54 protein-coding genes, 1 tRNA gene and 2 pseudogenes (2 of these 57 only partly in view) are annotated in these 57472 nt (G+C 67.5%); 30 read left to right on the top strand and 27 right to left on the bottom strand.

The features are described from left to right. The 3 genes from QJS31_RS19815 to QJS31_RS19805 form a co-directional block, all read left to right on the top strand. Positions 1–1161, top strand: the 3' portion of a protein-coding gene (locus tag QJS31_RS19815; RefSeq protein ID WP_306357363.1) for an acyl-CoA synthetase. The gene continues 453 nt to the left of window position 1, outside the view; 1161 of the gene's 1614 nt are visible here — the last part of the coding sequence; its start codon lies beyond the left edge, outside the window; it ends in the stop codon at positions 1159–1161. Between the two features lie 61 nt (positions 1162–1222). Next, entirely contained in the window at positions 1223–1930 is a 708-nt protein-coding gene (locus QJS31_RS19810; RefSeq protein ID WP_372341676.1) for an acetoacetate decarboxylase family protein, read from the top strand. Then, the gene (locus tag QJS31_RS19805; protein ID WP_282779880.1) at positions 1927–2697 is read left to right on the top strand and encodes an SDR family oxidoreductase; all 771 of its coding nucleotides are present in this window, start codon (positions 1927–1929) and stop codon (positions 2695–2697) included. Before QJS31_RS19810 ends, QJS31_RS19805 begins: the two co-directional genes overlap by 4 nt. A gap of 87 nt (positions 2698–2784) precedes the next feature. Here QJS31_RS19805 and QJS31_RS19800 read toward each other — a convergent pair whose 3' ends face one another. Both QJS31_RS19800 and QJS31_RS19795 read right to left on the bottom strand, forming a co-directional pair. After that, a complete protein-coding gene (locus tag QJS31_RS19800; RefSeq protein ID WP_306357361.1) occupies positions 2785–4563 on the bottom strand; it encodes an ABC transporter ATP-binding protein in 1779 nt (592 codons plus the stop codon). A 307-nt stretch (positions 4564–4870) separates the two neighbouring features. Then, positions 4871–5704 carry a crotonase/enoyl-CoA hydratase family protein gene (locus QJS31_RS19795; protein WP_282779876.1) on the bottom strand — a complete coding sequence of 278 codons (834 nt, stop codon included), beginning with the start codon at positions 5702–5704 and terminating at the stop codon, positions 4871–4873. Between the two features lie 140 nt (positions 5705–5844). Here QJS31_RS19795 and QJS31_RS19790 point away from each other — a divergent pair, with 140 nt between their 5' ends. Beyond that, the gene (locus QJS31_RS19790; RefSeq protein ID WP_282779874.1) at positions 5845–7449 is read left to right on the top strand and encodes a succinic semialdehyde dehydrogenase; all 1605 of its coding nucleotides are present in this window, start codon (positions 5845–5847) and stop codon (positions 7447–7449) included. A gap of 12 nt (positions 7450–7461) precedes the next feature. On the opposite strand, the gene QJS31_RS19785 is transcribed toward QJS31_RS19790, so the two are convergent. Both QJS31_RS19785 and QJS31_RS19780 read right to left on the bottom strand, forming a co-directional pair. Continuing rightward, positions 7462–9033, bottom strand: coding sequence for a mucoidy inhibitor MuiA family protein (locus QJS31_RS19785; RefSeq protein ID WP_306357360.1), 1572 nt, complete (start codon positions 9031–9033; stop codon positions 7462–7464). Between the two features lie 10 nt (positions 9034–9043). Next, the gene (locus tag QJS31_RS19780; RefSeq protein ID WP_306357359.1) at positions 9044–9910 is read right to left on the bottom strand and encodes a hypothetical protein; all 867 of its coding nucleotides are present in this window, start codon (positions 9908–9910) and stop codon (positions 9044–9046) included. 165 nt (positions 9911–10075) lie between these two features. On the opposite strand from QJS31_RS19780, the gene QJS31_RS19775 reads away from it, so the two are divergent. Together QJS31_RS19775 and QJS31_RS19770 are read left to right on the top strand one after the other, a co-directional pair. Then, positions 10076–11854: an exonuclease domain-containing protein gene (locus tag QJS31_RS19775; protein ID WP_306357358.1), complete on the top strand. Its 1779-nt coding sequence runs from the start codon at positions 10076–10078 to the stop codon at positions 11852–11854. A gap of 119 nt (positions 11855–11973) precedes the next feature. Next, entirely contained in the window at positions 11974–12408 is a 435-nt protein-coding gene (locus QJS31_RS19770) for a DoxX family protein (RefSeq protein ID WP_306357357.1), read from the top strand. Between the two features lie 224 nt (positions 12409–12632). Here the strand turns inward: QJS31_RS19770 and QJS31_RS19765 are convergent, their stop codons facing one another. From QJS31_RS19765 to QJS31_RS19740, 6 genes are all read right to left on the bottom strand, one after another. Then, a complete protein-coding gene (locus tag QJS31_RS19765; RefSeq protein WP_195144860.1) occupies positions 12633–12956 on the bottom strand; it encodes a transcriptional regulator in 324 nt (107 codons plus the stop codon). Next, complete coding sequence (locus QJS31_RS19760; protein ID WP_306357356.1) at positions 12944–13396, bottom strand: hypothetical protein; 453 nt, start codon at positions 13394–13396, stop codon at positions 12944–12946. Before QJS31_RS19760 ends, QJS31_RS19765 begins: the two co-directional genes overlap by 13 nt. 261 nt (positions 13397–13657) lie before the next feature. After that, positions 13658–13731 (bottom strand) — tRNA-Pro (locus QJS31_RS19755). A 64-nt stretch (positions 13732–13795) separates the two neighbouring features. Then, entirely contained in the window at positions 13796–14593 is a 798-nt protein-coding gene (locus QJS31_RS19750) for a hypothetical protein (protein ID WP_306357355.1), read from the bottom strand. Between the two features lie 420 nt (positions 14594–15013). Then, on the bottom strand, positions 15014–15874 hold the full coding sequence (locus QJS31_RS19745) for a hypothetical protein (protein ID WP_306357354.1): 861 nt from the start codon (positions 15872–15874) through the stop codon (positions 15014–15016). 469 nt (positions 15875–16343) lie between these two features. Then, positions 16344–17309 (bottom strand): metallophosphoesterase, encoded by a 966-nt coding sequence (locus QJS31_RS19740; protein WP_306357353.1) that lies wholly within the window; start codon positions 17307–17309, stop codon positions 16344–16346. Positions 17310–17431: 122 nt separating this feature from the next. Between QJS31_RS19740 and QJS31_RS19735 the strand changes: the two genes are divergently transcribed. Further along, entirely contained in the window at positions 17432–17896 is a 465-nt protein-coding gene (locus QJS31_RS19735) for a GatB/YqeY domain-containing protein (protein ID WP_282784922.1), read from the top strand. Positions 17897–18262: 366 nt separating this feature from the next. Here QJS31_RS19735 and QJS31_RS19730 read toward each other — a convergent pair whose 3' ends face one another. After that, positions 18263–20626 carry a transglycosylase domain-containing protein gene (locus tag QJS31_RS19730; protein ID WP_306357352.1) on the bottom strand — a complete coding sequence of 788 codons (2364 nt, stop codon included), beginning with the start codon at positions 20624–20626 and terminating at the stop codon, positions 18263–18265. A gap of 299 nt (positions 20627–20925) precedes the next feature. Between QJS31_RS19730 and QJS31_RS19725 the strand changes: the two genes are divergently transcribed. Continuing rightward, a complete protein-coding gene (locus QJS31_RS19725) occupies positions 20926–21249 on the top strand; it encodes a WhiB family transcriptional regulator (RefSeq protein ID WP_029932757.1) in 324 nt (107 codons plus the stop codon). Between the two features lie 156 nt (positions 21250–21405). Here the strand turns inward: QJS31_RS19725 and QJS31_RS19720 are convergent, their stop codons facing one another. Next, positions 21406–22575 carry an ArsA family ATPase gene (locus tag QJS31_RS19720; protein WP_282785919.1) on the bottom strand — a complete coding sequence of 390 codons (1170 nt, stop codon included), beginning with the start codon at positions 22573–22575 and terminating at the stop codon, positions 21406–21408. A gap of 1 nt (position 22576) precedes the next feature. After that, entirely contained in the window at positions 22577–23596 is a 1020-nt protein-coding gene (locus QJS31_RS19715; protein WP_306357451.1) for an ArsA-related P-loop ATPase, read from the bottom strand. A 173-nt stretch (positions 23597–23769) separates the two neighbouring features. Between QJS31_RS19715 and QJS31_RS19710 the strand changes: the two genes are divergently transcribed. The 3 genes from QJS31_RS19710 (at position 23770) to QJS31_RS19700 (ending at position 25408) form a co-directional block, all read left to right on the top strand. Next, positions 23770–23934, top strand: coding sequence for a DUF4177 domain-containing protein (locus tag QJS31_RS19710; RefSeq protein WP_085996322.1), 165 nt, complete (start codon positions 23770–23772; stop codon positions 23932–23934). Beyond that, positions 23934–24413 (top strand): RidA family protein, encoded by a 480-nt coding sequence (locus QJS31_RS19705; RefSeq protein WP_282785920.1) that lies wholly within the window; start codon positions 23934–23936, stop codon positions 24411–24413. Before QJS31_RS19710 ends, QJS31_RS19705 begins: the two co-directional genes overlap by 1 nt. Positions 24414–24604: 191 nt before the next feature. Further along, positions 24605–25408: an MBL fold metallo-hydrolase gene (locus QJS31_RS19700; protein ID WP_306357351.1), complete on the top strand. Its 804-nt coding sequence runs from the start codon at positions 24605–24607 to the stop codon at positions 25406–25408. Positions 25409–25468: 60 nt separating this feature from the next. Here QJS31_RS19700 and QJS31_RS19695 read toward each other — a convergent pair whose 3' ends face one another. The 3 genes from QJS31_RS19695 to QJS31_RS19685 form a co-directional block, all read right to left on the bottom strand. Then, positions 25469–25885, bottom strand: a complete 417-nt coding sequence (locus QJS31_RS19695) for a hypothetical protein (protein WP_306357350.1) — start codon at positions 25883–25885, stop codon at positions 25469–25471. 198 nt (positions 25886–26083) lie between these two features. Further along, positions 26084–26758 carry a Crp/Fnr family transcriptional regulator gene (locus tag QJS31_RS19690; protein WP_011206875.1) on the bottom strand — a complete coding sequence of 225 codons (675 nt, stop codon included), beginning with the start codon at positions 26756–26758 and terminating at the stop codon, positions 26084–26086. A 316-nt stretch (positions 26759–27074) separates the two neighbouring features. Further along, positions 27075–27317 (bottom strand): hypothetical protein, encoded by a 243-nt coding sequence (locus tag QJS31_RS19685; RefSeq protein WP_029932752.1) that lies wholly within the window; start codon positions 27315–27317, stop codon positions 27075–27077. Between the two features lie 268 nt (positions 27318–27585). On the opposite strand from QJS31_RS19685, the gene nth reads away from it, so the two are divergent. From nth to QJS31_RS19665, 4 genes are read left to right on the top strand one after another with little or no spacing between them, the layout of a single operon-like run. Beyond that, positions 27586–28266 carry an endonuclease III gene (gene nth, locus QJS31_RS19680; RefSeq protein ID WP_282785698.1) on the top strand — a complete coding sequence of 227 codons (681 nt, stop codon included), beginning with the start codon at positions 27586–27588 and terminating at the stop codon, positions 28264–28266. Positions 28267–28319: 53 nt separating this feature from the next. Beyond that, complete coding sequence (locus tag QJS31_RS19675; protein ID WP_306357349.1) at positions 28320–28937, top strand: TlpA disulfide reductase family protein; 618 nt, start codon at positions 28320–28322, stop codon at positions 28935–28937. Then, complete coding sequence (locus QJS31_RS19670; RefSeq protein ID WP_282785695.1) at positions 28934–29674, top strand: CoA pyrophosphatase; 741 nt, start codon at positions 28934–28936, stop codon at positions 29672–29674. The genes QJS31_RS19675 and QJS31_RS19670 overlap by 4 nt, the downstream gene beginning before the upstream one ends. Continuing rightward, positions 29671–30864, top strand: a complete 1194-nt coding sequence (locus tag QJS31_RS19665) for a MarP family serine protease (RefSeq protein WP_282785694.1) — start codon at positions 29671–29673, stop codon at positions 30862–30864. The genes QJS31_RS19670 and QJS31_RS19665 overlap by 4 nt, the downstream gene beginning before the upstream one ends. 51 nt (positions 30865–30915) lie before the next feature. Here QJS31_RS19665 and QJS31_RS19660 read toward each other — a convergent pair whose 3' ends face one another. From QJS31_RS19660 to acs, 4 genes are all read right to left on the bottom strand, one after another. Continuing rightward, positions 30916–31869, bottom strand: coding sequence for an alpha/beta fold hydrolase (locus QJS31_RS19660; protein ID WP_306357348.1), 954 nt, complete (start codon positions 31867–31869; stop codon positions 30916–30918). A 22-nt stretch (positions 31870–31891) separates the two neighbouring features. Next, positions 31892–32401 (bottom strand): phage holin family protein, encoded by a 510-nt coding sequence (locus tag QJS31_RS19655; protein WP_306357347.1) that lies wholly within the window; start codon positions 32399–32401, stop codon positions 31892–31894. 48 nt (positions 32402–32449) lie between these two features. Continuing rightward, positions 32450–33679: a Na+/H+ antiporter NhaA gene (gene nhaA / locus QJS31_RS19650; protein ID WP_306357450.1), complete on the bottom strand. Its 1230-nt coding sequence runs from the start codon at positions 33677–33679 to the stop codon at positions 32450–32452. A gap of 203 nt (positions 33680–33882) precedes the next feature. Then, on the bottom strand, positions 33883–35835 hold the full coding sequence (gene acs / locus QJS31_RS19645) for an acetate--CoA ligase (RefSeq protein ID WP_306357346.1): 1953 nt from the start codon (positions 35833–35835) through the stop codon (positions 33883–33885). Positions 35836–36160: 325 nt separating this feature from the next. Here acs and QJS31_RS19640 point away from each other — a divergent pair, with 325 nt between their 5' ends. The 5 genes from QJS31_RS19640 to QJS31_RS19620 all read left to right on the top strand — a co-directional run bounded on the left by QJS31_RS19640 (position 36161) and on the right by QJS31_RS19620 (position 42451). Further along, positions 36161–37753: an ABC transporter substrate-binding protein gene (locus QJS31_RS19640; protein WP_282785404.1), complete on the top strand. Its 1593-nt coding sequence runs from the start codon at positions 36161–36163 to the stop codon at positions 37751–37753. A gap of 57 nt (positions 37754–37810) precedes the next feature. Then, a complete protein-coding gene (locus QJS31_RS19635) occupies positions 37811–38737 on the top strand; it encodes an ABC transporter permease (protein ID WP_029925088.1) in 927 nt (308 codons plus the stop codon). After that, a complete protein-coding gene (locus tag QJS31_RS19630; protein ID WP_282784010.1) occupies positions 38730–39692 on the top strand; it encodes an ABC transporter permease in 963 nt (320 codons plus the stop codon). The genes QJS31_RS19635 and QJS31_RS19630 overlap by 8 nt, the downstream gene beginning before the upstream one ends. 5 nt (positions 39693–39697) lie before the next feature. After that, entirely contained in the window at positions 39698–41377 is a 1680-nt protein-coding gene (locus QJS31_RS19625) for an ABC transporter ATP-binding protein (protein ID WP_306357345.1), read from the top strand. 327 nt (positions 41378–41704) lie between these two features. Further along, complete coding sequence (locus QJS31_RS19620; RefSeq protein ID WP_282784014.1) at positions 41705–42451, top strand: oxidoreductase; 747 nt, start codon at positions 41705–41707, stop codon at positions 42449–42451. 480 nt (positions 42452–42931) lie between these two features. On the opposite strand, the gene QJS31_RS19615 is transcribed toward QJS31_RS19620, so the two are convergent. Next, positions 42932–43849 (bottom strand): HAD family hydrolase, encoded by a 918-nt coding sequence (locus QJS31_RS19615; protein WP_372341791.1) that lies wholly within the window; start codon positions 43847–43849, stop codon positions 42932–42934. A gap of 243 nt (positions 43850–44092) precedes the next feature. Between QJS31_RS19615 and ssd the strand changes: the two genes are divergently transcribed. From ssd to QJS31_RS19580, 7 genes are all read left to right on the top strand, one after another. Continuing rightward, entirely contained in the window at positions 44093–45328 is a 1236-nt protein-coding gene (ssd, locus tag QJS31_RS19610) for a septum site-determining protein Ssd (protein WP_306357344.1), read from the top strand. Further along, entirely contained in the window at positions 45325–46512 is a 1188-nt protein-coding gene (locus QJS31_RS19605) for a TadA family conjugal transfer-associated ATPase (RefSeq protein ID WP_282784021.1), read from the top strand. The genes ssd and QJS31_RS19605 overlap by 4 nt, the downstream gene beginning before the upstream one ends. A gap of 285 nt (positions 46513–46797) precedes the next feature. Beyond that, on the top strand, positions 46798–47475 hold the full coding sequence (locus tag QJS31_RS19600) for a hypothetical protein (RefSeq protein WP_306357343.1): 678 nt from the start codon (positions 46798–46800) through the stop codon (positions 47473–47475). A 157-nt stretch (positions 47476–47632) separates the two neighbouring features. Next, positions 47633–48250: a type II secretion system F family protein gene (locus QJS31_RS19595; protein WP_306357342.1), complete on the top strand. Its 618-nt coding sequence runs from the start codon at positions 47633–47635 to the stop codon at positions 48248–48250. A 725-nt stretch (positions 48251–48975) separates the two neighbouring features. Beyond that, positions 48976–49281, top strand: a complete 306-nt coding sequence (locus QJS31_RS19590) for a hypothetical protein (protein WP_306357341.1) — start codon at positions 48976–48978, stop codon at positions 49279–49281. Between the two features lie 245 nt (positions 49282–49526). Further along, positions 49527–50081 (top strand): recombinase family protein, encoded by a 555-nt coding sequence (locus QJS31_RS19585; protein ID WP_306357340.1) that lies wholly within the window; start codon positions 49527–49529, stop codon positions 50079–50081. A 108-nt stretch (positions 50082–50189) separates the two neighbouring features. Next, positions 50190–50357, top strand: coding sequence for a hypothetical protein (locus QJS31_RS19580; protein ID WP_306357339.1), 168 nt, complete (start codon positions 50190–50192; stop codon positions 50355–50357). On the opposite strand, the gene QJS31_RS19575 is transcribed toward QJS31_RS19580, so the two are convergent. The 4 genes and pseudogenes from QJS31_RS19575 to QJS31_RS19565 form a co-directional block, all read right to left on the bottom strand. Beyond that, positions 50341–50982, bottom strand: coding sequence for a DUF5753 domain-containing protein (locus QJS31_RS19575; protein ID WP_306357449.1), 642 nt, complete (start codon positions 50980–50982; stop codon positions 50341–50343). The two genes, QJS31_RS19580 and QJS31_RS19575, sit on opposite strands and share 17 nt — an antisense overlap. 6 nt (positions 50983–50988) lie before the next feature. Next, positions 50989–51186 (bottom strand): annotated as a pseudogene (locus tag QJS31_RS19570) (helix-turn-helix domain-containing protein); the annotation flags it as partial. Then, a complete protein-coding gene (locus tag QJS31_RS37395) occupies positions 51183–51716 on the bottom strand; it encodes a DUF6879 family protein (protein ID WP_372341767.1) in 534 nt (177 codons plus the stop codon). The pseudogene QJS31_RS19570 and the gene QJS31_RS37395, both read right to left, overlap by 4 nt. Then, the gene (locus QJS31_RS19565) at positions 51700–52029 is read right to left on the bottom strand and encodes a hypothetical protein (RefSeq protein WP_306357338.1); all 330 of its coding nucleotides are present in this window, start codon (positions 52027–52029) and stop codon (positions 51700–51702) included. Before QJS31_RS19565 ends, QJS31_RS37395 begins: the two co-directional genes overlap by 17 nt. A gap of 219 nt (positions 52030–52248) precedes the next feature. On the opposite strand from QJS31_RS19565, the gene QJS31_RS19560 reads away from it, so the two are divergent. Then, positions 52249–52749 (top strand): hypothetical protein, encoded by a 501-nt coding sequence (locus QJS31_RS19560; protein ID WP_306357337.1) that lies wholly within the window; start codon positions 52249–52251, stop codon positions 52747–52749. A 628-nt stretch (positions 52750–53377) separates the two neighbouring features. Here QJS31_RS19560 and QJS31_RS19555 read toward each other — a convergent pair. Together QJS31_RS19555 and QJS31_RS19550 are read right to left on the bottom strand one after the other, a co-directional pair. After that, positions 53378–55168, bottom strand: a complete 1791-nt coding sequence (locus tag QJS31_RS19555; RefSeq protein ID WP_306357336.1) for a bifunctional DNA primase/polymerase — start codon at positions 55166–55168, stop codon at positions 53378–53380. 4 nt (positions 55169–55172) lie between these two features. After that, a complete protein-coding gene (locus QJS31_RS19550; RefSeq protein WP_306357448.1) occupies positions 55173–56987 on the bottom strand; it encodes a recombinase family protein in 1815 nt (604 codons plus the stop codon). A 50-nt stretch (positions 56988–57037) separates the two neighbouring features. Here QJS31_RS19550 and QJS31_RS19545 point away from each other — a divergent pair. Together QJS31_RS19545 and QJS31_RS19540 are read left to right on the top strand one after the other, a co-directional pair. Continuing rightward, positions 57038–57172, top strand: a pseudogene (locus QJS31_RS19545) (DUF4244 domain-containing protein); the annotation flags it as partial. Positions 57173–57237: 65 nt separating this feature from the next. Then, a protein-coding gene (locus QJS31_RS19540) for a TadE family type IV pilus minor pilin (protein ID WP_282784689.1) crosses the window boundary here: on the top strand, positions 57238–57472 show its 5' portion. Its footprint extends 83 nt past the window's final position; the window shows 235 of its 318 coding nt (coding positions 1–235); the start codon lies at positions 57238–57240; its stop codon lies beyond the right edge, outside the window.

The following is a 57472-nucleotide window of genomic DNA, read 5'->3' as shown; positions in this document are numbered from 1 at the left end:
AACGGTTCAGCGGCACGGGATTTCGGGCCGCGCAGCCCCGACGATCTGTTCCTGATGTACACCGGCGGCACCACCGGCCTGCCCAAGGGCGTCATGTGGCGGCAGGAGGACATGTGGCGCGTGCTCGGCGGCGGCATCGACTTCTACACCGGCGAACCCGTCGCCGACGAGTACCAGCAGTCCCGCACCGGCGCATCCGGGGACCAGGCCACCTGGTTCATCCTGCCGCCGCTCATCCACGCCGCCGCCATGATGCCCACCTTCACCGCGCTGTGGTCGGGCAATGCGGTGATCTTCGAACCGCGGTTCGATCCGGCGCGGGTCTGGCGGGTGGTGGCGCGCGAGCGACCGCAGGTGCTGGTCATCACCGGGGACGCCATGGCTCGACCGCTGCTGGACGCGTACCGGTCCGAGCCCTCCGATGTCTCCGGGCTGTGGGTGATCGCCTCCGGGGCGGCGCTGCTGTCGCAGCCGGTGAAGAACGAACTGCTCACCACCTTCCCCTCGACGATGGTCTCGGATTCCATCGGCTCCTCCGAAACCGGTTTCGGCGGTATCGGATTCGCGCAGCGCGACGATGATCCGACGCGCGGGCCGCGGGTGAACGTCGGACGCGGGGCCGTGGTGGTGGACGACGACGGACGGCCCGTCGCGCCCGGTGGTGCGGGCTGGGTGGCCAAGACCGGCAATGTGCCCATCGGCTACTACAAGGACCCGGCCAAGACGGACAAGCTCTTCCGCACCGTCGACGGGGTGCGCATGGTCATCACCGACGACCGCGCCAAGGTGGAGCAGGACGGCTCGGTCACCCTGCTCGGGCGCGGGAACATGGTGGTCAACAGCGGTGGGGAGAAGGTGTTCGCCGAGGAGGTGGAGGCCATTGTCAAGGCGCACGAGTCGGTCTACGACGCCATAGTCATCGGCGTTCCGCACGAGCGGTGGGGACAGCAGGTCGCCGCCGTGGTCTCCACCGCCGACGGCGGTGTGGACTTCCCCGCCCTCGAGCGGCACGTGCGCGCGCATCTGGCCGGATACAAGCTGCCGCGTCGGATCTGGGTGGCCGAGACGGTGGTGCGCACACCCAGCGGCAAACCCGACTACCGCTGGGCCAAGGACTACGCCGCATCGCACGCGCCCGATTACGAGGTCGTATCCCGGTGATCGGGATATGTGTCCGGAACCCTGTACGAAAGCTATGAGAACCTGTTCTAATTTCATCATGGTGGAGGCCCATACCGTTCTCGGCGAAGACGTCCGCATGCCGGTGGAAATCCGCGCCGCGGACACCAGTTCAGCGCTGTTCCCGGTCGACGCCGCGGCGGCCCGCGTGCTGCTCGCGGCCACCGGGCTGGAACCGGTCACCGTGCTCGGCCGGGCCCTGTGCAATCTCGCCTTCGTGCGCTACGTCGACGGCGATCTGGGGCCCTATCACGAATTCGCCTTCTCGCTCATGGCGCGCCAGCCCGGCTGCAAGGGCAGCACCGGCGCGTACATCCACTGGCTGCCGGTGAACCAGAGCTTCACCTGTGCCGCGGGACAGGAGATCTGGGGATTCCCCAAACTCATGGCCGATATCGACATCACGCCGACCCGGCGCGGCCATCGCTGCGAGGTGGCGGTGGACGGTCGAAAGGTATTGGAGCTCACCGTATCCGACGGTGTGCCCGCGCCCGGCGGCGCGGGCGGGGCATCCATCGACGCCTACACCCACCGCGACGGCGTCCTGCGCCGCACCCCCTGGGCGATGAACCCGGGCAAGGTGCGCATGCGGCCCGGCGGTGCCCGGCTCGAGCTCGGCGATCATCCCGTCGCCGACGAGCTGCGCTCGCTCGGCCTGCCCCGATCCGCCCTCTTCGCCAGCCGAATCGGCGCGCTGCGAATGACTTTCGCCGACGCCACCACGGTACTGCCCTCCCGGGAGAACTCATGACCAAGACAGCACTCGTCACCGGTGCGGCCAGCGGCATGGGCCGCATCGTCGCCCAGCGCCTGGCCGCCGCGGGCCACACCGTCGCCGCCCTGGACCTCAATGGCGAGGGGCTCGCCGAGACCGCGCGGCGCTCCCCGAACATGCACGCCTACACCTGCGACGTCTCCGACACCGATCAGGTGTTCGCGGTGGTGGAGAAGGTGCGCGCCGAACTCGGCACCCTCGACCACGTGGTGCACGCCGCGGGCATGTGCCACGTCCACGCGTCCGCGCTCGACCACGACGTGGCGCAGATCCGGAAGATGATGGACGTCAACTACATCGGCACCGTGAACATGTGCCAGGCCATCATTCCGGCCATGAAGCAGGCACGCACCGGCACCATGGTGCTGTTCGCGTCGGTGGCGGGCTGGCTGCCCTCGCCCGGTATGGCGGGGTATTCGGCGTCGAAGTTCGCGGTCGTCGGATTCGTCGAAAGTCTGTCCTACGAACTACAGGGCAGCGGGGTGCGTCTGCTCGCGATCTGCCCGCCCATGGTGGAAACGCCCTTCCTGGACAAGGTTCGGAAGGAGAACGCCTCCGTTCTCGGCGGTGCGGGCGGCATGAGCCCGGAAGGCGTCGTGGACGCGCTCGAGCAGGCACTCGCCAAGCCGACGAGTCCGTTGTTCGTCTTCCCGGGTCAGGCCAAGCCCACCTACTATGCCCGCCGATTCATCCCCGGGGCGCTGCGCAAACTGGTCGCCAGCAAGGTCAAGCCGGTCGACTGAGACTGCGGGGAGCCCGTCCTGTGCTCCGGACGGATTCCGCGCATCGGCGCTGGGCGGCCCGGCTCCACGGCCGCCCGGCGTCGAACCTCACACTGCGGCCTCATCGGCCAGGAAGCCGCCGGACTGGTGCTGCCACAGCTTGGCGTAGGCCCCGTCGGCCCGCAGCAGTTCGGCGTGCGAACCCTGTTCCACAATCCGGCCACGATCCAGCACCACCAGCTGATCCATGCTGGCCACCGTGCTCAGCCGGTGCGCCACCACCAGGGCGGTGCGGCCCGCCATCAGCTCCCAGAGGGCCTGCTGCACCAGCAGTTCGCTCTCCGAGTCCAGGGCGCTGGTGGCCTCGTCCAACAGCAGAATAGGCGCGTCGCGCAGGATGGCGCGGGCCAGCGCGACCCGCTGCCGCTGGCCGCCGGAGAGCTTGACGCCGCGCTCGCCGACCAGTGTCTCCATGCCCTCGGGTAAGGCGTCCGCGAATTCCGTGACGTGCGCGGCCTTGGCCGCGCGCATGATCTCCTCGTCGGTGGCGTCGGGCCGGGCGAAGCGGATGTTCTCCCGCAGGGTGCGGTGGAACATGGCCGGTTCCTGCGGCACATAGGCGATCAGCCCGCGCAGATCGGCCTGGGTGATCTTGGAGATGTCCTGGCCGCCGATGCGGATCGCGCCGCCCTGGACATCGGTCATGCGCAGCAGCAGTTGGGTGATGGTGGTCTTGCCGCCACCGGAACGGCCGACCAGACCCAGCCGGGTGCCGGACGGCACCTCGAGGTCCAGACCCCGGAACAGCGGCCGCGCACCCGGGTACGTGAAGTCCACCTTGTCGAAGCGCACGCCGGAATCCTGGGGGCGCAAGGGCTCCGGATCCTCGGGATCGCGTACCGCGGGCTCGCGCCGCAACAGATCGGTGAACTGCGCGGCCTCGGTCAGCGAGCTCTCCAGCCGCCGGTAGATCTGGTTGAACTGGAACATGATTCCCGTTGCGTTCCAGAAGTACGTGAACGCCACCAGCACCACTTCCACTCCCGCCTTGCCGCCCACCAGCCGCAGCGCCACAAGCAGACCGAGCACATTGGTGAGCACGAACAGGGGCGCGACCACGGTATCGATGCGCAGATTGGCGTAGTCCCACGAGACGAGCGTCTTGCGCCGCTGCTCGGTGACCCGCCTGCGGTGCTCGGCGGCTTCCTGAGGTTCCGCGGCGAAGGCCCGCACGGTCTGCATATTCGACAGGCTGTCGGCCACATGCCCCGACACCTGGGCGATGGCCTCCTCCCGGGCGTCCACCAAGCGCTGGCGGCGCTTGATCAGCGGCGTGATGATCAGGCCGGTCGTCACAATCAGACCGACCAGAACGAAGACCAGACGCGGATCGTAGCGCCACAGGATCACCGAGGCGAAGATCAGCGGCACCAGGGCGGCGAAGATATCGAAGACCAGCGTGTCCACGAACTCCTCGAAGCGGGTGGCGAAACTCAGCGACCGCTTGGTGAGCGAGCCGGCGAAATTGTCGTGGAAGAATGCGGCGTCCTGCGCCAGCAGCCGATCCATGGCCGTGACGTACAGGCTCTCGATGCCGTGTGCGTCGGTGCGATTCAGGCAGTGGATGCCGATGCGCCAGCACACCTCCGACGCCAGCAGCAGCCCGGCCACGCCCAGCAGATAGGGCGCGACCGTATCGACGCTCGTGTCACCGGTGGCGGCGATCCGGGCGATCAGCCAGGCCACCACCAGGGGCGCGATGTACAGCTGACAGATATTGCCCAGCGCGGGCGCGAACAGGGCAGGCAGGGCGAAGCGCGGCCGCCTCGCCAGTTCCCGGAAGTAGTAGCGGAGAACCAGCCTGACGGCGGGTGCGCGGGTAGCCATCCGCCTCCTCTCGAATCGTGTTCGAGCACAAGCCCCGTTCTCCGAACAGCGCTGATCGGCGACCCGGTGTGCCTGGTGGCCGGGACGCATGCGAGAAGGGGGAACCCCATGCTGCCCCGCTGGGCACCCGGTCGGCCACCGAATTTCCGCCAAGGACGAGGTTGCCCCGCCGATGTGCGCCACCCGGTCCGTCGTGACGGTCGTCGGCGAGCGCACCGGGGTCCTGTCGCTCGTCCCGCTACACGCCGACGGCTCCCACCGGTATGGCGGGAGCCGTCCTGTTCTGTTCGGGGCGCGGCGGAAACCCTCAGCGTCCCTGGAAGTTCGGCTTGCGCTTCTCGGCGAAGGCGCGCGGCCCCTCCTTGGCGTCCTCGCTGCGGAAGACCGGCAGCCCGACCTTGGCGTCGATCTGGAACGCCTCCTCCTCGTGCATACCCTCGGTAGCGCGCATGACCTCGAGAATGGCCCGCACCGCCAGCGGCCCGTTGTTGTTGATGAGTTCGGCGATCTCCAGGGCCTTGTCCAGCGCGGTGCCGTCCGGCACCACATGGCCGACCAGGCCGAATTCCTTGGCCTCGGCCGCGGTGATGTGGCGGCCGGTCAGCAGGATTTCGGCGGCCAGGGTGTAGGGGATCTGCCGGGGCAGCCGCACCGCCGACCCACCCATCGGGAACAGGCTCCACTTGGCCTCGGACACACCGAATTTCGCACTCTCGGCGGCGATCCGGATATCGGTGCCCTGCAGGATCTCGGTGCCGCCCGCGATGGCCGCGCCCTCGACGGCGGCGATGAGCGGCTTGGACAGCCGGTAGCCCTTGAGCAGGCCGGGCATGCGGGTCGGATCGAACGAGCCCCCGGCCGTCATATTGTCGCCCGGATTGGACCTGGCCATGTTCTTCAGGTCCGCGCCCGCGCAGAACGCCCCGCCCGCGCCGGTGAGCACGCAGGACCGGATCTCAGGATCGCTGTCCACGCGCTGCCACGCCTCGGCCATGATGGACAGCATCTCGCCGGTCAGCGCGTTCTTGGATCGGGGTCGGTTCATGGTCACGATCAGCGTCGCACCCCGCTGCTCGACCAGGGCGTGCGGTTCCTCGGTGCCGTCGGTGTTGCTACCTGTTGCAGCGGATGCGGTGGTCATCGTTGGCCCTTCTTGTCCTTGCCTTACCGGAGATTCTGGGACGAAAGTACCCGGCGGCGTTGTACAGAACAATAACGTGTTCTAGTTTGGAACGTGGTGACCGCCGTCACGGGCGGGGCGAGCATTGGAGAGAGGTCCCCATGGACACAACGAGTACGCGCAGTGAGTCGCGGGCGAAGCTGCCGCCGCGGATCACGGAATCCTTGATCAACCGCCTCACCGCCATGGTGACCGCGGGGCAGGCGGGCGAACCCCGCGAACCGTACGAGATGATCGAGGTCTACACCGGCGATATCGTCGGCGAACTGCCGCAGTCCTCGCCCGAAGACGTCGAGAAGGCCGTCGCCACCGCCCGCGCGGCACAGCGCGAATGGGCCGACTGGCCGCTGGAGAAGCGGCTCGCGGTCTTCGAACGCGCCCACGAACTCATTCTCACCGAGATCGAGACCCTGGCGACGCTGATCCAGATCGGCTGCGGCAAGTCGCGGCGCATGGCCATCGAGGAAGTGTGCGACACCCCGATGGTCATCGCCCACTACCTCAAGACCGCGCGCAAGGTGCTGAAGTCGAAGCGGCGCACCGGGCCCATGCCGATCATCACCACCTCCACCGAGGAGCACCGGCCCAAGGGCGTGGTGGCGGTGATCGCGCCGTGGAACTTCCCGTTCGCCATCTCCATGTCCGACTCCACCCCGGCCCTCATCGCGGGCAACGGCGTGGTCATGAAGCCGGACAACAAGACCGCGCTGTGCACGCTGTACGGCATCGAACTGCTGCACAAGGCGGGTATGCCGCGCGGGCTGGTGCAGGTGGTGTGCGGCGGCGGCCCCGACGTCGGCCCCGCCCTCATCGACAATGTCGATTTCGTCATGTTCACCGGCTCCACCGCCACCGGGCGGGTCATCGGCGAACAGGCCGGACGCAATCTCATCGGATGCAGCCTCGAACTCGGCGGCAAGAATCCGATGATCGTGCTCGACGACACCAACCTCGACGAGGCCATCCCCAGCGCCATCTTCGCCGTCTACGGCAACAGCGGGCAGGCGTGCATGCATATCGAGCGCATCTACGTGCACGAACGCATCCACGACGAATTCCTGCGCCGCTTCGTCGCGGCCGCGAAGGAACTGGGCGACAAGGCGGGCGCGACCTACGACTTCGGCCCCGAATTCGGCTCGCTGGTCTCGGTGGACCACATGAACCGGGTGGCGGCACACGTCGACGAGGCCCGCGCCAAGGGCGCGACCGTGCACACCGGCGGCAAGGCGCGCCCCGATATCGGACCCGCCTTCTACGAGCCGACGGTGCTCACCGGCGTCACCCCGGAGATGGAGCACGCCACCAAGGAGACCTTCGGCCCGGTGGTCGCCATCTACTCCTTCCGCGACGAGGCCGAGGCGATCCGCCTCGCCAATGCCACCACCTACGGACTCAATGCCAGCGTGTGGGGCGGCGACCTGGACCGCGCCCGCCGCGTGGCCGAGCGGCTGGAGGCGGGCAGCGTCAATATCAACGACGGATTCGTGACCACCTATGCCGCCAAGGGCACGCCGTCGGGCGGGGTGAAGCAGTCCGGTGTGGGTACCCGGCACGGCGCCGCCGGGCTGCTCAAGTACACCGACACCATCAATATCGGCGTGCAGAAGAAGCAGATCCTCGCCGCCCGCTCGGGGATGCCCTACGAGAAGCAGCTCAAGAGCACACTGGTCACCCTGCGGCTCATGAAGAAGCTGCGCATGGGCTGAGATGCCGCCGCGCTAGCGCCAGCCGGTGATCTCCACACCCTTGGCGACATCGACGCGGAAAGAGAGGCTCACCGACTCCGTCTCGCCGGGCGCGATCTCGAGCTTCCAGGTGATCTCGCCCAGGTCGGAGGTCTCCGCCGGCGTGGGGGAGGTGCGCACATCCTTGACGGTGATGGCCTCGTCGCGCGACACCGGCGACTGGTCCAGGACGGTGACGGTGATCGCGGCGGGCGTGTGATTGGCGATGGTGGTGCGGTATTCGGCCTCGCGGCGGCTGGTGCTCGACAAGGTGGCCTTGCTCGCGGTGCGGCGCACCAGTTTTCGCTCGATCCGAATGCGATCGTCCACGCCCAGCGCCAATTCCAGCTCCTCGCCGGGAGCCCAGGTGTCGATGCGCGTGCTGCCGACGAACTCCTCCCCGCGGAAGACCGACGCCTTGCCCGCGCGCAGCGTGTGTTCGGAGTTGTTGGTGACCTCGGCGCGCAGGTATGCCTCCTCGGCCTGGACCGGGGCGGTGATGTAGCCGAGGCTCGCGGGAAACTCCAAGCGCGCCAGCGTGGCCCGGTGCCCACGGGCTCCGGTGGGGATGGCGGTAGGGCGCATGGTGCGATAGGTGCTCGCCGTCGCGCCCTGCTCCAGATCGGCGAACTCGTCGGCCATCGGTGCCATGGCCGCCATCTCGACCTCGTCGGCCGCACCGGCGAATGTCATGGCGGGGCCCGCGGCCCGAGCGCGCATCGCCATTCCGGACGCGGGCGGCGCGCCCACCGGCAGCGGCCGGTTCCGGTCGAGGAACCACGGCCGCAGCTCCGGCACCGTCACGGTGACCGCCGGGCGCGCCGTGGACAGCGCCAGCTCGCACTCCGGCCAGTTCTCGCCGGTGTGCTGGGTCACCAGGCCGTACCACACCACCTCGACGTCCTTGTCACCCACGCGAACGTCATAAGCCGGTTCCCAACTCGCGTTCTCGACCACGTAGGAAAGCTCCAACTCGGCCGCACCCGTGCCGGTCGCCTCCAGCTCGACCACGACTTCCGTACTGTCCCTGCTGGATTGGCGACCCATCGACTGGATGCGGCGATCCAGGGCGTCGAGCTCCTCCTGGGCTTCGTCGCGCCGGACGGCGATCGCCCGCCGCGCCTTCAACGCCTGTGCCAGCTGCGCGTCCAACGCGCCGCCGACCGTAGCGATCCGGCCGGGCTCGGCCTTACCCTTCGCCAACGCCTGCGCGAAGCTCTCGGCACTGCTGCGCGCCAGCCCGGTGAGCATCTCGACCTTCGTCGCCGCGGCCTGCTCCTCATCGGCGATGCCGTCGATCGTGGCCTGCAACGCCTTCCGCTGCGCGGCCAGCTCCCGTCGCTTGGCATCGGCCGGATCGGGGTGGTGCGCGGTCCGCACATCCACCCCGACGATCCGCGCCGGCCCGGAACCGGTGACCCGCACCGAATCCGCGTCCATAACCACCGGCAATCCGGCGAAAACGATGCGCGGGCCCTCGGCCACGTCGAACTCGGCCCGCCGGGTGACCCTGGCCTGCTGTGGATACACGGTGACGGCGACGATCGGCGCGGTAACGGTCGGCATGATGCCGAGGCTAGTCCGCCGTCAGCGTGAATGCCGCCGTCCGCACCACATCCCCGTGCCGGAAGTCCAGGAACAACCGGTAGGTGCCCCGCCCCGGTACGGCGGTGTGGAAGGCAACCTCCGGCCCCGCGGCCGTAACCCCATCTCCCGGTTTACCATTCGGATGCACGTGCACATAGGCGAGATCGCCCGCCCGCAGTATCACCAGGTGACCGTAGGCCGCCAGATACGGCTGGAGATCCGTCACGGGCACGCCATCCTTGCGCACCGTGAGTGTGAGCAGCCGCCCCGCACCCGCCTCCAGATCGCCGTCCAGGGCGACCTCGAACCCGTCGACCGCCGCGATGCGGCCGGTAACGGGCACCGGCCGCGGCCGGTAGTCGCCCGCGACGGCGAAATCCGCCCCGAGCGTAATGGTCTTGCCCAGCGCCGTCGGCGCGATATCGGTGAACGCCCGATAGGCCCCCGCCTCCGGCAACGTCAACCGCACCTCCCAGATCCCGTCCTCCCCCCGCACCGGATGCACATGCCAGAACCCATCCAACTCCCGCCGCACCACGATCAGATGCAATTCCCGATCGTGAACAGGCGCGAAGTCGGTCACCGCCTTCCCATCCGGCCCCACGATCCGGAACCGAAAGTCGACTTCCCCTGCGCGAACGATGTTCTCGACCAGTTCGAGCGTGTACCCGTCCTGTGTCACCTGCAGCCCACCGGGCGCGCCATGAGCAGCGTGCTCCCCGTGCCCACCGTGCCCACCGTGCCCACCGTGCTGTCCGGCGTCCCCTCCATGTGTCGCATGGCGGGCGTGGGCAGCGTGCGCCGCATGGTGGGCGTGCGTGGTGTGTCCCGCGTGGGCGGTGTGCTGAGTGGTCATGGCTGGTACCTCCGGACGGCCGAGCTTCTTCGTTGTCTCGAACCTATACCCCCTAGGGGTATGTGGCAACTGGTCGATTTCGTGAGGTGGACCACGATCGAAATGCTTCAGCGTGTCTTCGCGTGTCGGTGGAACATCTGACCTACTCGGCGCGATGGGCAACGCGTGCAGGGGAATTCGATACCAAATCACGAAGTCGGGGCCGGGCCGTTCGTTGTGGTCGATGTGGAGACATCGGGGCTGCACGCGGCCTCCGATCGGGTGCTGTCGGTCGCGGCGATCGCCGTGGACGAACAGGGCGATGTGATTCACGAGTTTCACACGCTCATCGACCCCGGCTGTGATCCCGGGCCGGTGCACATTCACGGGCTCACGCGAGCGCGGCTCCATGGTTCGCCGCGTTTCGATCAGGTGCGCGACCAACTCTCGGAGGTGTTGGACGGCCGGGTGATGGTCGCGCACAATGCCAGATTCGACTACGACTTCCTGGCCGGTGAGTTCCGCAGGACGGGCGCGATCCTCCCGATCCGGCAGCGACTGTGCACCCTGGCCTTCGCCCGCGCCATCGCCCCACCGCTACCGGATTTCCGCCTCGCTTCCCTCGCAGCGCATTACGGCGTCGAGCAGCGTCGAGCACATGACGCTCTCGATGATTCGCGGGTACTGGTGGGCGTGTTGAAAGGTCTGCTCGAAGACGCCACTCGGCTGGGTATGCGGGCCCCGCTACTGCAGTGCCCGCCGAAGGATACGAATCGTCACCTGTGGCGCGGCAAACCCAAGATGCAGTGCGGTTTCGTCTATCCCGGCAGGATGACCGATCGTGGGCCGCTCGTGCAGGGGATGAAGGTCGCCATCACGGGGGATACGACCACCGACCGAAACGCGCTGATCGACAAGGCGGAGGCTGCGGGCCTCGATGTCACCGGTGCCGTGAGCCGGTTGACCAGTGTGCTGGTCACCAACGACCCGCAGTCCGGGACCGGTAAGGCGGCGAAAGCGCGGGAATACGGCACCCCGATCATCTCCGAGGCGCGGTTCCTCGAACTGCTCGGCGCAGTCCTGCCGGGTGCGGACAAGCGTGCGGACACACAGTCCGGGAGCACGTCTTCGGGGGCTCGCGCGAAGCGCAAGGTCGAGGCAGCGGGACCGCTGAGTGACCGGCGCATTCTCGTCCTGGGCGGACAACATGCCGAGGCGGTCGAAATGCGTAAGCGCATAACGGAACTCGGCGGTTCCGTCGCCGTCAACCTGTCGGCCAGCGTGACAGATGTGCTCGTACTGCCGGGCGGCGAGACGGATAAGCGGCTCGCGAGAGCGGCGACTCTCGGCCTCCCGATCTGGGGGCCGGAGCTGCTCGAGCCGGGCAGGACCGCCGACACCGGATCGGTGGGAGTGCCTGATCGTGAGTTCACCGTCGATCCTGTGGTCCTCGCCCGTGGTCAGGTCGTCGACCTGCCCACGGAACCGTGCGGCAACGACTGGACACTGCGGGCTGCCTGGCATCCGACCGGTACAGCCGAGGTGGATATCGTCGCGTTCCTCGTCGACGGCAGCGAACGGGTCCGTGGTGACAGCGATTTCGTCTTCTACAACCAGCCCGAAACAGATGGTGTGCGTTTGACCGTCGACGGTCCCACCGAACAGTCGCTGACCATCGCCATCGACGAACTCCCGGATCACTGCCGCCGCATCGTGCTGGCGGCCGCCCTGGACGGGCCGGTCGGCACCTTCGGTGACCTCGGCCCGATAGAGCTGGAAGCGGCGACCCCCAAGGCGGCTCCGATGGTCCGAGCCACGCTCGACGCCGCCACCGAGGAACGGACCCTGATTCTCGCGGAGATCTACGAGCGCGCGGGCAACTGGCGCGTCCGTGCGGTCGGACAGGGGTATTCGACCGATCTGGCGGTGCTCGCGCGATCGTATGGGGTCGAAGTGAGCGACTAGGTCGGTGCCGGACCGTACCGAAAAAATTTCTCGCGGACAGCGATGAGTCTTCGGGGAGTGCTCCGTCCTATCTGTTGAACGCGCTACCAACCCGGCGCGACCGACCAGAAGGACCAGATATGACCACCGCCAACCCCTCCGCGAACTTCTCCGACACCGCCTACCGTCCCGGCAAGATCCGCAACCGCGTCCTGTGGACCCTGCAGATCGTGCTCGGCCTGTTCTTCATCATCGCCTCCGGCGGACCGAAGCTCGTCATCCCGAACACCGTGATGGACAACGCCCCCGAGAACCTGACCATCCCCCTCGGCCTGCTCATCTTCATCGGAGTCGTCGAGGTCGCGGGCGGTATCGGCCTGATGGTTCCCCGCCTGAGTGCCCTGGCCGCCGCGGGCCTGTCCGTTCTCACCGTGCTCGCCGCGGGAACCCAGGCATTCATTGCCGACGCCCCCGAGATGGCGATCTTCCCCCTGGTCCTCGCCGCGATCTTCGCCTGGATCGCCTACGAGCGCCGCGCCACCATCACCGACCTGCGCAAGTCGCTCTCGCGATGACAACCCCATAAGCACGACCGGCGATCGGTGGGTGACCACCGATCGCAGTCGCGTGTCCGGGTCGATCGCCTGTCGGGTTGGCGGCAATCGATCCACATGGCCAGCTGGCGCCACGCCTATCCGAGCGGGGCGCCAGCTGGCCGTCGTGTGTGCGGTGGATGGCGACCGTAACCGCATGCCCCGTAGTACGTTCCGTGCGGTGCCGCAGTCCTGCAGGACTTATTTCAGTGCTGGAGTGGACGTTGTCTCTCGCCGGTGTTCTCTCGCGCCCTGCGCGCGAGCGCGGTGAGAGCCTCGAGGTGGTCGCGGTAGGCTTTTCGGCCGCTATCGGTAAGTGCCAGCCAAGTTTTCGGCCTGCGTCCCACGTACCCCTTCCGGATGGTGATATATCCGGCGTCGTCGAGGACGGTCATCGCCTTCGACAAGGTGGATTTGTTCAGCTCGCACTGTTCGGTGATCGTTCCGAATTCGGCCTCGCTGCAACCCTCGAGGAATGCGACCAGTTTCAGGCGGGGGAGTGAGGCGAGTAGTTCGCTCAGATCCGCCACGGGATGCCTCGCTGTCGTGCCAGTACGAACCAGATCCAGCCGCCCATGGCCATTCCGAACGGAATAAGCGGCCCCCCTTCCAGACTGGTGCCGACGATAGCGCCGAAGAGTATCGGCACTAGGAAGACCGATACTCGCGCCCAGCGCCGCGCCGGGCGCTGCCACATCGCCCGGGGCCGCACCCCGTCATTCCGCTGCGTGAAATGCAACCACGCCATGAGGGCGGCGAGCGTGAGCAGCAGTGCGGTTCCGGTGAGTGTGAGTTCGATATTCGTTTCACTGCGGGCGGGCTGTCCCAGGTTGAACAGGACGAGTCCGCTCCCGCCGAGCAACCCTGCGACCGGCGGCACCCATCCGGGCATGGCGGGTGCGCGGCGGGCTTGTTCGGTGGCGTCTGCGGCGATTTGGAGTGCGTCCTGCGGCGTTGGTGCGGCGTTCACAAGTCCACTCTATGTCAACTAGTTTCCATTCATCAACTAGTATCTCTCCCGGGAGAAGGCGCACTCGAGCGAGACGGAGTCGAGGGTGAGTCCCGCACCGACCCGCGAGATGCAATAGGTCCGATGGGCGAATGCGATTCAGCAACAGGCGACCGTGCTGCGGACGAGCGTCGATGGAAGGGGCATCGAACGGCCTGGAAATACGAATCGGCCCCGACCATTGGAAATGGTCAGGGCCGATGCTGTGTCTCAACCAACACGTCGGGGTGACAGGATTTGAACCTGCGACCTCTTCGTCCCGAACGAAGCGCGCTACCAAGCTGCGCCACACCCCGTGAAGCGAACGGGGAGTAGCTTAGCGCACGGTGGGGGTGGACGTTAAATCGGCTGGTCAGGGGATCAGATGAGGCGGAGGGTGGTGAGGAGGCGGCGGGCGAAGGTGGGGTCTATGGAGCGGTCTACGCCGGTGTCGGCGGCGATGGTGAGGACTATGGAGTTGGTGGTGCCGCCGGAGACGGCGAAGGTGTAGACGGAGAAGGTGTCGGCGCAGCGGGGGTCGGGGGCGGTGAAGGTGCCGGTGGTTTCCATGAAGACGCCATGGAGGGAACCGTCGGTGTTGGTGAGGGGTTCACCGGGGGTGGAGGTGACGGCGGAGCCGGTGGTCCAGCCGATGCGGGCGATCCTCTCGCCGATCTCGCGGGCCGAGGCGGTGGCGTCGGGGTTGGTGGTGGCGCTCAGGAACATGTTGGTGCGCACGAAATCGGTGCAGTAGTTGACGCCCTCGGTGGTGAGGCCGGAGACGGGGACGGTCTCGTCGGCGCTGGCGAACTCCTTGATCGACTCGTCGAGCACCCAGTCCTGCGGGACATCCCAGGCCGCGCCGATATCGGTGGGCGAGATCACCTGATAGCCGGGGATGACCGGCGGCGGCGTGGTCGGCCCCGTCGTCTGCTGGGTGGTTCTGGTCGTGGTGGTCGGCTCGGCCGCGGAGGTGGTGGTGGTCGGACCCGCGACCGGTTCCTCGGAGCCGCGGTTCACCAGGATGACGGTCACCGTGGCGACCAGCGCCAGCACCACGATGCCGATACCCGCGAACAGCAAGCCCTTTCGGCCGCCGCCGGGCGGCGGACCGTACTGGTTCGGAGGGAACGGCGCGCGGCCGGACTGGTACGGGTTCTGCGCCGACGGACTCGTCATCGTTCCGAACGGATTCGGAACGGTTCCGGACGGGTTCGAAAAAGGTCCGGAGAGATGCGGAACAGGTCCGAATGGAGGCGAAGTAGGTCCGGAAGGATGTGAAGCAGGTCCGGATGGAGGCGAAGCAGGTCCGGAAGGATGTGATTGTGGCGCAGTGGGATTCGGCACCGGCCCGGATTGCTGCGGTGCGGGTCCGGGCGCATGCGGCGGATAGCCACCGTACCCGCCTGGTGCACCGTACCCGGCCTGCGTCGTCGGGTCGCCGGGCTGCTCCGGGTAGCGCGGCTGCGACTGCCACCGCGAACCGGGTTCGGGAGCGCCCTCCCACCATTCCGGATTCCGCTGCGTCCCATCGTCATCGCGGTCGTTGGAGCCACTGGTCATGGTCGACCCCCCTGTTTCTTGCGGCCGCCGATCCACCTAGATGGGGCGGAGAGTGGCCAGGAGTTGCTTGGCGAAATCTGTGTTCACGGCCTTGTCCACACCCGTGTCCGCGATGATGGTCAGCACGAAAGCGCCACTGTCGCCGGGGAATCCGAAGGTGTAGATGGCGTAGGTGGACGCGCAGCCCGGGCTCGGCGCGGGAGCGTTGCCGGTGGTTTCCACGAAGACGCCCTGCAGCTTGCCGTCGGAGGTCCGGAACGATTCGGCGGGGCCCGGTGTGGAGTCCGTGGAGGTGGTGTAGGCGAATCCGATCACACGGGTGGTGACGTCGGAGATCGCCCGCACCGGATCGGATTCGTCGGATTGGGTCAGGAACATATTGGTGCGCACGTAGTCGGGGCAGTAGCCCGCGCCCTCCTGCGCCACCCCCGCCACCGGCAAAGCGTCAGCGCCGTAGCCGATTTCGACGGTGCTCCGGTCGATCTCCCAATCGGCGGGCACATCGTAGGCCGCGCCGTTCTCCGGAAGCGCGACCACCTGGTAGCCGGGGATCACCGCGGCGGGCGTGGTGGGGCGCGCCGCCGTGGTCCGGGGAGCGGTGCTCGTGGACGGTGCGGAGCTCTCCGTGGTCAGCGCGCTCACCATGGACGGGGTGCTGCCCGGCGAGGCGGAATCGGCCGAATCCCGGTTCGCCAGCGCGACCGCCGTGACCGCGCCGACCACCACCAGCGCCAGCGCACCGATGCCCGCGAACAGCAAACCCTTGCCGCGCTTGCCATTCGGCGGCTGGCCGCCGCTCTGAGGCCCGTATCCGGGTGCACCACCGTACGGCGGCTGCCCGCTGTATCCAGCTCCGCTGTATCCGGCCCCGCCGTATCCGGCGACGGTCTGATCCATCGGACTCGCCTGGTACGCGGCGGTCGGCGGCCCGGCAGGAGACACGCCGTATCCGGCCGGAGAAACGTCGGGTCCGCCGGGAGAGAAGCCGGGCCGAGGTTGAGCCGCGTCGGGCCATGGCTGGCCACCCGGCGGGGGTGGCTGGTACCCGGCGGGCGCTCCCGCCTGGTACGAGCCGGAGTCACCCTGTGGCTGCGACGGATAGGGCCCCGACGGATGAGGCCCTGACGGATAGGGCCCCGACGGATAAGACTGTGAGGTGGGCGGATACCGGCCGGTGGCGGGCGGCTGCGTCATCGGGTCCGGCGCTCCCCGCCCCGGCTCGTCCGGCCCGTAGCTCCCCGGTCGCCACTGCGCATCCGGATCGGGCGCGCCCTGCCACCACTGCGGCTCCGGCTGATTGCGGTCGTCGCCACTCATGGTCGTCCCCTGCCTGTCGTATCACCGCGTTGTATATCGCGGCCGACGCCTATCGCGCAGCAGTGGCCGAAGACGCGGTGATCCCGCGCCCGCTATCGGCGGCCGGCTTCTTCGGCGGTGCGCCCACCAGCGTGAGCAGGGTGGCCTCGGGGCGGCAGCAGAAGCGGTACGGGGCCCACGGCGAGGTGCCCAGGCCAGCCGACACATGCAGGCGGGTGTGTGCGCCCCAGCGCGACGCGCCCTTGACCCGGGAGCGGTCGATGCCGCAGTTGGTGACCAGCGCGCCGTAGAACGGCAGGCACAGCTGGCCGCCGTGCGTATGCCCGGCCATGACCAGGTCGTAGCCGTCGTCGGCGAAGCGGTCCAGCACCCGCGGCTCGGGGGAGTGGGTGAGGCCGATGCTCAAGTCCGCCAGGGGGTTCGGCGCGCCCGCCACGGTGTCGTAGCGATCCCGCTTCAGGTGCGGATCGTCCACGCCCGCGGTCGAGATCTTCACCCCGGCGACCTCGATATCGCGGCGCACGTGCGTCAGGTCCAGCCAGCCCCGCTCGCTGAAGGCGGCGCGCAGATCCTGCCACGGCAGCGGGTCGCCGAAGACTCGCTTGTGGTCGGACTTGAAGTACTTCAGCGGATTCTTCGGCACCGGCGCGAAGTAGTCGTTGCTGCCGAAGATGAAGATGCCGGGCCGCGCCAGCAGTCCGCCCAGCGACTGCACGACGGACGGCACTGCCTTGGGGTGCGCCAGGTTGTCGCCGGTGTTCACCACCAGATCCGGTTCCAGCCGATCCAGCTCCCGCACCCACGCCTGCTTCAACTGCTGGCCGGGTGTCATGTGCAGATCGCTGATGTGTAGCACGCGTAGCGAGGGCTTACCCGGTTCGAGCACCGGTAGCGTCGCCTCCCGCAGCACGAACGCGTTCCGTTCGATGAGCGAGGCGTAACCGATTCCGGCGACCGCGGCCCCGGCGGCTCCCAGAGCGGCGTTTCGCAGGGCGGAGGTCGAGATGACGGGCATTCGCCCAGAATAGGCGACCTGCGGGGGAAACATCGACTTGTGTGAGGCGTGGACCACACCGGGGCGTCGACACCGGGAAAAAGAGTGGCGGGTGCGGGGGCCGCGAGCGGTAGCGTGAGCGCATGTCGGAACTCAAGGCGAAGCTGCGTACGGACCTCACGGCCGCGATGAAGGCCAAGGACGCGCTGCGGCTCAACACGCTGCGCATGCTGCTGACCGCCGTGCAGAACGCGGAGGTCGCCGGTACCGAGGCTCGGGAGCTCTCCGATGCCGAGGTGATCACGGTGCTGTCCAAGGAAGCCAAGAAGCGCAACGAGGCCGCCGTCGTCTACGAGCAGAACGGTCGCGGGGAACTCGCCGCCAATGAGCGCGCGGAGGAGTCGATCATCGAGGAGTACCTCCCCACGCCGCTCACCGACGCGGAGGTCGCGAATATCGCCGACACCGCCATCGCCCAGGTGGCCGAGGAGAACGGGGAGCGCCCCGGCATGAAGCAGATGGGCCAGGTCATGAAGGCCGCGACCGCTCTGGCGGCGGGCCGCGCCGACGGCTCGCGGGTTGCCGCAGCGGTCAAATCCAGGCTCTGACCCGCGCGTGCGGCTTGCGTCGGTGGGCGCGGGAGCCGTTTCTCCCGGCTCGGACCGCACGGGGTTCCGGCGCGGTCCGGTGCGGGCGGCGAGCGCTCGCTCGTAGTATCCGGCCTAGTAGGAGTGCGATCGGCACCGAGCACACAATCCAGATGATCAGCACTGTCAGCAGCACCGTCATGGCCGTCCGTCCCTTCGCCCGCGCTGTCTGTCGGTACGGATAGCCAACACTTTGCGAGACCGACTGGACAGGGCCGAAAGGCATTTTCGACGGATAGTTCTCCGCCTGATAGGTGGGAATACGTGCAAAAAGGACAAATTGCCCGAAGTGTGCTGCACTTCGGGCAATTCGCATTCTCGCGCCGGCTAGCGCGGGATGGGTATCGGCAGCGGTATCGGTGGCAACTGTGGCAGACCGGGCAGGCTCGGTAGGCCGGGCGGCGGTCCCGGTGTCTGCACCGGGACCGGGCGCTCACTGCCGTCGCTCACGTAGATGGTGACCACCGAGCCCGGAATCGCCGATCCGTCCGGCGAGATGCTGAGCACGGTGCCCTTGGTCGGCCCGGGGGCGGAGGCGACCGACACCTGGAAGCCCGCGCCGATCAGGGTCGAGGTGGCCTCGCCCTGGCTCATGCCGACGACATCGGGGATCTGGGCATTGTTGGAGCCGCGCACATACTTGTCGTCCAGTGGCGGGAACGCCAGCGGCGGGAAGCGGTCGAGCACGTTCTTCATCGCGCCCATCCAGGTGCGGGCCGGTTCGTTACCGCCGAACAGGTCGCCGCTGTAGCAGTTGCGCAGCGGGAACGAGCAGATCTCGCCGGGTGTCGGGGTGTCGCCGTAGATGTAGGCCGCACCCGCGAACGAGTTGGTGAACGCCAGGAACGCCGAGGAGCGGTGCGATTCGGTGGTACCGGTCTTCGCCGACAGCGGCCCGTTCCAGCCCACCGAGCGGGCCGCGCCCGCCGCCGTACCGCTGATGTCGTCCTTGCCCATGGCATTGGCGAGGGTGTGCGCCAGACCCGGCTCCACCACCTGCTCACACGCCTGCTGCGTCAGCGGCACCGGTTTGCCGTTGCGGTCCAGCACCTCCCGGATCGGGGTGGGCGGGCACCATTTGCCGCCGGAGGCCAGCGTCGCCGCCACATTCGACAGCTCGAGCGGATTGATGGCGACCGGCCCGAGCGTGAACGAGCCCAGGTTCTGGTTCTTCACCATGTCGGCCAGGCTCTGGTTGCCGAAGCCGGAGGTGCCGGGCTGGGTGTAGGAGCGCATGCCCAGCCGCACCGCCATATCCACCGTAGGCTCCACGCCCACGTCCCGGATCAGCTTGACGAAGGTGGTGTTGGGCGAGGTCGCCAGCGCCTCGGTCACCGACATGGGCGACTTGTAGGAACCGGCGTTCTTCACGCAGTAGGTCTCGGCCGGGCAGCCGGGGGTGTTGGAGTTACCCATGCCCCGGGCCTGGAAGGTGGACGGCACATCCAGCTGGGCGCTGATGCCGAGGCCCTTCTCCATGGCGGCGGCGGTGGTGAACAGCTTGAACACCGAGCCCGCGCCGTCACCGACCATCGAGTACGGCTGCGGCTGCACCGTCTGATTCGCCGCCGCGTCGAGTCCGTAGGTGCGGCTCGACGCCATGGCCAGCACCGGATGCGAATCCTGGCCGGGCGCGACGATATTCATGACCTGGGCGATGTCGTCCAGGTTCGGGTCGGCGTTCTGCGTCACCGACGCCTTCACCGCGTCCTGGACGACCGGGTCGAGGGTGGTGCGGATCAGGTAGCCGCCCTTGTCGATCTGGTCGCGGCTGATGCCCGCGTTGGCCAGGTATTGGAGGGCGTAGTCGCAGAAGAAGCCGCGGTCGTAGGCCGCGATGCAGCCGCGCGGCAGTCCTTTGGGCTCCGGCAGCACGCCCAGCGGTTCGGCCTTGGCCTTGCGGAATTCGTCGGCGCGGCTGGGAATGTTCTGGATCATGGTGTCCAGTACGGTGTTGCGCCGCTCCAGCACGCCCTGCGGGTTGGTGTAGGGGTTGAGCTTGGAGCTGGACTGCACCATGCCCGCGAGCATGGCCGACTGCACCACGTTCAGATCCTTGGCGTCGATGCCGAAGTAGGTCTGCGCGGCGTCCTGGATGCCGTAGGAGGAATTGCCGAAGGGCACCAGGTTCAGATACCGGGTGAGAATCTCGTCCTTGGTGAGCTGCTTGTCCAGGGTGAGCGCCATCCGGATCTCGCGGATCTTGCGGGCCGGGGTGGTCTCGATGGCGGCGCGGCGCTCGGCGTCGGTCTTGGCCACCACCAGCAGCAGGTAGTTCTTCACGTACTGCTGGTCGAGCGTGGAGGCGCCCTGCTGCACTTCACCGCTGGAGGTGTTGGTGAGGAAGGCGCGGAAGGTGCCCTGCCAGTCCACGCCGTGGTGGTCGGCGAAGCGGCGGTCCTCGATGGACACGATCGCCAGTTTCATGTCGTTGGAGATCTTGTCGCTGGGCACCTCGAACCGGCGCTGCTCGTACAGCCAGGCGAACGGGGTGCCGTTCGCGTCGACCATGGTGGACACCGCGGGGACAGTGCCCTCCACCAGTTCGGCGGAGACATTGTCGACGGCGTCCGCGGCGCGGTTGGAGATGTATCCGAATCCACCGGCGAGCGGGAAGAGCAGCCCGGCGAGCAGCACGGCGGCCAGTACGCAGCTGCCGGCGAGTCTCGCGAGCGTTCGTGATATCGGCACGAGTCCTAGCCTAATTGGCCTCGCGGGCACTCGGTGTGCGCGTGTCGTCGGCGTCGGTTTGTCACAAATGAGGCCGACTGCCCGGTTCCATGTCTCGATTGCATGGACGGACGTACCAGAAAATCTCAGCACGGTCTTGCGCAGGGCGCGCACCACTATCTAGATTGAGAACCCAGTGTGATAGAGCTAACACTCAAAGTGGAATGTGGTGCGGAACGCAGCGGGGTTGGGTAGCTGCGCGTCGTACGCGATTCTGGAGCGCCGTGACCCGGTGTTCGGACTGCAAAGGGGCACACCAAATGCACATGACTACCCCGATCGCTCGATTGGATGTGGAGCAGGCCGAAGCGAGAATCGCCTGGGTTTCCCAGGCCCGATGCAAGGAAGTGGATCCCGACCAGCTGTTCGTGCGTGGCGCGGCGCAGCGCAAGGCGGCCACCATCTGCCGGCATTGCCCGGTGTTGATGGAGTGCGGCGCTGACGCCCTCGACAATCGCGTCGAGTTCGGAGTGTGGGGCGGCATGACCGAGCGGCAGCGCCGGGCGCTGTTGAAGCAGCACCCGGAGGTGACCTCCTGGGCGGATTTCTTCCGCGTCCAGCGTCAGCAGAAGGTAGCGATGTAACCCGTATACCGATTAGCAGAACGGACCGAGCCCGCATATAGCGGGCTCGGTCCGTTTCTGGGGCAGAATCGGTCGTTTCGCACAGACCGTACCAATCGGAAGAGGGTCACTTATGTCCGATTGCTACTGCGGTGCAGCGTGATCCGACTGTCACATTCACGCCGATCGGGCCGGCGTCGCGGCCTCGGCGAGCTGTGCGCCCACCGCCCGTAGCGCCTCCAGATCGGCGACCTCGAACGGCAGCGCCGTGACGGTCGCGATCGGCACCCGCGGATGTGCGCCCGTGAACCGGTGCAGCAGGTGCTGCTCACGCCGGGCTGTCTCGGCGCGGTGCGCGTGAATGCGCAGTACGGCGGCGGTCAGCGTGGCCGCCGTCGCCTCGGCGTTCTCGGTGCCGTCGGCCGGGGCCAGCCGGCCGGCGGCCACCAGCGCCTCCTGCGCGGACAGCGAACTCAGCACCGGGTGGGTGCGATTGAGCACCAGCCCGGCCAGCGGCATCTTGTCCGTGGAGAGCCGATCCACGAAGAACGACGCCTCCCGCAGCGCGTCCGGTTCGGCCGCCGCCACCACCACGAAGTGGGTGCCCGGCCGCGACAGCATGGCGTAGGTGCGGTCCGCGCGATCCTGGAAGCCGCCGAACATGGACTCCAGCGACTGCAGGAACAGCGAGGCGTCCTTGAGCAGCTGCCCGCCCACGATGGTGGACACACCGCGCAGCGCCAGGCTCATGGCCCCGGTCACCAGGCGGCCCACGCCGCGACCCGGCATCATGATCACGCGAATCATGCGGCCGTTGAGGAAGTTCCCGAGCCGCTTGGGCGCGTCCAGGAAATCCAGCGCATTGCGCGAGGGCGGGGTGTCGACCACGATCAGGTCCCATTCGCGCTTGGCGGCGAGCTGGCCCAGCTTCTCCATGGCCATGTACTCCTGCGTTCCGCCGAAGGACGAGGCCACCGTCTGGTAGATCGGGTTGGCGAAGACCTGCTCGGCCTTCTCCGGACTGGTGTGCTCGAGCACCATCTCGTCGAAGGTGCGGCGCATATTCAGCATCATGGCGTACAGCTCGCCCTTGGCGTCGGGGCCCAGTTGCACCCGCTGCGGGGTATTGCCCAGGTCCGACACGCCCAGCGACTGCGCCAGCCGCCGCGCCGGGTCGATGGTCAGCACCACCACGCGACGGCCCTCCTCCGCGGCCCGCAGTGCGATGGCGGCGGCCGTGGTGGTCTTGCCCACGCCGCCGGACCCGCAGCACACGATGATGCGCGCGGCCGGATCCTTGATGATCGTCGAGAAGTCCAGCGGGACCGCACTTGCCGGAAGAATCATGTCAGCGAACCCCCTGGGCGCTCAGATATTCGGCCAGCTCGTAGAGCCCGCCCAGATCCATGCCGTCGGCCAGCGACGGCAGGTACAGCCGGGAGATGTCCACCGCGGCGAGATCCGCCGCGCTCTCGTCCTGCGCCTGCAACCGCGCCGAATGTTCCACGGCCTCGGTGACCAGGCCCTGGAAATCCTGCTCCGACAGCGTGATTCCGGCCTCGGCCAGACCGGACTTCAGGGCCTCGGCGTCGAGATCGCCGCGGGCCACCTCGGCCCGCACGGTGCGCGGCAGATAGCCCTCGCTCGCCCGGTTCACGATCACCGTCCCGATATTCAGGTCGTTCGCGGTCAATTCGGCGACCGCGTCGGCGGTTTCCTGCACCGGCAGCGCCTCCAGCAGCGTGACCAGGTGGATCATCGTCTGCTCGGAATGCAGCAGCTTGGACACGCCATCGGCCTGCGCGGCGATCGGCCCGCCCTTGGCGATCTCCGCCATGGCCTGGGTGACGTCCAGGAAGCTGGCGATGCGGCCGGTCGGCGGGGCGTCGATGACGATCTCGTCATAGGCCGGTGTGCCCGACTTGTCGACGCGCACCGCGCATTCCTTGATCTTGCCGGTGAGGATCACGTCCCGCAGCCCCGGCGCGATGGTGGTGACGAACTCGATGGCGCCCACCCGGCGCATGGCGCGGCCGGCGAAACCCAGGTTGTAGAACATGTCCAGGTATTCCAGGAACGCATGCTCGACATCCAGGGCCAGCGCCACCACCTCGCCGCCGCCGTCCGCGGTGGCGATGCGGGTCTCGGTGGGCGGCAGCGGTGGTACGTCGAAGAGTTGGGCGATGGACTGCCGACCCTCCACCTCTACCAGCAGCACCCGACGACCACCGGCCGCCAGTGCGAGCGCCAATGCCGCCGCGACCGTCGACTTCCCGGTCCCCCCTTTCCCCGAGACATAGTGCAGGCGGGCCTTCTCGGCCCGCTGCGGCCATCCTGTTTGGACCCCTGGCTCCGCCGAAACGGGCACTGCGATCGGTACTCCCACGTTCGCGAGCCTATAACTCGTTCCTTATTCCTGCCCAGAGGATGACGAGGACTGTCTGGTACACCACGTTTCGACGGGCCGATTCCCGATCCGTTCGGCGCGGCCGGGAGGGGCCGGGGATGCCTTGCGCGGCACCCGAGCTCTACGCTCACCCCATGAGTGATGTGACCGCGTGGGAATACGCGACCGTGCCGCTGCTGACGCATGCGACCAAGGCGATCCTCGACCAGTGGGGCGCCGACGGTTGGGAACTCGTCACCGTGCTGCCCGGACCGACCGGTGAGCAGCACGTGGCCTACCTGAAGCGGCCCAAGAACTGATGAGCGCCGCAGCGGCCACCAACTGGGCCGAGAACCTGGAGAAGCTGGGGCTCACCCTGCCCCCGGTCGCGGCACCCGTCGCGGCGTACATCCCCGCCACCCGCAGCGGCATCCACGTCTACACCTCCGGGCAGCTGCCCTTCCGCGACGGTGAACTCACCGCCGTCGGCAAGGTCGGCGCCGAGGTGAGCATCGAGCAGGCCAAGGAGGCGGCCAAGTACTGCGCGCTCAACGCGCTGGCCGCCGTGCACGGCCTGGTCGGGCTCGACAACGTGGTGCGGATCGTGAAGGTCGTCGGATTCGTCGCCTCCGCACCGGGATTCACCGACCAGCCGGTGGTCATCAACGGCGCGTCGGAACTGCTCGGCGAGGTCTTCGGCGAGGCGGGCGTGCACGCGCGCTCCGCGGTCGGCGTCTTCGAACTGCCGAAGAACACCCCCGTCGAGGTCGAACTGATCGCCGAGGTGCGCTCTGTTTGATTTGCCCTCCGCTGCGCTCCGGGCGGGTTCGCGGCGCTGAAGGTCTCGGTTCTTCCCTCCTCCGCTTCCCTCCTCCGCTCCGTCAGTCCAGAACCGAGACGCGCCGCGAACCAACGGGGCGTGACGCAGGGGGCGGGGGTGTAGGAAGGCGGGTCTGGTGTGTGGCGGCTCGATCCGGTAAGGACGGGGATATGACCCTCAACCATCCCGCGTACGAGCGGGTGCGACAGGTGACGCCGAGCGCCGCGGTGCTGCTGGCGGACAATCCCGGCCAGATGACGCTGGAGGGCACCAACACCTGGCTGCTGCGGGCGCCGCGGGTGTCGGGGTGGGTGGTGGTGGATCCTGGTCCCAAGGACCGGGCGCACTCCGAGGCCATCGCGCGCGCCACCGACGGGGATATCGCGCTCACCCTCATCACCCATCACCACCACGACCACACCGGGGGCATCGACCGGCTGGTCCGGCTCACCGGAACGCCCGTGCGGGCGGTGGACTCGGGCTTCCTGCACGGCGGCGGCACCGAACTGGTGGACGGCGAGGTCATCGAGGCGGCGGGCGTCCGGCTGACCGCCGTGGCGACCCCGGGGCACACCGCCGACTCGGTGAGTCTGCTGTTGGACGGCCCCGACGACGCCGCGGTGCTGACCGGCGACACCGTGCTCGGTAGCGGCACCACGGTGCTGGAATCCCGTGACGACGCACTCGCCGACTACCTGGACTCGCTGCGCCGCTTGGCCGAGATCGCCCCCGGCCGAACACTGCTCCCCGCCCACGGACCCGACCATCTCGACGCCGAACCCGTGATCGCCTACTACCTGAAGCACCGCGAGGAACGTCTCCAACAGGTCCGTGACGCATTGGAGAAGCTCGGCCCCGAGGCCAAGTCGCTCCAGATCGTCGCGCACGTCTACGCGGATGTGGACAAGCGGCTCTGGCCCGCGGCCCGCAGCTCGGTGCAGGCGCAGCTCGCCTATATCCGCTCACACGGGTAGTCGCGCGAGTAGGCCGGGCCGCCACTCCCGGTGACGGCCCGGCCTGTCGCGGCGTCCGATTCACCCCGCCGCGACGGCGACGCGGGTGCGGTGGGTGAGACGGCGGGTTCGCAGCAGACCGCCGAGGTAGGCGGCCGGGAGACCGGTGGCGGCCACGGCCAGGGCGTACCAGTGCGGGCCGATATTCATGTTCCAAGTGGCGATGGCGGCGCCGAACCCGCCGACGGTGCCGAGGGCACCCAGAACCAGTGCGTGCCGCATGGGATGGGCGGGGGCGAGGCCAGCGGCCACGTAGGCGCCGAGTACGGCGAAGCCGGTGCGGTACAGGATCACGGACAGCACGACCGGGACCGGTGCATAGAGATGGCCGCTGGGCAGGTATCCGCTGGATTCCAGGACCAGGTCGGTGGCGCTGGACGCGGTGGCGGCGACGGCGAATCCGGCGACGATGGCGCCGATGCTCTTCAGGATGTTCATGATGGCTCCTCGAGGCTCGAGCTGGTTTCCCCTATGGGGGTTCTCGCCTCTTGGTCGGAGCCGATCACGCGGTCTCGACACACTTCGTCGACACCGTCGAGAAAATTTCGGCCATCGGCGTCAGGACACGCGTGTGGGCCGGGTCGTCACCGGTGTGGTGACGACCCGGCCTCCGCGAGTCTGTGGTTCTCCCCGGCGTCAGCGGGCGCGGCGGGCCAGGCGCTCCGAATCGGAGATCAGCACGCTCTTGCCCTCGAGGCGCAGCCAGCCGCGGTGCGCGAAGTCGGCCAGGGCCTTGTTCACGGTTTCGCGGGAGGCGCCGACCAGCTGGGCGATCTCCTCCTGGGTGAGGTCATGGGTGACGCGCAGGGCGCCCGCCTCCTGGGTGCCGAAACGCTGTGCGAGCTGCAGCAGCGCCTTGGCGACACGACCCGGCACGTCGGTGAAGATGAGGTCGGCGAGGTTGTTGTTGGTGCGGCGCAGACGGCGCGCCAACACTCGCAACAGCTGCTCGGCGATCTCCGGCCGCTGATCGATCCACGACTTCAACGCGTCGCGATCCATCGTGACCGCTCGCACCTCGGTGACCGTGGTGGCCGTCGAGGTACGCGGACCCGGGTCGAAGATCGACAGCTCACCGAACATGTCCGACGGGCCCATGATGGTCAGCAGGTTCTCCCGACCGTCCGGAGACCGGCGGCCGATCTTCACCTTGCCGGACGTGATGATGTACAGGCGGTCGCCGGGCTCACCCTCGTTGAAAATGACATGGCCGCGCGGGAAGTCCACGGGCTGAAGCTGTTTGGCGAGGGCCGCCACGGCGGTTGGCTCGACGCCTTGGAAGATGCCTGCTCTGGCGAGGGCCTCGTCCACGAATGTGCTCCTTATGGGAAATGGCTCTGTCCTGGACCGAAGCTGATTCGGCCGACAGTGCAGTCTACTTTGCAATATGTCCGGGTAGTGATAGACACCACGCGCCGCGTTCAATCTCCGACACGCTGAGGCCCTTTTCACGACGCCCACTGTCGGCCCTCGCGACACACAGAAGCCCACTACAGCGACACGCGGTCCGTTTCCTGCGACACACGGGTCCGGTGCTCACGACACGCAGAACATAATTCTGCGACACGCGTAATTTTCGCAACCTGCGGGTCGGCCGCGTCGCATTCGGGCGGCCGCTGTGCGGCGCTCAGCTGGCCTGCGCCACATCCATGGCTTCACCGCGGGTCCGCCGCGGCCGCGGGCGCGCCGCAGCGGCCGGAAGTCCCAATTTGGTCAGATCGCTGACCTCGGCATTCGTCGCCCTATCCAGGTACTGCCGCACCTCTTCGTCCGGTTCGAGCAGCTTGCGGAGCCGGTTCTCGACTCGTTCCATCCCCAGTGCGAACAGCATCAGCACCACCGGGAAGAGCACCACAGCGAGTCCTTGCATACGGGTGAGTAAACACGCCCAAGGTCTCAGATGGAACACGGGAGGTGCGCAGCCCGGTTGTCGGCCGGTTCTGGTTCCGTAAGGTGGACGCGTGCGTGTCTCCGAATCCAGCGCTGCCGCGCGAAGCGGTAAAGCGCGGTCCGCCGATGCCGTCGTGCCCGCGGCGGCGAGTGAAGGCGCCACCGCGCCGCGAGCGTTCGAGCGACCGGTGAAAGCGAATCCGCGACGCAATGAGACCCGTACGGGTCTGGTGCGCCGCGCCCGCCGGATGTACCGCGATCTGACCGTCGCATTTCCCGACGCGCACTGCGAACTCGATTTCACCACGCCACTCGAATTGGCCGTGGCCACAATTCTTTCCGCGCAGTGCACCGATGTACGGGTGAACATGACCACCCCGGTGTTGTTCGCGAAGTATCCCGATGCGCGCGCCTATGCCGAAGCCGATCGCACCGAGCTGGAGGAGTACATCCGGCCGACCGGTTTCTACCGCAACAAGGCGTCCGCGCTCATCGGCCTCGGTCAGGCGCTCATGGAGCGCTACGACGGCGAGCTACCCGACACCCTCGACAAGCTCGTGCAGCTGCCCGGCATCGGGCGCAAGACCGCGAACGTCATCCTCGGCAATGCCTTCGATGTGCCCGGAATCACGGTCGACACCCACTTCGGCCGCCTGGTGCAGCGCTGGAAATGGACCACCGAGGAGGACCCGGTCAAGATCGAGCACGCGGTCGGAGCCCTCATCGAGCGCAAACACTGGACCATGCTCTCGCACCGGGTGATCTTCCACGGCCGTCGCGTCTGCCACGCCCGCAAACCGGCGTGCGGGGCCTGCCTGCTCGCCAAGGACTGCCCCTCCTACGGCACCGGACCCACCGATCCCGCCACCGCCGCCGCCCTGGTCAAGGGACCCGAGACCGAGCATCTGCTCGAGTTGGTGGGGCTGTGAGACCCGAGCGGTCGGGGGACGAGCAGAGATCACGTGGACTGTCACAACGGCCGGTGCTGCGGTGGACGCTGCTCGCCGTCGTGGTGGCCGTCGCGCTGACGGTGGCGCTGTGGCCGCGCGACACGAACGACGACACCACCGCCGAGGGCGGCGCGACCCGCCCCGTGCCGGTCGTATCCGAACAGGATCGCGCCGCCGCCGCGCTGGCCGCGTGCCCGCGGCCCAGCGGCGCGCCCGTCGGTGACGGCCCGCTGCGCGGCATCACGCTGACCTGCCTGGCCGACGGGCAGCCCGTCGATCTGGCCGCCGCCCTGGCGGGCAAACCCGCGCTGCTCAACCTGTGGGCCTACTGGTGTGGCCCGTGCGCAGAGGAACTACCTCTGCTACAACAGTTTTCGGATCGAGCCGCCGGTGCGGTTACGGTGCTGACCGTGCACAGTGATCCGGATGCGGTGAAGGCGTTGGCGCGACTGACCGATCTCGGCGTCCACCTGCCGGGCGTGGCGGACGCCGACGCCCGGGTGCGGGTCGCGGTCGGCACCGGCCCCTACTACCCGCAGTCGGTGTTGCTGCGGGCCGACGGCACCGTGGCCGATATCGTCCGGCGCACCTTCACCAGCGTCGACGACATCGCGGCGACCGTCGACGCCCAGCTCGGAGTGCAGGCATGAGATACGAGATTTCCACCGACGGCGTTCCGCGGTGGCTGCGCGGGGTGGTCGAACACGATCCGGCCGACCCCACCGGCATCAATCCGGTGCTGCGCCGCACCGTGATGCGCAAGGCCGTGCGGAAGGTCGCCGGTGCCGCCGGCATGACGCGCGACGCCGCCGTGCTGGTGCTGTTCGGCGGACAGCCCGACCCCGACCCCAACACGCCCGGTGGTCTGCCCGAGGACGCGAATGTGCTGCTCACCCAGCGGGCCGCCACCCTGCGCCAGCACAGCGGGCAGGTCGCCTTCCCCGGCGGCGCGGTCGACCCCGGTGACGAGGGACCGATCTTCACCGCCCTGCGGGAGGCCGAGGAGGAGACCGGCCTGGACCCGGGCGGCGTGCAGCCGCTGTCCGTCCTGCCCAAGATCTTCGTGCCGCCGTCGGGCTTCGACGTCACCCCCGTGGTCGGCTACTGGCGCACCCCCGGGGAAGTGGGGGTGGTCAGCGCGGCCGAGGCCACCCGGGTCGCCCGGGTGCCGCTGTCCGAACTGCTCGATCCGGCCAACCGGTTCGTGGTCCGGCATCCGCTCGGCTACATGGGTCCGGCCTTCGCGGTGGACGGCATGCTGGTCTGGGGATTCACCGCGGGCGTGCTCGCGGGGCTGCTCGCGGTATCCGGCTGGGAGAAAGAATGGGACCATCACGATGTGCGTGATCTACAGGCCTCGTTGGCCGCGGTAGGGATGACGTTATGAGCGCTTCGGCCTGGCTCGACCTCGGTGTCCTGATCATCGCGCTACTGGCCGCCTCCTCCGGGTGGCGGCAGGGCGCGGTCGCCTCGGCGCTCGCCTTCCTGGGCGTCGTGCTGGGGGCCGTGGCGGGCATCCTCATCGCGCCGCACATCCTCATCCATCTGAGCGAGGGCCGCAGCCGCGTTCTGGTGGGCGTGGTGCTCATCGTCGTGCTGGTGATCATCGGCGAGGTGGCGGGCATGGTGCTGGGGCGCGCCGCGCGCAGCGGGATGCGCGACCCCTTCACCCGCAGTGTGGACAGCGTGGTCGGGGCGGGCCTGCAGACGGCGGCGGTACTGGCCACCGCATGGCTGCTGGCACTGCCGCTGACCAGCTCCTCGCAGCCGAATATCGCCGCGGCCGTGCAGAATTCCCGCGTGCTGGCCGAGGTGAACACGGTCGCGCCGGACTGGCTGCGGCAGCTGCCCAACGAATTCTCCAGCCTGCTCAACACCTCCGGACTGCCCGATGTCATCGGTCCGTTCGGGCAGGTGTCGGTGGCGGCCGTGGAGCCGCCCGACGCGAGCGTGCTGCGGTTGCCGGTGGCGCAGCAGTTGCAGCTCAGCGTGCTGCGCATCCGCGGGCAGGCGCCCAGTTGCCAACGCGCGCTGGAGGGTTCCGGATTCGTGGTCGCGCCCGAACGCATCATGACCAACGCGCACGTGGTGGCGGGCACCAACAAGGTCAGCGTGGACACCGTGCGCGGGCCGCTGGCGGCCACCGTGGTGCTGTTCGATCCGATGAAGGACATCGCGATCCTCGACGTGCCCGGACTGGCCTCGCCTGTCATTCCGCTGGCGCCGCAACCGGCGGCGGCCGGGGAGAGCTCCATCGTGCTCGGCTACCCCGGCGGCGGGGCCTACTCGGCCAGCGCGGCCCGGGTGCGGGAGACCCTGGACCTCAAGGGGCCGAACATCTACCGCGACGGGAACGTGCAGCGCGAGGTGTACACCGTGCGCGGGCTGGTGCGCGCGGGCAACTCCGGCGGACCGCTGGTGGACACCGAGGGGCAGGTGCTCGGGGTGGTGTTCGGCGCGGCGGTCACCGACGAGGACACCGGATACGTGCTGACCCTCAACGAGGTTCGCGGGGAGCTGGACAACGCGTCCGCCTTCACCGCGCCGGTCGCGACGGGACAGTGTGTACTGAGCTGATCGGACGCACCGCTGACCGGACGCCCCGGGGAACGTCCGGAACTCGGCGGGCTAGGCCAGCAGCTTGGCCAGTTCGGCGGTGACGGCCTCGGGGTTCTCCTGATGGGCGAAATGTCCCGCGTCGGGAATGCCGACCAGGCGGCGTTCGGGCGCGAGGTGGTGGCCGCGGCGGACGGTGGCGGCCAGGATGTACCGATCGCCGTCGCCGTGCAGGGCGAGCACCGGGATGCGCACCGCCTCCCGCATGGTCGCCATGAAACGCTTGCCGTCCGGCCGCCACTGGCTGCGGAAGGCCCAGCGCTGGTATTCCAGGGCACAGTGCGACGCACCGGGGATGCGGATGGCGGCGCGCATCCGGATGGCGGCATCGGCGAACTCGGCGGTGTGCGACCAGCGTTCGCTCACCCGCTGTCGCAGCAGCCGCTCGATCTCCGCGCCGTCGGACTTGGTGAGCAGCCGCTCTCCGTAGCGCGGCAGTTGGTAGCGCAGGAAATTGGGCAGCCAGGCCCGCCGCTGCCGCCCGTCGCGCAGCACCATGTGCTTGAGCGCCGCCGGATGCGGTGAGCTGATCAGGGCGATGGACCGCACCACGCGCGGATGCAGCACCGCGGTCGCCCAGCACACCAGACCACCCTCGGCGTGGCCGACGAGCGTGGCCTCGGTGTGCCCGAGTGCGCGGATCAGGCCCGCCACATCACCGGCCAGGGTCCAGCCGTCGTAACCGCGCGGCGGCTTGTCGGAATCCCCGTAGCCGCGCAGATCCACCGCCACGGCCCGGAAACCGCGCGCGGCGAGTCCGGTGAGCTGGTGCCGCCACGACCACCAGAAATCGCCGAAACCGTGCAGCAGCACCACCAGCGGCGCATCCGGATCGATCGCCGGCACACCGGCACCGGGCTCCGCTTCGACCACATGGAAGCGAATGCCGTTGGCATGCACGTCCCGATGGGTCCACGGGCCCTCGTAGCGGACGCTGGACGGATCCGGAAGCGAGTTCGACGACACGCCCGGAAGCGTAATGGAAGACCTACGCTCGGAACTTGTCGAGCGCGCCCGGCGCGGCCTCGTGCGCCCCGGGCGCGCCGAAACCGCTGGGCAGCACGGTCTTCGCCTCCTTGAGCGATTCGATGGTCTTCTCGGGGGCGCGCAGCTTGCGCACCTTGAGATAGCCCAGGCCGCCGAAGGCCGCCACGGCCACCACCATCAGCAGGAAGACGAGGAGGAACGCCAGCCAGCGCCACATCCACATATCCAGCAGCTCGGCCAGGAAGAAGAAGAAAAAGAACGAGCTGAACAGCAGGATGGTCAGCGCGACGATGAAGTAGACGCTGCCCTGCAGGCCCTTCTTGATCTCCCCGGTGACCTCGGCCTTGGCGAGCTCCACCTCGGCCCGCACCAGCGTCGACATCTGCTCGGTGGCATCACGAACCAGTCCGCCGATGCTTTCGGAGCGAGCATCGACCTCGGACAGTGGAATCGAGGTGAGGGTACGGGCATGACGCCCTTCCTGACCGTTGCCGCCCTGTGTGAAGCTCAATTGCTCGACCCTTCTCCGTGTCAGTCGACCCGTCCCGGTACCGCCCGGTCAGTCACTCTCTTGTTCCTGCAGTGCCCGCTCGTCTCGCGCCGCCTGGTGAGCACGGCCACGACGCAACAGTAGCGCCGAACCCACCAGGGAAGCCGCCAACGACGTGAGCAACACGGCCGCCTTCGCGAGTTCCGCCGCGGAGCCGTCGCCGACATCCGCGAGTGCGAGTTCCGCCACCAAGAGGCTAACGGTGAAGCCGATGGCTCCGAGGACCGACAGGGCGAACATATCCCGATAGGCGAGATCGGTGGGCTTCTTGGCCAGTCCGAACCGGATTGCGGCCCAGGCGAATCCGAAGATGCCCACGGTCTTGCCCACCAGCAGACCGAGCACGATGGCCAGCCCCAGGCGGTTGGTGAAGATCTCCGAGAACACGTCGGCGTTCAGCGTGACGCCGGAGGCGAACAGCGCGAACACCGGCACGCAGAAGGCCGCGGAGATGGGCTGGAAGAAGTGCTCGAGGTTGGCCGCGGGCACGCAGTGCTCGTCCTCGTCCGGATCCGGCCGGACCCGCGTCAACAGACCCAGCGCCACGCCCGCCAGCGTCGGGTGGATGCCCGCCTCGTGCAGGGCGTACCAGGCCACCAGCGCCACCGGCACGTACAGGATCGGCGTGCTCACCCGGTACTTCTGACCCACCCACCAGATCGCGAAGCACAGGATGGCGGCCAGCAGCCACAGCATCTTCACCGTGGTGGTGAACAGCACGGCGATCAGGATGATGGCGATCAGATCGTCCACCACGGCCAGGCTGAGCAGGAAGACGCGCGCGGCGGCCGGAATCCGGGAACCGGTGAGGGCCAGCACACCCAGCGCGAAGGCGATATCGGTGGCCACCGGAATGGCCCAGCCGCGGTCCATGCCCTCCACGCCCCAGCCGACCGCGACGGCGATGAGCGCGGGCAGCAGCACGCCGCCGAACGCCGCGATGATCGGCAGGGACGCGCTCTTGCGGTCGGCGAGTTCGCCGACCACCAGCTCACGTTTGAGCTCCAGCCCGGCGACGAAGAAGAAGATGGCGAGCAGACCGTCCTTGGTCCAGTCGGCCAGGGTGAGGTCCAAATGTAGCGGCGGAATCGCCAGCCGGGTGTCGACCATGGTCGTATAGCTGTCGCCCCACGGTGAGTTGACCCAGATCAGGGCGGCCGCGGCGGCGATGAGGAGCAGTGCGCCACCGAATGTTTCGGTCCGTAGATAGCGGGAGAGCTCGGAGCGGACCTGGGTGATCACTCGGGCACCTTTCAGCCGGTTCGACAGAACAGCGGCGTGCGAAACCCATCCGGGAGCGATCGGCCACATGCCGCATGCCGACCAGACTTCCCGGCACACCTTTACGGGATTCTAATGGTTTGCCGGAAATGTTCCGACTCGGAGTGAAACGGCCCTGTGACTGTGCAGGTCACAGGGCCGTTCGCGCGCCGCGGGCGGTATCAGGCCCGGCGGGCCCGGATGGCCTCGAAGACGTTCGGGTCGACCAGGGTGGAGGTGTCGCCGAGTTCGCGGCCCTCGGCGACATCGCGCAGCAGCCGGCGCATGATCTTGCCGGAGCGGGTTTTGGGCAGCTCGGGCACGATGTGGATCTCGCGCGGTTTGGCGATGGGCGAGATCTCGCGGGAGACCTCGGCCTTCAGTTCGGCGACGAGACTCTCACCGGTGTCGGTGGCTTCGGCGGTGAGGATGACGAAGGCCACGATGCCCTGACCGGTGGTGGCGTCGGAGGCCCCGACGACGGCGGCTTCGGCGACACCGGCATGGCCGACGAGGGCGGATTCGACCTCGGCGGTGGAGATGCGGTGGCCGGAGACGTTCATGACGTCGTCGACGCGGCCGAGGACCCACAGGTCGCCGTCGGTGTCGAGTTTCGCGCCGTCCCCGGCGAAGTACCAGCCCTGCTCGCGGTAGCGGGACCAGTAGGTGTCGCGGTAGCGCTCGTTGTCGCCCCAGATGCCGCGCAGCATCGACGGCCAGGGCTGGTCGAGGACCAGATACCCGTTGGCTTCGGTCTCGCCGAGTTGGACGGGTTTGCCGTCCTCGTCGACGACCGTGGCCGAGATGCCGGGCAGGGGGCGCATGGCGGCGCCGGGTTTGGTGGTGGTGACGCCGGGCAGCGGGGAGATCATGATGGCGCCGGTTTCGGTTTGCCACCAGGTGTCCACGATGGGGGTGGTGTCGCCGCCGATGACCTCGCGGTACCAGCGCCAGGCTTCGGGGTTGATGGGTTCGCCGACCGAGCCGAGCAGGCGCAGGGAGCTCAGGTTGTGGGCGTCGGGGATTTCGCGGCCCCATTTCATGAAGGTCCGCACCAGGGTGGGGGCGGTGTAGTAGATGGAGACGCCGTACTTCTCCACGATCTGCCAGTGCCGGTGCTCGTCGGGGAAGTTCGGGGTGCCCTCGTAGACGACCTGGGTGGCGCGGTTGGACAGCGGTCCGTACACGATGTAGGAGTGTCCGGTCACCCAGCCGATGTCGGCGGTGCACCAGTACACGTCCTGGCCGGGCTTGTGGTCGAAGACGTAGTGGTGGGTGTAGGAGGTTTGGGTGAGGTAGCCGCCGCTGGTGTGCAGGATGCCTTTGGGTTTTCCGGTGGTGCCGGAGGTGTAGAGGATGAACAGCGGGTGTTCGGCGTCGAAGGGCTGTGCCTCGTGTTCGGGGGATGCCTGGGCGACGGTCTCGTGCCACCAGAGGTCGCGGTCGTCGGTCCAGGGGACGTCGATGCCGGTGCGGCGGACGACGAGGACGTGGTCGACGCTGGTCGCGCCGCCGTCGGCGGCGAGGGCTTCGTCGACGGCGGCCTTGAGCGGGGCGGCGGTGCCGCGTCGCCACTGGCCGTCGGTGGTGATGACCAGTTTGGCGGCCGCGTCGTCGACGCGGGAGCGCAGGGCGGTGGGGGAGAAGCCCGCGAACACCACCGAGTGGGTCAGTCCCAGGCGGGCGCAGGCGAGCATGGACACGATGGCCTCGGGCACCATCGGCATGTAGATGGCCACCCGATCTCCGGCTCGCAGCCCGAGCCCGGCCAGTGTGTTCGCGGCCCTGGACACCTCGGCCAGTAGCTCGCCATAGGTGATGTCGCGGGAGTCCCCGGGCTCGCCCTCCCAATGGATGGCGATCTGATCGCCGTGTCCGGAGTGCACGTGCCGGTCCACGCAGTTGTAGGCGACGTTCAGCGTGCCGTCGGCGAACCACTTCGCGAACGGCGCATCGCTCCAGTCCAATACCCGGGTCCAGGGCTGATGCCAGTGCAGCCGTTGGGCCTGTTCGGCCCAGAACGCCTCGCGGTCGGCGTGGGCCCGATCGTAGAGAGAGGCGTCGGCATTGGCCGCGGCGGCGAAGGCCGCGCTCGGCGGGTACGCGTCCAGGTGATCAGCGGTGGGTTCGGTCATCTCTCTTCTTCTCTCGACATCTGCCCGCGGCGGTCCGCGGGGGTGACCGCGGCCACGTTCGACAGTATCCGACTGTGACCTGCGTCGTATTTGTCTGTCCCGAAGGGTGCCCAGATGTGCAATGTGTCACGCGGATACGCGGCAAAGAGTCGGGCATGTTGCCACATTGCTAACAAGGTGAACAATCCCTCATCGAATCGCTGACAACGGCTGACAGGGTGGCTACTGTCCGTTTCACCTGAGACGACCCCGCGGTGTGCTCCGGTGGACCCCGGTGCGCGCCGTGCCGTCTTCCTGCGATCGGGAGAATGCCTTGAGAGCGAAGATGATTGCCGCGGCGGCGGCCGCACTGCTGGCCACGAGCCTGACCCTGACGGCCTGCTCATCCGACAGCGGCGGCAGCGCCGATATCGTCACCGTCAACGGTGCCGAACCGCAGAATCCGTTGGTGCCCACCAACACCAATGAGAATATGGGCGGCCGGGTGGTCGACCGGCTGTGGGCGGGCCTGAAGTACTACGACGCCGACGGGGTGGCGCACAACGAGGTCGCGGAATCCATCGAGACCACCGATCGCAAGAACTACACCGTCACCCTGAAACCGGACTGGAAGTTCACCGACGGCAGCCCGGTGACCTCCAGGTCCTTCGTGGACGCCTGGAACTACGGCGCGCTGTCCACCAACGCCCAGCTACAGAACTACGTGTTCACCCCCATCGCCGGATTCGACGAGGTCGCCAAGGAGAACCCGACGCAGCGCACCATGTCGGGCCTGAAGGTGATCGACGACCGCACCTTCACCATCGAACTGAAGGCCCCCTCGATCGACTTCGAGGACTCGCTCGGTTACGCGCCGTTCTATCCGCTGCCCGAGTCCGCCTACGCCGATATGGCGGCCTTCGGCCAGAACCCGATCGGCAACGGCCCCTACATGTTCGCCGGACCCGGCGCCTGGGAGCACAACAGCAAGATCGACCTGGTGCCCAATCCGGACTATCCGGGCGGCCGCCCGGCCAAGAACAAGGGCCTGCGGTTCGTCATGTACCAGTCCTTCGATACCGCCTACGCCGACCTGCAAGCGGGCAACCTCGACGCCCTCGACACCATCCCGGAAAGCGCCCTCACCGTCTACCAGAACGACCTCGGCGACCGCGCGATCACCAAGCCGACCGCGCAGAACCAGCACATCGGGGTGCAGTCCAATGTTCCGCACTTCGGCGGCGAGGAGGGGCTGCTGCGCCGTCGCGCCATCTCCATGGCCATCGACCGGGAATCCATCTGCGACAAGATCTTCCACGGCACCCGGCTCCCGGCCCGCGACTTCACCGCCGCCACCCTGCCCGGCTTCGACGGTGACCTGCCGGGTTCGGAGGTGCTGAAGTTCAACCCCGACGAAGCCAAGAAACTGTGGGCGCAGGCCGATGCCATGTCCCCGTGGTCGGGCCGGTACGAGATCGCCTACAACTCCGACGGCGGCCACCAGGCGTGGATCGAGGCCGTGGCCAACAGCGTCAAGAACACGCTCGGCATCGACGCCATCGCGGTGCCGTACCCGACCTTCAAGAACATTCGCGACGAGGTGAACGCCGAAACCATCGGCAAGGCGTTCCGGTACGGCTGGCAGGGCGACTACCCGACCATGCTGCAGTTCCTCACCTCGCAGTACTACAGCTTCTCCGAGACCAACAACGTCAACTACAACAATCCGGAGTTCGACCGCCTGCTCGACGCCGCCCTGGCCGCGCCCACCCAGGAGGAATCGCACCGGCTCGTCGCCCAGGCCCAGACCCTGCTGATCCAGGACATGGCCGACATCCCGGTGCTCGACTACGTCGCCGCGGCCGGTGTCTCGGACAAGGTCACCCATGCCGAACTCGCCTGGAACGGACTGTTCGACTTCGAGAACATCGAGAAGTAGCCGCCGCCGCGCCGGGTCCGAGCGCATCGGCCCGGCGCACCACTTTCCGGAGGAAATATGGCTTGGTATGTCCTGCGGCGCCTACTCCAGATGATCCCGGTGTTCCTCGGCGCGACCTTCCTGATCTACGCGATGGTCTTCCTCATCCCCGGCGACCCGATCGCGGCGCTGGCCGGTGAGAAACCCCTGACTCCCGCCATCGAAGCTCAGCTGCGCGCCCGATACCACCTCGATCAGCCGCTCATCACGCAATACCTGCTCTACCTGAAAGGCATCTTCACCCTCGACTTCGGTACCGCTTTCTCCGGGCGGCCGGTGAGCGACGAACTCGCCCGCGCCTTCCCGATCACCATCAAACTCGCCTTCATGGCGGTCTTCATCGAAGGCGTGTTCGGCATTCTCTTCGGACTCGTCGCCGGCCTGCGCAAGGGCCGTCTGTTCGACTCCACCATGCTGGTCGCCAGCCTGGTCATCATCGCCGTGCCGGTCTTCGTGGTCGGCTATGTGGCGCAGTTCCTGCTCGGCGTGAAATGGGGGATCGCCCCGACCACCGTCACCGGGGACGCGAGTTTCGCCGAACTGCTGGTGCCCGCCTTCGTCCTCGGGTCGCTGTCGTTCGCGTATGTGCTGCGGCTGACCCGGAATTCGGTGGCCGAGAACATGTCCGCCGACTACGTGCGCACCGCCACCGCCAAGGGGCTGGGACGACGGCGGGTGGTCACCGTCCACATCCTGCGCAACTCCATGATCCCGGTCGTCACCTTCCTGGGCGCGGATCTGGGCGCGCTCATCGGCGGCGCCATCGTCACCGAGGGCATCTTCAATATTCCGGGCGTCGGCGGGACGCTGTACCAGGCGATCACCCGCGTGGAACCACCCACGGTGGTGTCGTTCGTGACCGTGCTCGTGGTGATCTTCCTGCTGTCCAACCTGCTCATCGACCTGCTCTACGCCGCACTCGATCCGAGGATCCGCTATGTCTGACCTCGTCAAGGAATCCGAGGCCGGTACCCGGCCCGGACAGGGGCACTATGTCGCGCCACCCGACGAGGTGGAGGTGCTCGCCACCGACCGCGTGGTGGAAACCGGTGAGCCGACCAGCATCTGGACCGACGCCTGGCGACGACTGCGCCGCAACCCGATCTTCATCGTCGCGATGCTGCTCATCCTCATCGTCGCCGTGGTGGTGCTGTGGCCCGGGCTGTTCAGCGATCAGGACCCGCGCGAATGCGTGATCGACAACAGCATGGCGCCGTCCCGGCCCGGGCACCCCTTCGGTTTCGACAAACAGGGATGCGATGTGTACGCCCGTACCATCTACGGTGCGCGCGCGTCGGTCATGGTGGGCCTGGGCGCGGCGGCGCTGTTCATGTTCATCGGCGGCACGCTCGGGGCGCTGGCCGGCTTCTTCGGCGGGCTGCTCGATTCGGTGGTGTCGCGCATCGCCGAGATCTTCTTCGCCATCCCCATGGTGCTCGCCGCCATCGTGTTGCTGCAGATGCTGCGGCCCACCACCATGTGGAATGTCATCCTGGTGCTCGCCTCGTTCACGTGGCCGCTGGCCGCGCGCATCGCCCGCGGCGCCGTCATCGAGGCCAAGAGCAGTGAATATGTCACGGCGGCACAGGCATTGGGGGTGTCGCGGCTGGGCATTCTGCTGCGGCACGTGCTGCCCAACGCGGCCGGGCCGATCATCGTGGTGTCCACCATCTGGCTGGGCGTCTTCATCGTCACCGAGGCGACGCTGTCCTATCTCGGCGTCGGCCTGCCACCCGACATCGTGTCCTGGGGCGGCGATATCGCCAAGGCCAAGAACGATCTGCGCACCTCCGCCATCCTGTTCTATCCCGCTGCGGCGCTGGCCATTACGGTGCTGAGCTTCATCCTGCTGGGCGATGCCGTGCGCGACGCCCTCGACCCCAAAGCCCGGAAGAGGTGAGCGCCGTGACTGCTGATGACACGCCACTGCTGGATATCCGCGATCTCACTGTGTGCTTCACCTCCGACGGCAAGCGGGTGCCCGCCGTGCGGGATGTGAGTCTCACCGTGTACCCGGGGCAGACCGTCGCCATCGTCGGTGAATCCGGCTCCGGGAAGTCCACCACGGCACACGCCATCATCGACCTGCTACCCGGCACCGGACAGGTGACCTCGGGGTCCATCCGATTCGACGGCAAGGACCTCACCCGGGCGTCGGCACAGGAGATCGTCGCCGTGCGCGGGCGCGGCATCGGACTGGTGCCCCAGGATCCCATGTCCAACCTGAACCCGGTCTGGAAGATCGGCTTCCAGGTGCGGGAAACCCTGGCGGCCAACGGCATCGCCAAGGGCGCCGAGGCGCGCCGCCGCGCCATGGAACTGCTCGAGGAAGCCGGGATGTCCGACGCCGAGCGGCGGATGAACCAGTACCCGCACGAATTCTCCGGCGGTATGCGCCAGCGCGCCCTCATCGCCATAGGACTGTCCTGCCGGCCGAAACTGCTCATCGCCGACGAACCCACCTCGGCGCTCGACGTCACCGTGCAACGGCAGATCCTCGACCACCTGGACGGGCTCACCGCCGAACTCGGCACGGCGGTCCTGCTGATCACCCACGACCTCGGCCTAGCCGCCGAACGCGCCGAACACCTGGTGGTCATGTATCGCGGGCGGGTGGTGGAATCCGGTCCGGCACTGCGGATTCTGCGCGACCCACAGCACGCGTACACCAAGAAACTGGTGAACTCCGCACCTTCGCTGGCCTCGCAACGACTCTCGACGCCGCGCCAGCGCGTCGAGGTCCGCGAGCACGCGGTGGAAGTCGCCGAGGCCGAAACCGCCACCCTGCCCGATGATGTCGTGATCGCCGAGAACCTCGTCAAGAGATTCCGGATCCGCGGCAAGCGACCTTGGCGGTCGACGGACTTCACGGCTGTCGACGATGTCTCCTTCCGGCTGCGGCGGGGCACCACCACGGCCATCGTCGGCGAATCCGGGTCCGGGAAATCGACCGTGGCGCACATGGTGCTGGGGCTGCTGACCCCGACCGCCGGGCGGGTGCTGTTCGACGGTGCTCCGGTGGCGGCACTGAAAGGTAAGTCGGCCTTGGGTTTCCGGCGACGCGTGCAGCCGGTGTTCCAGGACCCGTACGGGTCGCTGGACCCCATGTACTCCATCTACCGCACCATCGAGGAACCGCTGCGCGTGCACGGTGTCGGCACCCGGTCCGAGCGCGAGGACACCGTCCGCGACCTGCTCGACAAGGTCTCGCTGCCCGCTTCGGTCATGCGGCGCTACCCCAATGAGCTCTCCGGTGGCCAGCGCCAGCGGGTGGCCATCGCCCGCGCTCTCGCCCTCCGGCCCGAGGTGGTGGTCTGCGACGAGGCCGTCTCCGCACTGGACGTGCTGGTGCAGGCGCAGATCCTCACCCTGCTCAACGACCTGCAGGCCGAGCTGGGCCTGTCCTACCTGTTCATCACCCACGACCTGGCCGTGGTCCGTCAGATCGCCGACGATGTGGTGGTGATGCGGCGGGGCCGGGTGGTCGAGGCCGCCGCCACCACCGACGTCTTCGACAATCCGGAATCCGATTACACCCGCCGCCTGCTCGACGCCATCCCGGGGCGGGACCTGCTGGCGAGTTGAGCACGAGGCATCAGCAGGCGCGCCGCACGTGAGGGATGGTGGCCGACTACCGGCGAAGGTGGCGGGGAGGGAAGGTGGCGGGAGGCTTGTCTCAGGGGTGTCGTGAGGCGGTCGGTCGCCGGGCCGACCTGGCACGAAGCCGGTACCTCGGCCGACGGGGTTGGTAACTCGGGCATCGGGGCTCATGTCGTTCCCGGTCGATTGCCAGCCGAGGCCGGGTGGCCACCGTGGTGTGGCGACTCGAAGCCGGGTCGTGTCGTCGAGGCACGTGCGGCGCGTCGAGGGGGCGGGTGGCTCGGTCATCCGGGACCAGTAGCCTCGTAACCCGTGACCGACCCGCTCCAGCCCCTAGTCGACCTGCCCGGCGTGCGCGAGGCCGCCGACAAGGCCCGCGACGCGCTCGCCGAGGTGCACCGGCACCGGGCCAACCGGCGTGGCTGGCCGACCACGGCGGCCGAGGCGGCGGTGCGGGCGGCGCGGTCGTCGGCGGCCATCGACGGCGGCAGCATCGACATTCCGGCCGACGGGCGGGTGGAGGACCCGGTGCTCGCCGGATCGCTGCGGGTCGGGCAGGCCCTCGACGGGGAGGCGCTGCGCACGCTCGCCGGGGTGTGGCAGCGTGCGCCGCTGCAAGCACTCGCGCGGCTGCATCTGCTGGCCGCCGCCGATATGGTCACCGACCAGCAGTCGCTGGGGCGTCCGCGGGATGTGCCGGGAGTGGCGGAACGGCTCGACCTGTTGGCGCAGACGGTGTTGACCACGAACGCCCCCGCCCCGGTGGTCGCGGCCGTCGTGCACGGGGAGCTGCTGACGCTGCGGCCGTTCGGCACCGCCGACGGCATCGTGGCGCGGGCGGCTTCCCGGCTGGTCGCGGTGTCCAGCGGGCTGGATCCGCACAGCCTCGGCGTGCCGGAGGTGTTCCTGTTGCGCCGCCGTCAGGCGTATCTGGATGCGGTGGCCGCGTTCGGCACCGGTACCCCGAACGCGGTGGGCGGCTGGGTCATCTTCCACTCCGGGGCGCTGGAAGATGGCGCCCGCGAAGCCCGTTCGATCGCCGACGCGGCATCCGGCTGAGTTCGCCGCTGGGTATCGGGCTGCGCTGGATATCGGGCTGCGCTGGATATCAGGCTGCGCTGGATATCAGGCCAGGAAGTCCCCTGCACATCAGAGCGGGCGGCGTTGTCGCCATTGCGACCTCACCGCCCGCTAGCACGGACTACCGGGTTACCAAGCGTGCTGTATCGGGTTGTGTGATTCGGCCTCGGCGAGCTCTCCGGACCCCGCCGATTCATCCCTACAGCGTGTGCGGGGCCGTCATCGACGGAATCACGGATAACGCAGGCCCACAACACTCGTGCCCTTGTCGCGGCGTGCTCCGCGTGGGTGCCTGGTGTCCGTGCTGGGAAGGGTGGGATGGGAGATAGGACCTTCTCTTCCGATCCGATCTTGGCCTTCCGTCCTTCCTTGTCACCATTGTTACTCTGTGACCGCACTCACAGCAAGAGCTGCGGAGACTTTCCTCGAGCGGTGTGTCGCGCGGCGTTTCACGCCAGCTCAGCGCCGCTTGCGCAGTAGTCGGTAACTCAGCGCCCCGGCGGCCACCGCGCCGAGTCCGACGGCCACGCTCGCGGCCACCGTGGTGGTCGAGGGGGCGGGGATGCGAGACCACAGCGACACCGGATTCTCGAAGGTCAGCACCGGCCAGCCGCGCTGATGCGCCTCCCGCCGCAGTGCCCGGTCCGGATTCACCGCCGTCGGGTGTCCGACCGCCGCCAGCATGGGCAGATCGGTCACCGAGTCGGAGTAGGCGTAGCAGCGAGACAGGTCATAACCCTCACTGGCGGAAAGCTTTTCGATCGCCTGAACTTTGCCCTCGCCGTAGCAGTAGAACTCGACCTCGCCGGTGTACCTACCGTTCTCGACGACCATGCGGGTGGCCGACACATGATCGGCGCCCAGCGCGGCGGCGATCGGAGCGACGATCTCCTCGCCCGAGGCCGACACCACGACCACGTCGTGGCCGCGGATGCGGTGGTCGGCAATGAGATCGGCGGCCTCGGCATAGATGAGCGGGTCCACGATCTCGTGCAGGGTCTCGGCCACGATGCCCTTCACCTGCTCGACGTCCCAACCAGCGCACATGCTGGTGAGATGGGCGCGCATCCGCTCCATCTGGTCGTGGTCGGCGCCGCTGAGCAGGAACAGGAAATGGGCATAACTGCTTTCGAGCACCGCGCGGCGGCTGAGCAGACCCTGATCCAGGAACGGCTTGCTGAACACGAAGGCGCTGGATCGGGCGATCACGGTCTTGTCGAGATCGAAGAAGGCGGCGACTCGTCCGCGTTCGGCTGTCACGCCGTCCAGAATAGGTTTTCCGGGGCGGTGGGGTGGCGGGCGGTCGGTCCGGACGGGTTTGCCAGCCGGAAGCCGGCATGTCCGGTTCGGAAAACGACTCGCGCGACGGACTTGCATTCCGGGCGGGGCTTGGGTGTAGTATCGCAATTACCTGGACATGGTCCAGGCGCGTTCAGCCCGACCCCCCGGGGCTGAACCCCGACGGCCCCAGCCTCCTCCCCCCCCGGCTGGGGCCGTCCTCTATTTCCGGACCGATTCGCCTCTGTCCCGCGGGTGCGTAGTTCTCCACAGGCCGCGTGTTATCCACACTCGCCGCTGCGGGTCTGTCGTCGGTCATCCGCATCCGTGACGCTGAACAGCATGAACCCTGTTGTCGCCGCCGCGCCCGCGCTCATGCTCGTCGACCGGCAGGGCTTGCGCGCCGAGATCCGCCGCATCGCCGCCGCTGCGGATCGGCGCGTGGACGAGCGGGCGCTACCGGTCGGGCGCCACGACTGGATGGGGGCGTCCGTGGTCCTCCTCGATGCCGCCGCCGCCCGCGAATGCGCGGCCGCGCGGTGTCCGCGGCGGCCCGGGGTGTTGTTGGTCACCGAGGGCGAACCGGGTTTGCTCGACTGGCAGACCGCCACCGCCATCGGTGCGGAACAGGTGCTGGCCTTACCCGACGCGGCCGAGGCGCTGATCGCGGCATTCGCCGCGAATGCTCACGGTGGCGGCGGTCGCGGGGTGGTGGTCGCGGTGGCCGGAGCCTGCGGCGGGGCCGGTGCGTCCACCCTGGCCGCGGCCATCGCACTCACGGCGGCGCGGCGTCGGTTCCGGCCGCGCACGCTGCTGCTGGACGCCGCACCCTTCGGCGGCGGGCTCGATCTGCTGCTCGGCCTCGAGAAGGCACCAGGGCCGCGCTGGCCCGACCTCGCCGTGGAGCACGGCCGCGTCGCCGCCGACGCGCTGTACGCGGCACTGCCCGGTATCGGCGGCATCACCGTACTCGCCTGCACCAGAGACGGATCCACGCCCGCTCCGCCGCCGACGGCCGTGCGCGCCGTCCTGGATGCCGTGCGCGGCGCGGGTGATCTGCTCGTCTGCGACCTCTCCACCGAACGCGGCGCACCCGCCGACCAACTTCTCGACGCGGCCGACCTGGTGGTGCTCATCGCCCCCGCCCAGCTCCGCGCGGTAGCCGCCGCCGAACCCACCACCGCCCGCCTCCGCACCCGAAATCCCAACCTCGCCTTGCTGGTTCGCGGGCCGGCCCCCGGCGGCCTGCGCCCCGCCGACATCGCCACCGCCCTCGACCTCCCGCTGCTCCACACCATGCGCGCCCTCCCCGCGCTGTCCCACCAGCTGGAACGCGGCGGCCTGCCCCTGCACGCCCGCCATCCCCTCCAGCGCGCCGCCACCGCCGTCCTCGGTGTGCTCACCTCCACCGGCGCCCCACCGCGATCCGGGTGCACAGCGCCCCGCGAGCCGATACGGCACGCCTTCGCGACACAGCAGCCGAAACCGCGCGAAACCGCGGTCGATCCTGTTGCACCGCACGATGTCCCGGCCGGGCCTGCTGTCACACCGCTCATGCCGGAACCGGGGCGGCGATGAGCGCGCTGGTGACCGCCGAACTGCTGGAGCGGGTGCGGGAGCGGCTGGCGGACGGGGTCGGGGATCCGGATCCGGCGCAGGTGGCGGCGGCTGTTCGGGCCGAGGCGGGCGGGGTGCTCGGCGATACCGATCTGCTGCGGGCGCTGCGCTTGCTGCAGACGGAACTGACCGGAGCGGGGGTGCTGGAGCCGCTGCTGCACGACCCCGAGGTGGCGGATGTGCTGGTGACCGGCCCGGATGCGGTGTGGGTGGACCGCGGACAGGGGTTGCGGCGGACCTCGGTGCGGTTTCCGGACGAGGCCGCGGTGCGGCGGCTGGCGCAGCGACTGGCGCTGTCGGCCGGGCGACGACTGGACGACGCGCAGCCGTGGGTGGACGGTCGGCTCGCCGGAAGCGAAGCGGCGGTGGCGAACTCCTTCGGCGTGCGGCTGCATGCCGTGCTGGCCCCCATCGCCCACGGCGGCACCTGCCTGTCGCTGCGCATACTCCGCCCGGCGACACAGGGCCTCGATGCCCTGGCTGCTGCCGGTGCCGTCTCGCCCGATGCGAAACGCCTGCTGGAGAACATTATTCGCGCCCGCCTGGCCTTTCTCGTGGTCGGCGGTACCGGCGCGGGTAAGACCACGCTGCTCTCCGGACTGCTCGCCAAGGTGGACGCGGCCGAACGCATCGTCTGCGTGGAGGACGCCGCCGAACTCGCCCCGCCGCACCCGCACGTGGTCCGGCTGGTGGCGCGCACCCCGAATGTCGAAGGGGTGGGCGAGGTCACGGTTCGCGACCTGGTCCGCCAGGCGCTGCGCATGCGCCCCGACCGCATCGTCGTCGGCGAGGTTCGCGGCGCGGAGGTGGTGGACCTGCTGACCGCGCTCAACACCGGCCACGACGGCGGCGCGGGCACCGTGCACGCAAACTCGCCCGGCGAGGTCCCCGCCCGTCTGGAGGCCCTGGCGGCGCTGGGCGGTATGGACCGCCTCGCGCTGCACAGCCAGCTGGCCGCCGCCATTCAGGTCGTCCTGCACGTCCACCGCCGCCTCGACGGCTCCCGTGCCCTCCGTGAGATCGGCGTCGTCACCCGTACCCCCTCCGGCACCGTCCACATCGAGCCCGCCTGGACCGCCACCACCCGCCCCGCCCCCGCGGCTCCCGTTTTGGCCCGCCTCATCGACGAACGCCTCGAACGATGAGCACCGCGACAACGCCCGATTCGGTACCACCCTCCCGGTACGGAGATCCGCGGTGCAGGTGGGGGAGATGTGGCGCGCGGACGAGAGCCCGGCTGGGTCGGCGGTGCGCTGGGGCGGAGACCCGGTCCAAGTCGACGGATCGGAGCCGTGGTGCCTGAAATGCTCGCCTATCCGAGCTCAGCGCTCGCCTGCCTGGCGCTCGCCCTTGTGACAGTGCCGCCGCCACCCGCACGCCGCCGGTTCGCGGCCCTGTTCGGCCCGCGGACGACGAAGCGGAAAGTCCTGTTGCCGACGGTAATCCGGATAGCCGCGGTACTGACCCCACTGAGCCTGTGGCTGGTCGGTTTCGGCACCATGCTCGCCGCGACCGTGTTCGCCATGACATTCGCGGTGCGCCACCGCCGCCGTCTGCGCGCCCGCCGCCATTGCGCCGAACTCGACCACTTGCTCGACGGCCTGGAGGTGATCATCGGTGAGCTGCGGGTGGGAGCCCACCCCAGCGTCGCCGCCGAGATCGCCGCCCGCGAGACCGCCGGGGATGCCAGCCGCGCCTTCGCGGTGAGCGCGGCCCGCAGCCGCCTCGGCGGCGGCGGCGCCAGCGGCCTCCGCCAACCGAACAGCGCCATAGCCCACGACCTTTCCCGGGTCGCCGATGCCTGGCAGGTCGCCGAATCCCACGGCTTGGCGCTCGCCGAACTGCTCACCGCCGCCCGCACGGACCTTCTGGGCCGCAAACGCTTCCAGGCCCGCACCCGAGCCGCACTGGCCGGAGCCCACGCCACCGCCGCCGTCCTCTCCGCCCTGCCCCTCCTGGGCCTGGCCCTGGGCCACCTGATGGGCGCCGCCCCGCTCCACATCCTCCTCACCACCCCACCCGGCCAACTCCTCCTCCCCCTCGGCACCACCCTGACCTGCACCGGCCTCCTCTGGACGGACGCCATCACCCGAAAGGTCCTGCGATGACCACGCTTCCCTCGCGCCATCCGGAAGGGGTCGGCGAACTCCGCCCCGACCAGACATCCCGTCCACCCGCGGGCCCGTGCTTCGTCGCGGCTTCGAACCTCCCCGCCGCAGACCGCCCTGGACGGAAGTCACTGCCATGAGCACGGAAGTCACTGCCATGAGCGCGGAAGTCACTGCCATGAGCGCGTACTCGACGCCGCTCTTGCTCGTAGCCGTCGCCTTGGTGCTGCTCCCGGGCCGGGATGTGGGGCGGCGGCGATTGGGTGGGCTGGTCGACCGGCGGCGGCCGGATCGGGGAACGGTGGTACGGGCGCGGCCGGACCCGCTGGGGGTGGCGGCGGCACTGGATCTGTTCGCGGCGTGCCTGCGGGCCGGGCTGCCGACCGCGGCGGCCGCGGATGCGGTGGCGGTGAGCGCGCCCGAGCCGGTGCGCACGGTCTTGCGGCGGGCGGCGGATCTGCTCGCGCTGGGAGCCGATCCGGCGGTGGCCTGGGAGCGGGCGGGTGCCGGAGTGTGCGATGCGGCGGTGACGGCCCTGACCCGGCTGGCGCGCCGGTCCGCGCGCTCGGGGGCTTCCCTGGCCGTCGCCGTCGGCGAGTTGGCGCAGCAGCGGCGGGGCGAGGTGGAGGACGCAGCGGCCGCACGGGCCGAGCGGGCCGGCGTGCTGATCAGCGGCCCGCTCGGACTGTGCTTCCTGCCCGCCTTCGTCTGTCTGGGCATCGTGCCGGTCGTCATCGGGCTGGCCGGTCGGGTCATGGCGGGCGGACTGCTGTGAACACCACGACTGTGCCGGTGCGGATTCGCCGCACCGGACCGAGGAGAGGAACACCGCATGCGATCCACGGTTCGAAACATGACTCTGCGCTTGCGAACTCGCCTACTGCTGGCGGCGATGGCCGAGAACGGGATGAGCACCGCCGAGTACTCGGCTGTCGAGCTTTACATCCCTCCGTGGCGCACGTGCCTCTAGCGCAATGACGCCTCGACGGGTGCAAACACTCCGAAACACCTTGGATGCTGACCGGTTTGGCCTTGTCTGCGTGATGCGTTACCGTCGCAACGTGCCGCACCCGCAGGGTACGGGCAAGTGAAACTCGGGAGGCTAGCCGGACACCCGTCCGGCTGGTTCGTTACGCCCGAGAAAGGTCCTGCCATGACAGCCGCCGGACTGCTTGCCCTCTCCGCTGCCGTTGTTTCGATCTCTGCCGCAGTCGCCAAGGTCGTGATCGCTGTCTATGCATTGCGGGGTGTGCCTTCCAGCGAGCGGCCCGCAGTAATCCGGGCACTTGGTTCGCTCTTCAGTCGGGGCAAGGGCGAATGAGGTCGACCCATGCTCGGCAATGAGGGGTCGCGAGAGGCTCATAAACCTCCAAACCCGTACATGACCAGGCAGCCGCATAACGGCCCGATCCTGACCAGCGGGGGAAGGGTTATCCCCCTGGGGTACCGGTTCGATCCAGTGTCCAACATCACTCGGTCTACACGCCTACCCTCGGGCTAGTGCACGACGATGATCACGGCGCAGCGCTAGAGCGCGGCCTCCCCTACGGCACTCCGTTCATCAAGAAGGTAGAGACGGGCGTGTGCGTGGAGCGCCCGACGCCTCCATGCATCCGATGCGATACACGGGAGGCCACGTTGACCCACTCGGCTCGGTGGCAGTCGCTCGATGCGATCCGCAACGAGCACAACTACTTCGAGAGCATCGAGGTCCACTCGTGCGGCACCTGCGCCGGAACGGTCGTCGGTCTGATCCTCAACAACATCGACCCTCGGGCGGTAGGTGACTGGATCACGCTGGACTGACCGACAACCCATGCAGCACTGATAGATTCACACCTGGAACCGGACCACGTAGCGCGTGGCCCGGTTCTTTTCGTTGGCACCCAACGCGTCTCGTAAACGTTCGATTGTTGCGACTGAGACGAGCATCCCGCCGACTGCGGGCGGTCCAGGCGAAACAAGATCTCCAACTGTCTTGAAAACCCGTCTCATAACCTATAGTCTCGAAACAGTCAGAACGACGGGATAGTGAGACAGGAACCGAAACCGTGGCACTCATCGGATACGCCCGAGTCAGCACCACCGACCAAGACCCTCAGCTACAGCTGAACGCGCTTAGCGCTGCCGGGTGCGAGCGGATCTTCACCGACCATGGCGTGTCCGGCGCGAAGGCGCAGCGACCCGAGTTGGATAAGTGCCTGGATCACCTTCGTAAGGGTGATGTTCTGGTGGTGTGGAAGCTGGATCGGTTAGGGCGTAACACGGTTCACGTTCTTCAGCTCATCGAGCAACTGACAGAACGCGGGATCGGCTTCCGCAGCGTCACCGAGGGGCTGACCACCGAGGGGGCCATGGGTAAGGCGATGCTCACGGTCATGATGGCGTTCGCCGAACTGGAGCGGAACGTGATGATCGAACGAACCAAGGCAGGGCTTGCCGCAGCAGCGGCTAACGGCCGTAAGGGCGGTCGTCCCCGTAAGGTCAACGACGCTGACGCGGCTAAGGCTCGGGATCTGAAGGCTAAGGGGCTTAGCGCCCCGGACATCGCTCGGATGCTCGGATGCTCCCGAGCGACGGTCTACCGGTATCTGAGCGAGGAGTGATCCAACTACTGCGACAAGCCCCGGCGAAAACCGGGGCTATTTTTGTTTCTAAGCCACGAAAACCCGTTGGGGCATACCCAAGTATGGTCAAACCGGTAGGATCGCGTCATGCGCGATCAGATGCCAGAGAGCTTCGCAGACATCCGTGCCCAGATTTCCGAGATCGCGCAGGCGCTCGACGGTATCGCGCATGGTTTCGTTAGCGTCCAGGCCCGGCAAGACGAACTTATCGAGATGGCCACAGAGGTTCTATCTCGTCTCACCGCAGACCAGTAGACCGCGTTTCAAGCGCTTTACGGATCAACGCTCGCGCTGAGTCCCCGGTAACGGATTGACTCGCCAGGGTGTCGAATGTCCGACTGTAAAGGGCTATCTCCCGAGGCTGAGTTATCGTTAGCTCTGCTGCTATTGACTCCACTGTAACCATTCGATTGTCGAACATTACAAAATTGGTCAGCTGCATCGGTAGCGCGGCCTGAAGTGGCAATATGCCGAGCAAGAGGCTCGGTATACTCGTCGCCACGAATATTCGATCTAGCTGACCGTCCATTACATCACTGCCACCGACGTTGTTATAGAGGACCTGTTCTCCGATGATGATGTGAAATCGGCGATTACCGCGATAGAGGATGCTTTGCCGCTCCATGCGCTTGGCTACGCCCTCGGCTAGATCGTCGGGAATCCGATGAAATTTGATAGACCGCGACAAGACGGCTTCCGAGTAGCCAGGAGTCTGGAGCAATCCAGGAATTAGAGTGTTCTGATACGCTCGCATATATTCCGTTTGCTGAGCGAGACGATATGACTCCTGCTGTCCGCGCTTTGTGCCAGCGCTAAGAATCCGTCGCCATTCCAGGTACGCGGCTTCAATATTGTTGAGCGTCGCCGTGAGATCGGCCAACTGGTCTAGCGCTCCTGAATGAGCACAGTAAGCTCGCAGATCGGCAATAGTGGGCCTTACCTTGCCATACTCTATTTTCGACACTCGAGACTCATGCCAGCCCGCCAATCTGGCGAGCTGGCGTCCAGTGAGCCCTGCATTCTGGCGCAACTCTCGAAGTCGTTGGCCGAGAGCTTCCCGTGCCTGACGAACAGAATCAGTCACAGTTCGCTAGGCGCTTCCGACTGCCGCAAGTATTCTCGATATGGCATCGCCAGCCTCCAAAGCCTATTTCTCACCACCTCGCAGTACTCGATAATTCGAGGATCTGTGGTCACAGCCGCACCGGCAGGCTTCCAATTTTGATCGACTAAGTTGAATGCCACAATCCTGTCATCAAACAACCACCAATCGTCCGGAGGAACTTCCACTGCATGATGACGTGGTACGTATCGTATGTCCTCCCCGGCGTCTACGTTGGTCTCCGTTATCGACAGTAGCCAGCGCTGATAGTCACTGTGCGGCTCCGTCACGACTCGTACCCTCTTGAAATCGACCCCTTTTGCAGTCATTGAGCGGACAAGTGCAGTCCAAGGCCGCTCGCCATAGTCAGCCGTAGGCTCACCATCCAGAAATCGCCGGAACGGCTCGGACTCCTGCGGTACTGCATACGAGTCTCTAACTTCGAGATGGAATGCCTCTCGCTCGCACTGCTTAAACAGGTTGTCGAAATGCTCGTCAGTCAGCAGTCGCACCGAAGTATTCCCTCTCCGCCTTAGGAACTTCTATGGCGGTTTCGTAGCTCTCCATATTCAAGTAGTCCAGTGTTTCGGGATCGGTTACCGGCGTACCCGTTAGACTGAATGTTCCCCTCCCGGTGTCACTGAGGGTCGTATTGATAAACGACTCATGCGGAAGAAACCCAAGCAGTAGGTGCGGTATCTCCACTGTTTCGGCACGTCCGGTCCGCCAGCCCACGACCAAGAACCCTGGATCTGTGGCGTACAGGCTCGGACAATCCCTGTCCCCTGAGCCACCCTTACCGAGGAACGTGAGGTTCGGATGCATGGTAAAGCCCCCTATCTGGCTCTCTGCGCGTCCTGAAGCGCTGCCCCCATCCTCCCCCTCAGCTTGCTCGCCGCGTGTCCGAATCGGCGAATATCGGCAAACATCGGCACACTCGTGGTCTGCCGTAGTGCTCGCTCCTTAGCGTCAAGGTCAGGTGCTCGGGGGCGGTGCAGTCGACCCGCCTCCGGTCGCCCCCACCTACGAACCAAGGGGAGCGGGATGGTCAGGCGTAGCAGGCTCGGAGAGTTCCCCGGCGGCGTACTCGAGATCAACGCCTACGACGACGACCCTGCCGAGGGGCATCCGGGGGTGTATCTGGAGTACTACCACGCTGCCGACGACGCACAGCGAGGAACCGAGATGCGCTACCAGGCAACGGCAATCGGGTATCTGCGGACCGATATCAGCGGTGTGGCCCAGTTCTGGGACGAGAGCCAGATTCGGAAGCTGGCCGCTCGTCTCGGCTACGACTTCGCCGACATGATCGTCTACGACCCGAAATTCGGGCGGCCACCACTGGCCCGCCTCAAGGCCCAAGCCACCCGGCTCGACGCCGAAGCGGTCATCGTCCCCGGACCTGAGCACTTCGAGGGCGGACAGGTACCCGGATCGCTGGTGCGGCAGGTGGACGTGATCACCGTGACGCCGGAAGAAACCTACGCGCGGCGCGCTATGCCACCGTTGCCGGATCTGCCGCCCGGCAAGGCGAATGGAGCCTGAACAAGCTCACTCCGACGCTCGGGAAACCTGGAGGGAGGCAAGCCCTTGGACGAACCTTAGCGGCGTAGACCGTCGCCCCTTCTGCACTTCACAGAAACCCCCGGCAACGCTTGCAACCGCGCCGGGGGCTTCACCCTTCGATGGGAGGTCTACCCAGTGAGCTGGGATCTCGTACTGACGTTCTTGTGGGTCTTCCCGCTGTCATTCGCCTTGACGCTGCTCACCGTGGGACTGTGCATGGCGGTCGTGGTGAAGGCACACGGCTACCCGCTCCGCAGCCTGCTCGACATGTTCCGACGACAATCCCCCTCCCCCGGGTGTCGGGGGGATATTGGCCCGTATGCCTGAGAGTGGGCCACAAGGGGGTGGGGAGGGGTATACCCCCACCCCTGGGACACGCCGAGATTCGACACACTACAACGGAAACCCACTGCCCGCGTGGTGCGTCCAATCACGCATGGACCAACCTCAATCCGAGATCAGGCTGTACACGTCGTCAGAGCATGAACCTTCACCGGATGAGCTGTACGAGATGTACACCGCACGCGCCCGAGCATGGCGCGAATGGGTATCGCGACGCCCCGGACGCTGGCGATGCTCCGACCTCCGGGACTGGAGATAAAGCCAGTCACCCCAGCTCGTTCGGCAGCCCGAGCTGACGCAGTAGAAGCTGTTCATCCTCCCAGCGTCGGCGCTCCTCGGCCTGCTGCTGTTCGTGCTCTCGCCGAAGCTCCGCAACCTCATCATCGGTCAACGCAGGGGGCTCCACGGGTTCGGGTGGAGCCTGAGCCTCGATACGAGTCCCGTCCGGACGCTCCCACCACTGCTCACCGGTCAACCGGTCCCATCGAGGCCGAATCTTCTGCCACTGCCGGTACTCATCCCACCGCTGTTCTTCGTTCCGGTACTGGTCCTCGCGGTAAGCACAGACCTCAGCGCCACCAAGCTCCAGCGCTAACCGGTCGGCCAACTCAGCAACGTTGTCCGCTGGTACATACCGACCATCAATCTTCGCCAGCAGGTAGACCTCAGTTAGACGGTCCAACGTTCTCTTGATCGAGTCCTGACGAGATCCAACGTGATCGGCCAGCGCTCGGGCTGTCGTGAGCCCAGCGCACACCAGATCCAACAACTGACCATGACGACCATCCAACCCAAGCCCTCCCTCCGGGGTCTTGGGTGAACTCCACACCGGGTGAAGGGGATCTACCCCTTCACCACTAGAACCATCTTCATTATTTGATAGATAGTTATTCTCCCTTACTAGTAATGGAGAAAGTATGTGGGTGGTGTCGTCCGCCCGCAGGAACGGGCGGCGCATGGTGAACTCACCCTGCTTCACGGTTTCCACCCGCCCAGCGGCCTGGAGCCGCTTCAACGACGCTTCTACCGTCTCCCTGGTCACCCCAGCACGAACCGCGAGTTTCCGCGTACTCAGCGGCGTCTCCATCCTGCCGAAGTCAAGGCAGGCATCCACCAGAGCGAGGAACACTCTCCGATCGGAAGCCCCTGACTTCCCCGGCCACGCAGCCAACCGCGCACGGGTCCGCATTATCGACAGTTCTTCGGCCGCCAACGGTCCCAGATACGTCCATCCGATTGGCCCGTCTCCCGCTCGCCGGATCGCTGACCTTACTGCGGATCGCACCCACGAGCTATCAACGCCGCCGGAATACTCGTACGCCTCCGTCAGCTCATGCTCCGGGTCCTCTCCAAGCAGGTCACACAACCGCGCCACCGGCAACGCGTACCGGGTGAACACGCGGTTCCGCTGTCCATCGCCAGCCGCAACGATCTGGGCCAACAGTGCATCCAACCGTTGACGAGCTTCGCCCGGCTGCATCTCGGGCATGTCCAAGTCGTCAACCTCGACCACGGTCCGTCCCTCGACCGCCGCCAACAGCTCAGGCGTAGCCGGATTCACAGAGACATCCCGCACCACCGTGTAGGTCCGCATCACACCATCGGACCCACGAGCCCGTGAGCCCGGCAGCATCGCGAACGCCGCAACCTCGATCATCGGAGCGCCTTCAGCGTTGCTCACCAAGGCTCTGCCGCTACCGATCTTGAACCCATCCGGCAGCGTATAGACCAACTGTGCCCCGAGCCGCCCGTCCTCACCGGGCGAGACGGTCTGAATCGTCCGAGTCACGGTGCTACCCGGAAACCGCTCGGCCATCAGATCCAGCGAGCCACCGTGTTTCGCGTCGATATCCACCACCAGCAGGCCACCTGTACCGTTCCGTACGGCAGCATTGCCGGTCAGCTCATCCCGCCGCATCCGGGAGTCCTCAGCCGTCCAATCACCCGCGCCCTTGCGAAGCTTCTTCTGCCCCCGCTGGCACGGGACCACAACACAACCACGGTCCAGGTAGAAATCCAGGTGAGCGGTCGTACCGCTCGCCGCTTGCTCTGTCACAGCGCTAATCCCAGTCCTCATCAAAGTCGCCCGGCCCGTCTAGGAAGTCTGCCGCAACCTCCTGCCGGGCCAGTTCCCGGCGCTCCTGCGCTGCTTCCAGAAGCTCATCCGAGGTCAACACCCATACGCCGTCGAGCGGCTGCACCCACACGAACCCGTCCACCGGAGTGGGCATCTCGCCGGGGCCACCTGCTACAACCGCCTGGACACCGTTTTGCCTCAGCGTGTCCATCCCCCTGGCGACCAACGCGGCGGTCGGACCGGACTTCAACCCGGCCAACATACTGTTCAGGCTCCCCAGTTCGATACTGAAATCCTGCTCAGTACCGCGCTTGAACGACGCCTTCACACCCATCGAACGGAGATAGACGTTCTTCTCAACCGGGCTCTGACGCTCCCACCAGTCCGAGAACAGCTCGCCAGTGCCCCGGAGCACCCAGCCCGCTGGCCTCGACTTGATCGCCGCCAGTTCCTCACGTCGAACGCTCAACGCAGAGATCCGGCTATCCACTTTCGCTCGGGCAGGCGTGCCCTTGGAGAACGCGCCTGACGCGATCACCTCGGCCAAATCCACCAACTGTGCGTCAATCGTCTCCAACTCGGCCGCATGGTCTTCTCCTGCGTCCCATTCCCGCTCTTGCCGTTCAGAGTCCCCCAGCAGCGCCAGAACAGCCCCCTCAACCGCCTTGTCCGCGTCTTCGCTCGTCACGGTCAGATTCCCGCAGCGATCCTTGTACTGAGCCGAAGCACACCGGTACCGGTCCGCTCGTCCCTTACCACCTTTCAACCGGTACGCGGGACGGCCGCAGACTCCGCAGTAGATCACCCGCAGCAGCAAGCCGTTAGACCGCATCGTTGGCTCCTTGCGGTTCTCCCGGCTCTTCAGCTCCACCTGAAGCCGGTCAAACTCCGCACGAGACAGGATCGGCTCCGCCCTCACTACCGGGCTGCCGTCCTCGGTGCGAACCACGGTTTCCGGTCCGAACACCTTCTTGCCCTTCGCATCCCGCTCAGGCTGCCCGTTCTCGTCTACCACGGGCTCACGAGTCACTACCTGCCCAAGCAACGTCGGAGACGACAAGGAACGCTTCAGCGGGCCGGAGTGCCACTCGTAGCCCTTTACCTCGCGCTCCTGGATCTGTGCGAACCGATCCTTCGGGGTCAGAACCTTCCGCTTAGTCAGGTCATGCGCTATCTGCCGCAACGGTGCCCCGGCCATCACCCGCTCAACAACCTCACGGATCACCTTCACCTGCGCTGGATCTTGGACAAGTCGCCAGTTTCCATGCTCGTCCTTCTCCGGCGCGTACCCCCACGGCGGTACGCCGCCACGCCACTTGCCAGCAGAGAAGTTGTGCCGGAACGCATTCGAGTTCCGCTCCCTGATCGCGTCCAACTCCAGCTCCGCCACCGTGGCAATCAGTGACACGATCGCTTGGCCGAACTTGGAAGACAGGTCAAAGTCCTTCTCACTGGCGGAGACCAGCACAATCTTGTTGGCCTTCGCCCACTCCAGCACCCGCCACAGGTGCGGAACACTGCGAACGAGCCGATCCAGGCGAGAGAACACGATCACATCGAACGGGACCGGTACCCGGTTCTCGGGACCTGGGACAGCGCTGGGATCAAAGTCACGAGCGAGCCAGCGCCCAAGCTCGGGACGGTCGAACGGGGACGTTGTACCCGCTGAAACGTCCAGGTCTTCGGCCACCCCGACTACTTCGTATCGGCGATCGGTGCGAGCACAGAACTCCATGCACGTCGCCAATTGACGCTCTGGGCTCGTGCTCTCATCGGTCAGTCTGGACAAGCGGACCACTATCAGCGCCCGTAGCGGCGCTACCTGCGAACTCACGGAGGTAAAAATAGACTACGGAGTACGCCATCGGAACGATCGCCGCGGCCGCGTTCGGGGCCGTGCTCTACGCGGTGGTCACCGGCGACAGCATCGTCAACGCGCTCACCCGGGTCATCGACAAGGCGTTGAAGACCTCGGTCGGTTGACGAGATCGCGGGCGTCCTCGGGGGTTTCGCGTCCGAATCCCCGCGGATGCCGCGCCGACGCCGGGATGGCGACGATCGAAGCGGCGCTCGCGCTGGCGACGATCCTGCTGGGCATGGCGCTGTGCATCGGTGCGCTGCTGGCCGCCTCGGCCCAGGTGCGCTGTGTGGACGCCGCGCGCGAGGCGGCCCGCCTCACCGCCCGGGGTGCGGGGTCCGAGGCCGTCCCGACCGCCCGGCGCGTGGCCCCGCCGGGAGCCGACATCACCGTGCGCGTGGACGCGGACCTGATCGTCGCGACGG

Origin of the sequence: Nocardia sp. CC213A (assembly GCF_030766805.1) — a bacterium.
In the GTDB taxonomy this organism is placed as follows: domain Bacteria; phylum Actinomycetota; class Actinomycetes; order Mycobacteriales; family Mycobacteriaceae; genus Nocardia; species Nocardia otitidiscaviarum.
Note: the sequence above shows the minus strand (reverse complement) of the source record. Positions and strands in the feature narration are given on the sequence as shown.

What these genes read in the sequence shown, in the direction of transcription:
- QJS31_RS19595 (WP_306357342.1), top strand. Translation starts at nt 47,633, where the DNA reads ATGAGCGCGGAAGTCACTGCCATGAGCGCGTACTCGACGCCGCTCTTG.
- QJS31_RS19705 (WP_282785920.1), top strand. Translation starts at nt 23,934, where the DNA reads ATGAGCGCCGCAGCGGCCACCAACTGGGCCGAGAACCTGGAGAAGCTG.
- QJS31_RS19685 (WP_029932752.1), bottom strand. Translation starts at nt 27,317, where the DNA reads ATGCAAGGACTCGCTGTGGTGCTCTTCCCGGTGGTGCTGATGCTGTTC.
- QJS31_RS19745 (WP_306357354.1), bottom strand. Translation starts at nt 15,874, where the DNA reads ATGGATCAGACCGTCGCCGGATACGGCGGGGCCGGATACAGCGGAGCT.
- QJS31_RS19665 (WP_282785694.1), top strand. Translation starts at nt 29,671, where the DNA reads ATGAGCGCTTCGGCCTGGCTCGACCTCGGTGTCCTGATCATCGCGCTA.
- QJS31_RS19740 (WP_306357353.1), bottom strand. Translation starts at nt 17,309, where the DNA reads ATGCCCGTCATCTCGACCTCCGCCCTGCGAAACGCCGCTCTGGGAGCC.
- QJS31_RS19580 (WP_306357339.1), top strand. Translation starts at nt 50,190, where the DNA reads ATGCGCGATCAGATGCCAGAGAGCTTCGCAGACATCCGTGCCCAGATT.
- QJS31_RS19670 (WP_282785695.1), top strand. Translation starts at nt 28,934, where the DNA reads ATGAGATACGAGATTTCCACCGACGGCGTTCCGCGGTGGCTGCGCGGG.
- QJS31_RS19800 (WP_306357361.1), bottom strand. Translation starts at nt 4,563, where the DNA reads ATGGCTACCCGCGCACCCGCCGTCAGGCTGGTTCTCCGCTACTACTTC.
- QJS31_RS19720 (WP_282785919.1), bottom strand. Translation starts at nt 22,575, where the DNA reads ATGATTCTTCCGGCAAGTGCGGTCCCGCTGGACTTCTCGACGATCATC.
- QJS31_RS19630 (WP_282784010.1), top strand. Translation starts at nt 38,730, where the DNA reads ATGTCTGACCTCGTCAAGGAATCCGAGGCCGGTACCCGGCCCGGACAG.
- QJS31_RS19640 (WP_282785404.1), top strand. Translation starts at nt 36,161, where the DNA reads ATGATTGCCGCGGCGGCGGCCGCACTGCTGGCCACGAGCCTGACCCTG.
- acs (WP_306357346.1), bottom strand. Translation starts at nt 35,835, where the DNA reads ATGACCGAACCCACCGCTGATCACCTGGACGCGTACCCGCCGAGCGCG.
- ssd (WP_306357344.1), top strand. Translation starts at nt 44,093, where the DNA reads ATGAACCCTGTTGTCGCCGCCGCGCCCGCGCTCATGCTCGTCGACCGG.
- QJS31_RS19700 (WP_306357351.1), top strand. Translation starts at nt 24,605, where the DNA reads ATGACCCTCAACCATCCCGCGTACGAGCGGGTGCGACAGGTGACGCCG.
- QJS31_RS19805 (WP_282779880.1), top strand. Translation starts at nt 1,927, where the DNA reads ATGACCAAGACAGCACTCGTCACCGGTGCGGCCAGCGGCATGGGCCGC.
- QJS31_RS19565 (WP_306357338.1), bottom strand. Translation starts at nt 52,029, where the DNA reads ATGCATCCGAACCTCACGTTCCTCGGTAAGGGTGGCTCAGGGGACAGG.
- QJS31_RS19695 (WP_306357350.1), bottom strand. Translation starts at nt 25,885, where the DNA reads ATGAACATCCTGAAGAGCATCGGCGCCATCGTCGCCGGATTCGCCGTC.
- QJS31_RS19710 (WP_085996322.1), top strand. Translation starts at nt 23,770, where the DNA reads ATGAGTGATGTGACCGCGTGGGAATACGCGACCGTGCCGCTGCTGACG.
- QJS31_RS19785 (WP_306357360.1), bottom strand. Translation starts at nt 9,033, where the DNA reads ATGCCGACCGTTACCGCGCCGATCGTCGCCGTCACCGTGTATCCACAG.
- QJS31_RS19560 (WP_306357337.1), top strand. Translation starts at nt 52,249, where the DNA reads ATGGTCAGGCGTAGCAGGCTCGGAGAGTTCCCCGGCGGCGTACTCGAG.
- nth (WP_282785698.1), top strand. Translation starts at nt 27,586, where the DNA reads ATGTACCGCGATCTGACCGTCGCATTTCCCGACGCGCACTGCGAACTC.
- QJS31_RS19615 (WP_372341791.1), bottom strand. Translation starts at nt 43,849, where the DNA reads ATGCAAGTCCGTCGCGCGAGTCGTTTTCCGAACCGGACATGCCGGCTT.
- QJS31_RS19770 (WP_306357357.1), top strand. Translation starts at nt 11,974, where the DNA reads ATGACCACCGCCAACCCCTCCGCGAACTTCTCCGACACCGCCTACCGT.
- QJS31_RS19790 (WP_282779874.1), top strand. Translation starts at nt 5,845, where the DNA reads ATGGACACAACGAGTACGCGCAGTGAGTCGCGGGCGAAGCTGCCGCCG.
- QJS31_RS19635 (WP_029925088.1), top strand. Translation starts at nt 37,811, where the DNA reads ATGGCTTGGTATGTCCTGCGGCGCCTACTCCAGATGATCCCGGTGTTC.
- QJS31_RS19605 (WP_282784021.1), top strand. Translation starts at nt 45,325, where the DNA reads ATGAGCGCGCTGGTGACCGCCGAACTGCTGGAGCGGGTGCGGGAGCGG.
- QJS31_RS19735 (WP_282784922.1), top strand. Translation starts at nt 17,432, where the DNA reads ATGTCGGAACTCAAGGCGAAGCTGCGTACGGACCTCACGGCCGCGATG.
- QJS31_RS19750 (WP_306357355.1), bottom strand. Translation starts at nt 14,593, where the DNA reads ATGACGAGTCCGTCGGCGCAGAACCCGTACCAGTCCGGCCGCGCGCCG.
- QJS31_RS19795 (WP_282779876.1), bottom strand. Translation starts at nt 5,704, where the DNA reads ATGACCACCGCATCCGCTGCAACAGGTAGCAACACCGACGGCACCGAG.
- QJS31_RS19725 (WP_029932757.1), top strand. Translation starts at nt 20,926, where the DNA reads ATGCACATGACTACCCCGATCGCTCGATTGGATGTGGAGCAGGCCGAA.
- QJS31_RS19780 (WP_306357359.1), bottom strand. Translation starts at nt 9,910, where the DNA reads ATGACCACTCAGCACACCGCCCACGCGGGACACACCACGCACGCCCAC.